50 protein-coding genes (2 of these 50 running past the window's edge) are annotated in these 57,671 nt (G+C 57.9%); 30 read left to right on the forward strand and 20 right to left on the reverse strand.

The features are described 5' to 3' along the window. From potF to rlmC, 6 genes are all read left to right on the forward strand, one after another. Nucleotides 1-746, forward strand: partial view of a spermidine/putrescine ABC transporter substrate-binding protein PotF gene (gene potF / locus CBW22_RS07965; RefSeq protein WP_021508381.1) — the 3' portion only. 364 nt of this gene lie to the left of the window's left edge; the window shows 746 of its 1,110 coding nt (coding positions 365-1,110); its start codon lies off the left edge, out of view; its stop codon occupies nucleotides 744-746. A gap of 119 nt (nucleotides 747-865) precedes the next feature. Further along, the gene (gene potG, locus CBW22_RS07970) at nucleotides 866-1,999 is read left to right on the forward strand and encodes a putrescine ABC transporter ATP-binding subunit PotG (protein ID WP_021508380.1); all 1,134 of its coding nucleotides are present in this window, start codon (nucleotides 866-868) and stop codon (nucleotides 1,997-1,999) included. A 9-nt stretch (nucleotides 2,000-2,008) separates the two neighbouring features. Continuing rightward, on the forward strand, nucleotides 2,009-2,965 hold the full coding sequence (gene potH / locus CBW22_RS07975) for a putrescine ABC transporter permease PotH (RefSeq protein ID WP_021508379.1): 957 nt from the start codon (nucleotides 2,009-2,011) through the stop codon (nucleotides 2,963-2,965). Continuing rightward, on the forward strand, nucleotides 2,962-3,807 hold the full coding sequence (potI, locus tag CBW22_RS07980; protein WP_058757786.1) for a putrescine ABC transporter permease PotI: 846 nt from the start codon (nucleotides 2,962-2,964) through the stop codon (nucleotides 3,805-3,807). Before potH ends, potI begins: the two co-directional genes overlap by 4 nt. A gap of 66 nt (nucleotides 3,808-3,873) precedes the next feature. Further along, the gene (locus CBW22_RS07985; protein WP_088516405.1) at nucleotides 3,874-4,338 is read left to right on the forward strand and encodes a YbjO family protein; all 465 of its coding nucleotides are present in this window, start codon (nucleotides 3,874-3,876) and stop codon (nucleotides 4,336-4,338) included. Nucleotides 4,339-4,386: 48 nt separating this feature from the next. Beyond that, on the forward strand, nucleotides 4,387-5,523 hold the full coding sequence (gene rlmC, locus CBW22_RS07990) for a 23S rRNA (uracil(747)-C(5))-methyltransferase RlmC (RefSeq protein ID WP_088516406.1): 1,137 nt from the start codon (nucleotides 4,387-4,389) through the stop codon (nucleotides 5,521-5,523). Between the two features lie 63 nt (nucleotides 5,524-5,586). On the opposite strand, the gene CBW22_RS07995 is transcribed toward rlmC, so the two are convergent. The 6 genes from CBW22_RS07995 to CBW22_RS08020 all read right to left on the reverse strand — a co-directional run bounded on the left by CBW22_RS07995 (nucleotide 5,587) and on the right by CBW22_RS08020 (nucleotide 10,119). Next, nucleotides 5,587-6,318, reverse strand: coding sequence for an arginine ABC transporter substrate-binding protein (locus CBW22_RS07995; RefSeq protein WP_088516407.1), 732 nt, complete (start codon nucleotides 6,316-6,318; stop codon nucleotides 5,587-5,589). Between the two features lie 154 nt (nucleotides 6,319-6,472). After that, the gene (gene artM / locus CBW22_RS08000) at nucleotides 6,473-7,141 is read right to left on the reverse strand and encodes an arginine ABC transporter permease ArtM (RefSeq protein WP_021508374.1); all 669 of its coding nucleotides are present in this window, start codon (nucleotides 7,139-7,141) and stop codon (nucleotides 6,473-6,475) included. Between the two features lie 3 nt (nucleotides 7,142-7,144). Continuing rightward, nucleotides 7,145-7,858 carry an arginine ABC transporter permease ArtQ gene (gene artQ / locus CBW22_RS08005; RefSeq protein ID WP_021508373.1) on the reverse strand — a complete coding sequence of 238 codons (714 nt, stop codon included), beginning with the start codon at nucleotides 7,856-7,858 and terminating at the stop codon, nucleotides 7,145-7,147. Between the two features lie 6 nt (nucleotides 7,859-7,864). Then, nucleotides 7,865-8,596, reverse strand: a complete 732-nt coding sequence (artJ, locus tag CBW22_RS08010) for an arginine ABC transporter substrate-binding protein (protein ID WP_021508372.1) — start codon at nucleotides 8,594-8,596, stop codon at nucleotides 7,865-7,867. A gap of 15 nt (nucleotides 8,597-8,611) precedes the next feature. Beyond that, nucleotides 8,612-9,340, reverse strand: a complete 729-nt coding sequence (artP, locus tag CBW22_RS08015) for an arginine ABC transporter ATP-binding protein ArtP (RefSeq protein WP_058769534.1) — start codon at nucleotides 9,338-9,340, stop codon at nucleotides 8,612-8,614. Between the two features lie 239 nt (nucleotides 9,341-9,579). Continuing rightward, complete coding sequence (locus CBW22_RS08020; protein ID WP_088516408.1) at nucleotides 9,580-10,119, reverse strand: lipoprotein; 540 nt, start codon at nucleotides 10,117-10,119, stop codon at nucleotides 9,580-9,582. A gap of 108 nt (nucleotides 10,120-10,227) precedes the next feature. Between CBW22_RS08020 and CBW22_RS08025 the strand changes: the two genes are divergently transcribed. Next, nucleotides 10,228-10,548: a heavy metal-binding domain-containing protein gene (locus CBW22_RS08025; RefSeq protein WP_058757780.1), complete on the forward strand. Its 321-nt coding sequence runs from the start codon at nucleotides 10,228-10,230 to the stop codon at nucleotides 10,546-10,548. Then, a complete protein-coding gene (locus CBW22_RS08030; RefSeq protein ID WP_088516409.1) occupies nucleotides 10,548-11,372 on the forward strand; it encodes an N-acetylmuramoyl-L-alanine amidase in 825 nt (274 codons plus the stop codon). The genes CBW22_RS08025 and CBW22_RS08030 overlap by 1 nt, the downstream gene beginning before the upstream one ends. Nucleotides 11,373-11,387: 15 nt before the next feature. Here the strand turns inward: CBW22_RS08030 and ltaE are convergent, their stop codons facing one another. From ltaE to CBW22_RS08045, 3 genes are all read right to left on the reverse strand, one after another. Continuing rightward, nucleotides 11,388-12,389: a low-specificity L-threonine aldolase gene (gene ltaE, locus CBW22_RS08035; RefSeq protein WP_088516410.1), complete on the reverse strand. Its 1,002-nt coding sequence runs from the start codon at nucleotides 12,387-12,389 to the stop codon at nucleotides 11,388-11,390. Between the two features lie 69 nt (nucleotides 12,390-12,458). Further along, complete coding sequence (gene poxB / locus CBW22_RS08040; protein WP_088516411.1) at nucleotides 12,459-14,180, reverse strand: ubiquinone-dependent pyruvate dehydrogenase; 1,722 nt, start codon at nucleotides 14,178-14,180, stop codon at nucleotides 12,459-12,461. Between the two features lie 109 nt (nucleotides 14,181-14,289). Beyond that, on the reverse strand, nucleotides 14,290-15,189 hold the full coding sequence (locus CBW22_RS08045; RefSeq protein ID WP_021508365.1) for a lysine exporter LysO family protein: 900 nt from the start codon (nucleotides 15,187-15,189) through the stop codon (nucleotides 14,290-14,292). Nucleotides 15,190-15,323: 134 nt separating this feature from the next. Here CBW22_RS08045 and CBW22_RS08050 point away from each other — a divergent pair, with 134 nt between their 5' ends. Continuing rightward, nucleotides 15,324-16,964, forward strand: coding sequence for an ATP-dependent nuclease (locus CBW22_RS08050; protein ID WP_088516412.1), 1,641 nt, complete (start codon nucleotides 15,324-15,326; stop codon nucleotides 16,962-16,964). Between the two features lie 90 nt (nucleotides 16,965-17,054). Here the strand turns inward: CBW22_RS08050 and cspD are convergent, their stop codons facing one another. Next, complete coding sequence (gene cspD / locus CBW22_RS08055; RefSeq protein WP_058757774.1) at nucleotides 17,055-17,276, reverse strand: cold shock-like protein CspD; 222 nt, start codon at nucleotides 17,274-17,276, stop codon at nucleotides 17,055-17,057. 323 nt (nucleotides 17,277-17,599) lie between these two features. Between cspD and clpS the strand changes: the two genes are divergently transcribed. Further along, complete coding sequence (gene clpS, locus CBW22_RS08060) at nucleotides 17,600-17,920, forward strand: ATP-dependent Clp protease adapter ClpS (protein WP_021508363.1); 321 nt, start codon at nucleotides 17,600-17,602, stop codon at nucleotides 17,918-17,920. Between the two features lie 55 nt (nucleotides 17,921-17,975). After that, a complete protein-coding gene (gene clpA / locus CBW22_RS08065; RefSeq protein ID WP_021508362.1) occupies nucleotides 17,976-20,255 on the forward strand; it encodes an ATP-dependent Clp protease ATP-binding subunit ClpA in 2,280 nt (759 codons plus the stop codon). A gap of 93 nt (nucleotides 20,256-20,348) precedes the next feature. On the opposite strand, the gene infA is transcribed toward clpA, so the two are convergent. From infA to trxB, 5 genes are all read right to left on the reverse strand, one after another. Then, the gene (gene infA / locus CBW22_RS08070; RefSeq protein WP_002211347.1) at nucleotides 20,349-20,567 is read right to left on the reverse strand and encodes a translation initiation factor IF-1; all 219 of its coding nucleotides are present in this window, start codon (nucleotides 20,565-20,567) and stop codon (nucleotides 20,349-20,351) included. A gap of 346 nt (nucleotides 20,568-20,913) precedes the next feature. Continuing rightward, nucleotides 20,914-21,606, reverse strand: coding sequence for a leucyl/phenylalanyl-tRNA--protein transferase (aat, locus tag CBW22_RS08075; RefSeq protein ID WP_088516413.1), 693 nt, complete (start codon nucleotides 21,604-21,606; stop codon nucleotides 20,914-20,916). Nucleotides 21,607-21,638: 32 nt separating this feature from the next. Then, entirely contained in the window at nucleotides 21,639-23,369 is a 1,731-nt protein-coding gene (gene cydC / locus CBW22_RS08080) for a heme ABC transporter ATP-binding protein/permease CydC (protein ID WP_088516414.1), read from the reverse strand. Continuing rightward, nucleotides 23,369-25,141: a heme ABC transporter permease/ATP-binding protein CydD gene (cydD, locus tag CBW22_RS08085; RefSeq protein WP_088516415.1), complete on the reverse strand. Its 1,773-nt coding sequence runs from the start codon at nucleotides 25,139-25,141 to the stop codon at nucleotides 23,369-23,371. The genes cydC and cydD overlap by 1 nt, the downstream gene beginning before the upstream one ends. Nucleotides 25,142-25,286: 145 nt before the next feature. After that, nucleotides 25,287-26,252 carry a thioredoxin-disulfide reductase gene (gene trxB, locus CBW22_RS08090; protein ID WP_021508358.1) on the reverse strand — a complete coding sequence of 322 codons (966 nt, stop codon included), beginning with the start codon at nucleotides 26,250-26,252 and terminating at the stop codon, nucleotides 25,287-25,289. Nucleotides 26,253-26,773: 521 nt separating this feature from the next. Here trxB and lrp point away from each other — a divergent pair. The 6 genes from lrp (at nucleotide 26,774) to CBW22_RS08120 (ending at nucleotide 35,801) form a co-directional block, all read left to right on the forward strand. Further along, nucleotides 26,774-27,268, forward strand: coding sequence for a leucine-responsive transcriptional regulator Lrp (gene lrp / locus CBW22_RS08095; RefSeq protein WP_006118610.1), 495 nt, complete (start codon nucleotides 26,774-26,776; stop codon nucleotides 27,266-27,268). A gap of 119 nt (nucleotides 27,269-27,387) precedes the next feature. Further along, nucleotides 27,388-30,807, forward strand: a complete 3,420-nt coding sequence (locus tag CBW22_RS08100) for a DNA translocase FtsK 4TM domain-containing protein (protein WP_088516416.1) — start codon at nucleotides 27,388-27,390, stop codon at nucleotides 30,805-30,807. Between the two features lie 173 nt (nucleotides 30,808-30,980). Continuing rightward, nucleotides 30,981-31,592 carry an outer membrane lipoprotein chaperone LolA gene (lolA, locus tag CBW22_RS08105; RefSeq protein WP_010618286.1) on the forward strand — a complete coding sequence of 204 codons (612 nt, stop codon included), beginning with the start codon at nucleotides 30,981-30,983 and terminating at the stop codon, nucleotides 31,590-31,592. Between the two features lie 7 nt (nucleotides 31,593-31,599). Further along, nucleotides 31,600-32,946 (forward strand): replication-associated recombination protein A, encoded by a 1,347-nt coding sequence (locus tag CBW22_RS08110; protein ID WP_088516417.1) that lies wholly within the window; start codon nucleotides 31,600-31,602, stop codon nucleotides 32,944-32,946. Nucleotides 32,947-33,043: 97 nt separating this feature from the next. Continuing rightward, nucleotides 33,044-34,336 carry a serine--tRNA ligase gene (gene serS / locus CBW22_RS08115; protein ID WP_021508354.1) on the forward strand — a complete coding sequence of 431 codons (1,293 nt, stop codon included), beginning with the start codon at nucleotides 33,044-33,046 and terminating at the stop codon, nucleotides 34,334-34,336. A gap of 313 nt (nucleotides 34,337-34,649) precedes the next feature. Then, complete coding sequence (locus CBW22_RS08120) at nucleotides 34,650-35,801, forward strand: MFS transporter (RefSeq protein WP_058769542.1); 1,152 nt, start codon at nucleotides 34,650-34,652, stop codon at nucleotides 35,799-35,801. A gap of 99 nt (nucleotides 35,802-35,900) precedes the next feature. Here the strand turns inward: CBW22_RS08120 and pflA are convergent, their stop codons facing one another. From pflA to ycaO, 4 genes are all read right to left on the reverse strand, one after another. Then, nucleotides 35,901-36,641 (reverse strand): pyruvate formate lyase 1-activating protein, encoded by a 741-nt coding sequence (pflA, locus tag CBW22_RS08125; protein ID WP_088516418.1) that lies wholly within the window; start codon nucleotides 36,639-36,641, stop codon nucleotides 35,901-35,903. A gap of 163 nt (nucleotides 36,642-36,804) precedes the next feature. Next, a complete protein-coding gene (pflB, locus tag CBW22_RS08130; RefSeq protein WP_058769544.1) occupies nucleotides 36,805-39,087 on the reverse strand; it encodes a formate C-acetyltransferase in 2,283 nt (760 codons plus the stop codon). Nucleotides 39,088-39,156: 69 nt separating this feature from the next. Then, complete coding sequence (gene focA / locus CBW22_RS08135; RefSeq protein ID WP_021508350.1) at nucleotides 39,157-40,017, reverse strand: formate transporter FocA; 861 nt, start codon at nucleotides 40,015-40,017, stop codon at nucleotides 39,157-39,159. A 352-nt stretch (nucleotides 40,018-40,369) separates the two neighbouring features. Then, on the reverse strand, nucleotides 40,370-42,133 hold the full coding sequence (gene ycaO / locus CBW22_RS08140; protein ID WP_088516419.1) for a 30S ribosomal protein S12 methylthiotransferase accessory factor YcaO: 1,764 nt from the start codon (nucleotides 42,131-42,133) through the stop codon (nucleotides 40,370-40,372). Nucleotides 42,134-42,444: 311 nt separating this feature from the next. On the opposite strand from ycaO, the gene serC reads away from it, so the two are divergent. The 12 genes from serC (at nucleotide 42,445) to CBW22_RS08200 (ending at nucleotide 56,438) form a co-directional block, all read left to right on the forward strand. Further along, on the forward strand, nucleotides 42,445-43,530 hold the full coding sequence (gene serC / locus CBW22_RS08145) for a 3-phosphoserine/phosphohydroxythreonine transaminase (protein ID WP_021508348.1): 1,086 nt from the start codon (nucleotides 42,445-42,447) through the stop codon (nucleotides 43,528-43,530). Nucleotides 43,531-43,615: 85 nt separating this feature from the next. Continuing rightward, nucleotides 43,616-44,902, forward strand: a complete 1,287-nt coding sequence (gene aroA, locus CBW22_RS08150; protein ID WP_088516420.1) for a 3-phosphoshikimate 1-carboxyvinyltransferase — start codon at nucleotides 43,616-43,618, stop codon at nucleotides 44,900-44,902. 198 nt (nucleotides 44,903-45,100) lie between these two features. Beyond that, nucleotides 45,101-45,781 (forward strand): (d)CMP kinase, encoded by a 681-nt coding sequence (cmk, locus tag CBW22_RS08155; protein WP_088516421.1) that lies wholly within the window; start codon nucleotides 45,101-45,103, stop codon nucleotides 45,779-45,781. Nucleotides 45,782-45,903: 122 nt separating this feature from the next. Further along, nucleotides 45,904-47,577, forward strand: coding sequence for a 30S ribosomal protein S1 (gene rpsA, locus CBW22_RS08160; protein WP_021508345.1), 1,674 nt, complete (start codon nucleotides 45,904-45,906; stop codon nucleotides 47,575-47,577). Nucleotides 47,578-47,663: 86 nt separating this feature from the next. Continuing rightward, nucleotides 47,664-47,948, forward strand: a complete 285-nt coding sequence (gene ihfB, locus CBW22_RS08165) for an integration host factor subunit beta (protein ID WP_010618275.1) — start codon at nucleotides 47,664-47,666, stop codon at nucleotides 47,946-47,948. Nucleotides 47,949-48,180: 232 nt separating this feature from the next. Beyond that, the gene (locus tag CBW22_RS08170; RefSeq protein ID WP_254919482.1) at nucleotides 48,181-50,409 is read left to right on the forward strand and encodes a DNA internalization-related competence protein ComEC/Rec2; all 2,229 of its coding nucleotides are present in this window, start codon (nucleotides 48,181-48,183) and stop codon (nucleotides 50,407-50,409) included. 34 nt (nucleotides 50,410-50,443) lie between these two features. Further along, nucleotides 50,444-52,192: a lipid A ABC transporter ATP-binding protein/permease MsbA gene (msbA, locus tag CBW22_RS08175; protein WP_021508343.1), complete on the forward strand. Its 1,749-nt coding sequence runs from the start codon at nucleotides 50,444-50,446 to the stop codon at nucleotides 52,190-52,192. Next, nucleotides 52,189-53,190 carry a tetraacyldisaccharide 4'-kinase gene (gene lpxK / locus CBW22_RS08180; RefSeq protein WP_088516423.1) on the forward strand — a complete coding sequence of 334 codons (1,002 nt, stop codon included), beginning with the start codon at nucleotides 52,189-52,191 and terminating at the stop codon, nucleotides 53,188-53,190. The genes msbA and lpxK overlap by 4 nt, the downstream gene beginning before the upstream one ends. A 20-nt stretch (nucleotides 53,191-53,210) precedes the next feature. Beyond that, nucleotides 53,211-54,428 (forward strand): winged helix-turn-helix domain-containing protein, encoded by a 1,218-nt coding sequence (locus CBW22_RS08185; RefSeq protein WP_088516424.1) that lies wholly within the window; start codon nucleotides 53,211-53,213, stop codon nucleotides 54,426-54,428. Between the two features lie 78 nt (nucleotides 54,429-54,506). Continuing rightward, complete coding sequence (locus CBW22_RS08190) at nucleotides 54,507-54,689, forward strand: Trm112 family protein (protein ID WP_010618270.1); 183 nt, start codon at nucleotides 54,507-54,509, stop codon at nucleotides 54,687-54,689. Further along, nucleotides 54,686-55,435: a 3-deoxy-manno-octulosonate cytidylyltransferase gene (gene kdsB / locus CBW22_RS08195; protein ID WP_058757760.1), complete on the forward strand. Its 750-nt coding sequence runs from the start codon at nucleotides 54,686-54,688 to the stop codon at nucleotides 55,433-55,435. The genes CBW22_RS08190 and kdsB overlap by 4 nt, the downstream gene beginning before the upstream one ends. Before the next feature lie 109 nt (nucleotides 55,436-55,544). Further along, a complete protein-coding gene (locus CBW22_RS08200) occupies nucleotides 55,545-56,438 on the forward strand; it encodes a YcbJ family phosphotransferase (RefSeq protein ID WP_021508339.1) in 894 nt (297 codons plus the stop codon). Here CBW22_RS08200 and elyC read toward each other — a convergent pair. Beyond that, entirely contained in the window at nucleotides 56,418-57,203 is a 786-nt protein-coding gene (gene elyC, locus CBW22_RS08205) for an envelope biogenesis factor ElyC (RefSeq protein ID WP_088516425.1), read from the reverse strand. The two genes, CBW22_RS08200 and elyC, sit on opposite strands and share 21 nt — an antisense overlap. Nucleotides 57,204-57,327: 124 nt before the next feature. On the opposite strand from elyC, the gene cmoM reads away from it, so the two are divergent. After that, nucleotides 57,328-57,671, forward strand: the 5' portion of a protein-coding gene (gene cmoM / locus CBW22_RS08210) for a tRNA uridine 5-oxyacetic acid(34) methyltransferase CmoM (protein ID WP_058769552.1). The gene runs 427 nt beyond the window's last position; 344 of the gene's 771 nt are visible here — the first part of the coding sequence; it begins with the start codon at nucleotides 57,328-57,330; the stop codon falls past the right edge of the window.

The raw sequence follows: 57,671 nt of genomic DNA on the forward strand, positions 1-57,671 counted from the left end.
ACGATCCGGGTAACAAATACGCCATTCCTTACCTGTGGGGCACCACCGGCATTGGCTATAACATCGATAAAGTCAAAGCGGCACTGGGTGCCGATGCGCCGGTGAACAGCTGGGATCTGGTGCTGAAGCCGGAGAACCTGGAAAAACTGAAGAGCTGCGGCGTTTCGTTCCTCGATGCGCCAGAAGAGATTTTTGCCACCGTGCTGAACTACCTCGGCAAAGATCCGAACAGCTCTGACGCGAAAGATTACACCGGCGCGGCGACCGATCTGCTGCTGAAGCTGCGGCCGAATATCCGCTACTTCCACTCTTCGCAGTACATCAATGACCTCGCCAACGGCAACATCTGCGTCGCCATCGGCTGGTCTGGCGATATTCTGCAGGCGAAAGATCGCGCGGTGAAAGCCAACAACGGTGTCCATCTCGGTTACAGCGTTCCGAAAGAGGGCGCGCTGGCGTTCTTCGACATGATGGCCATTCCAAAAGACGCGAAAAACCTGGATGCGGCTTATCAGTGGCTGAACTACATCATGGATCCGAAAGTGATTGCCGACGTCTCCAACAAGATGAACTACGCCAACGGCAACAAAGCGTCGCTGCCGCTGATCAATGCGGATGTGCGCAACAATCCGGGTATCTTCCCGACGCCGGAAGCGATGGCCAAACTGTTTGTGCTCAAGGTCCAGGATCCGAAACTGGATCGTGCGCGTACCCGTGCATGGACTAAAGTAAAAAGTGGTAAGTAATTCGTTCTGAACGGATTCCCTTATCGGTAAACGACAACAGAGGCGCGGTGCTGGCCTCTGTTGTGTCATTTAGCGGCTGGCTGTGCCGCGCTATCCCGCTTAGCGCCGGAGACATGTGAGTGAACGACGCGATTCCCCGCCCCCAAAATAAAACGGCTAAGGCGTTAACGCCGCTGCTGGAAATCCGCAACCTGACGAAATCGTTTGACGGCCAGCACGCCGTGGATGATGTCAGCCTGACCATTTACAAAGGCGAAATTTTCGCGCTGCTGGGCGCTTCCGGCTGTGGCAAGTCCACGCTGCTGCGGATGCTGGCCGGCTTTGAAATTCCCAGCAGTGGCCAGATTGTGCTGGACGGTCAGGATCTGTCCCACGTGCCGCCGTATCAGCGGCCCATTAATATGATGTTCCAGTCGTACGCGCTGTTTCCGCATATGACGGTGGAACAGAACATCGCTTTTGGCCTGAAGCAGGACAAACTGCCGAAAGGCGAAATCAGCAGCCGCGTGGCAGAGATGCTGGCGCTGGTGCATATGGAAGAGTACGCCAAACGTAAGCCGCACCAGCTTTCTGGCGGCCAGCGTCAGCGCGTGGCGCTGGCGCGGAGCCTGGCGAAACGTCCCAAGCTGCTGCTGCTCGACGAACCGATGGGCGCGCTGGATAAAAAACTGCGTGACCGCATGCAGCATGAAGTGGTGGATATTCTGGAGCGCGTAGGCGCTACCTGCGTGATGGTGACCCACGATCAGGAAGAAGCCATGACCATGGCGGGCCGCATCGCCATCATGAACCGCGGTAAATTTGTGCAGATCGGCGAGCCGGAAGAGATTTACGAGCACCCGACCAGCCGCTACAGCGCCGAGTTTATCGGCTCAGTGAACGTGTTTGATGGCCTGCTGCGCGAACGCCGCGACGAGGGCGTGGTGATCGACAGTCCGGGGCTGATGCATCCGCTCAAGGTGCAGACCGATGTGTCGATTGTGGACAACGTGCCGGTGCACGTGGCGCTGCGGCCGGAAAAAGTCATGCTGTGCGACGAGGTGCCGGCCGACGGCTGCAACTTTGCCGTCGGCGAAGTGGTGCACATCGCCTATCTCGGCGATCTGTCGATTTACCACGTACGGCTGCGCAGCGGCCAGATGATCAGCGCCCAGCTGCAGAATGCGCATCGCTACCGGAAAGGCGCGCCCACCTGGGGCGATGAAGTGCGCCTGTGCTGGGATGCCGATAGCTGTGTGGTCCTGACGGTTTAAGGAGGCGCTATGAGCCAGATTTCTCAACGCAGCGAGCCGGAGGTAGCGGGCACACCGCTGCAGCGCTGGGGCACGCGCATGAAAATGCAGCACGGTCGCAAGCTGGTGATCGCGCTGCCTTATCTGTGGCTAATCCTGCTGTTTATGCTGCCGTTCCTCATCGTGCTGAAGATCAGTTTCGCCGATATTGCGCGCGCCATTCCGCCGTACACCGATTTGGTGACCTGGGCGGACGACCAGCTCAACCTGGTGCTTAATCTGGGCAACTACCTGACGCTGACCGACGATCCGCTGTACGCCGAAGCTTATCTCACCTCGCTGAAGGTGGCGGCGATCTCAACGGTGATCTGTCTGCTGATCGGTTATCCGCTGGCGTGGGCGGTGGCGCACAGCAAGCCCTCCATGCGCACCATCCTGCTGCTGCTGGTGATCCTGCCGTCGTGGACCTCGTTCCTGGTGCGCGTCTATGCGTGGATGGGGCTGCTGAACAACAACGGGATCCTCAACCGCTTCCTGATGTGGCTTGGCGTGATCGATCATCCGCTGATCATCCTGTACACCAACACGGCGGTGTATATCGGTATCGTTTACTGCTACCTGCCATTTATGGTGCTGCCGATCTACACCGCGCTGACGCGTATTGATTATTCGCTGGTGGAAGCGTCGCTCGACCTCGGCGCGCGCCCGCTGAAAACCTTCTTCAGCGTCATCGTGCCGCTGACCAAAGGCGGCATCATTGCTGGCTCAATGCTGGTATTTATCCCGGCGGTGGGCGAGTACGTGATCCCGGAACTGCTCGGCGGACCGGACAGCATCATGATTGGGCGCATTTTGTGGCAGGAGTTCTTCAACAACCGCGACTGGCCGGTGGCCTCGGCGCTGGCGGTGATCATCCTGCTGATCCTGATTCTGCCTATCGTCTGGTTCCACAAACATCAAAACCGTGAAATGGGGGAGAAGGGATGAATCAGCTACCGGTAATCCGCTCTCCGTGGCGCACCGCGATTCTGGCGCTGTGCTTCCTGTTCCTGTACGCGCCAATGCTGCTGCTGGTGGTTTACTCCTTCAACAGCTCGCAGCTGGTGACGGTATGGGAGAGCTTCTCGTTTCACTGGTATCGCGTGCTGTTCCAGGATGATGCGATGCTGGATGCGGTTGGCCTGAGCCTGACCATCGCGGCGCTGTCGGCCACCATGGCAGTGGTGCTCGGCACCATGGCGGCGGTGATTATCGTGCGCTTCGGGCGTTTTCGCGGCCACAGCGGCTTTGCTTTCATGCTCACCGCGCCGCTGGTGATGCCCGACGTGATCACTGGTCTGTCGCTGCTGCTGCTGTTCGTGGCGATGGGCAACACCTTTGGCTGGCCGGGCGATCGCGGCATGCTGACCATCTGGCTGGCGCACGTCACGTTCTGTACCGCCTACGTGGCGGTGGTGATCAACTCGCGGCTGCGCGAGCTGGATCGCTCAATTGAAGAAGCGGCGATGGACCTCGGCGCTACGCCGCTGAAGGTGTTCTTCGTGATTACCGTGCCGATGATTGCCCCGGCGATCATTACCGGCTGGCTGCTGGCGTTTACTCTGTCGCTGGACGACCTGGTGATCGCCAGCTTCGTCACCGGGCCGGGCGCTACCACGCTGCCGATGGCGATCTTTGCCACGGTGCGGCGCGGCGTCAATCCGGAGATCAACGCGCTGGCCTCGCTGATTCTGTTTGTGGTCGGGCTGGTCGGCTTTATTGCCTGGCGCTTTATGGCGCACGAAGAAAAACAGCGATTGCGCGATATTCAGAAAGCAAAACGTGGCTGAGTGACGCAACATTTGCCAATATAAGCAAGGCTGACTCTGTCAGCCTTTTCTTATGGAGCGCGCGCAATGTCGGAAACGTTGAAAAACCTGGTGTTAACCTCCACGCCCGTGCCGGTAACCATTGCCGGCAGCGCCATTATCGCCACGCGCTGTATCAGCGTGCTGATGCTGGCCAATGAGCTGGGCTATGACGAAATCGCCAATTTCGTGCACCGCAGCGCGCAGGCGTGGGATTCCACGCTGATCTTTATCGCCAGCCAGCTGATTTTCCTGTTTGAACTGCGCTGTGCCTTTACCCTGATGCGCGGCAGTAATGCCGGGCGCTGGGGCTACGTGGCCACACAGATCGTGGTGCTGCTGTACATGCTGATGGCGTCGGTGGGCTGGATCTATCCGGAGATTTTCAGCATTCCCGGCGAGAATAACGCGCAAATTATTCACCACACGCTGCTGCAGAAACTGCCGGATGTGCTGGTGCTGCTGCTGCTGTTTATGCCGGCCAGCAGTCGCGCATTTTTCCGTAGCCGGTGATACAATCGGCCCCCGTTTTTGCTCCCAATTCTCAATACAGGCCTTTCCATGCATTGCGCGCTTTATCAGGCCGGTCGCTGTCGCTCATGTCAGTGGCTGGAAAAACCCTATCCGCAACAGCTGAGCGACAAGCAGACGCAGTTGACGCAGCTGCTGGACGGCATGCCGGTCGCCGACTGGCGGCCGCCGGTTACCTCGGCGCAGCAGGGGTTTCGCAATAAAGCCAAGATGGTGGTGAGCGGCAGCGTGGAAAAACCGCTGTTCGGCATGGTGGCGCGTGACGGCGAGCCGGTGGATCTCTGCGCCTGTCCGCTCTATCCCGCCAGCTTCGCGGCGGTATTCGACGTGCTGAAACCCTTTATCGCCCGTGCCGGTCTGACGCCGTACAACGTGGCGCGCAAACGCGGCGAGCTGAAGTTTTTGCTGCTGACGGAGAGTACCCAGGGCGGCATGATGCTGCGTTTTGTCCTGCGCTCGCACAGCAAACTGGCGCAGCTGCGCGCCGCGCTGCCGTGGCTGCAACAGCAGCTGCCGCAGCTGCAGGTGATCTCCGCCAATATTCAGCCGGTGCACATGGCGATACTGGAGGGCGAGGAGGAGATGGCGCTGACGCCTGAGCAGGCACTGCCGGAACGCTTTAACGACGTGCCGCTGTATATCCGTCCGCAAAGTTTCTTCCAGACTAACCCGCAGGTGGCGGCTGCGCTGTACGCAACGGCACGCGACTGGGTGGCGGAGCTGCCGGTGCACAGCATGTGGGATCTGTTCTGTGGCGTTGGCGGCTTTGGCCTGCACTGCGCCACGCCGCAGATGCAGCTGACCGGCATTGAAATCAGTGCGGAAGCCATCGCCTGCGCGCAGCAGTCGGCGCAGCAGCTGGGGTTAGAGCAGGTTAGTTTTGCCGCGCTGGATTCCACGCAGTTTGCCACCGGGCATACGAGCGTGCCGCAGCTGGTGCTGGTCAATCCGCCACGTCGCGGTATTGGTGCAGAACTGTGCGCCTGGCTGAGCCGCATGGCGCCGGACTACATCCTGTATTCCAGCTGCAATCCCGCCAGCATGGCGCAGGACATTGCCCGCCTGGCCGACTATGACATCAGCCGCGTGCAGCTGTTCGATATGTTCCCGCACACCGCACATTTTGAGGTGCTGACGTTACTGCGTCGTAAGGGTGGAATCGCGTAGCGCCCGGCTGCGCTGAGGACGTGCAGAACCTGGCAGGCCCGGCGCCACGCAACTCCATAATGCTTATTCCGGGAACCACTTCTGATTGATCTGCTGCCAGCGACCGTTGGCTTTCAGCGCCGCCAGCGCGCTATTCAGCTGTTGCAGCAGCGCGCTGTTGCCCTTGCGCACCGCAATGCCGAGCCCGGTGCCGAAGTAGTCGCTGTCGGTAATGTGCTCGCCGACCGTGCTCAAATCCGCATTGGCCTTCAGCCACTGATTGACGACTGCGCTGTCACCAAACACGCCGTTGAGCCGGCCATTTTTCAGGTCGAGGATCGCGTTCTGGTAGCTGTCGTAGGCCACCGCAATCACTTCCGGATGCTTCTCCAGCAGGTATTTCTGATGGGTGGTGCCGTTTTCCACGCCGATGCGTTTGCCTTTCAGCTGGCTAAAGTCGCTATATTCACCTTTGTGGGCGATGACGATTGCCGAATTGGCGTAGTAGGGCTGGGTGAAATCGACCTGCTTACTGCGCTCGGCGGTGATATCCATGCCGGAAATGACCGCGTCATAGCGACGGAATTTCAGCGAAGGAATCAGGCTATCAAAGGCATTGTTGGTGAAAGTGCACTCGGCCTGCATCTCCTGACACAGCGCTTTAGCGAGGTCGATATCAAAACCGACAATCTGGTTATTCTGATCGAGTGATTCGAACGGGGGATAGGTGGCTGAGGCAGCAAAGCGAATTTTCTCTGCCGCATAAGCATTCATTGCCAGCGTTGCCATCACTGCTGCAACAATCCATTTTTTCATTATAAGGCTCCTGTAAACCATGCCAGAGGCGAAACGATTTACACGATGCCAGTTAATGCATTTGTATGCAATAAATATGATTAAAAATTTATTTCGCTGCGATCAGATATAGCGAGAAAGGGCGCGGCGCTTTCCTTCGCGCCGCGTCAGACGATCAGTTGCGGCGCTCAAATGCCAGCGCGCGCTTCTCGACCAGGCGCATCAGCAGCGTCAGCAGGCCGTTAACCACCAGATAAATCAGACCGGCGGCAGCATACACGGTGACGTCGTAGGTGCGGCCATACAGCAGTTGGCCGTGGCCCATCACTTCCATCAGCGTAATGGTATAGGCCAGCGAAGTACTCTTGAACACCAGCACTACTTCGTTGGAATAAGAGGAGAGGGCGCGCTTAAACGCGTACGGCAGCAGAATACGCAGCGTATCGCGGCGGCGCATGCCCAGCGCGGCGCAGGACTGCCACTGACCGGCTGGTATGGCGCGCACCGCGCCGTAGAACAGCTGTGTGGTGTAGGCTGCGCTATTAAGCGACAGCGCCAGCATGGCACACAGCCACGGCTGCGACAGTAAATGCCAGAGCCACGGCACGTTCTGAATGCTGGGGAACTGGCCGGGACCGTAATAGATCAGGAAAATCTGCACCAGCAGCGGCGTGCCGGTAAACAGGGTGATATAGCCTTTGACCAGCCAGTTGAGCAGCGGCAGCTTCAGCGCCAGCACAATGGTGCACAGCAGCGCCAGCAGCAGCGCGGCGACCAGCGAGGCGGCCGTCAGCGTCAGGCTGGTATGCAGGCCTTTCAGTAGCTCAGGTAAATACGCCAGCATGCGTCAGGCCCCCCGCTCGAAACGCGTGGTACGTGATTCAATACGGCGCAGCACCGCCTGACTGAATAGCGTAATCACTAAATAGATCGCGGCAGCCACCAGATACCAGGTAAACGGCTCCTGGGTGCGCGTCGCAATGCTTTTGGTCTGCAGCATGAGATCGTTGACGCTAATCAGCGACACCAGCGCCGTATCCTTGAGCAGCACCAGCCACTGATTGCCGAGTCCGGGCAGCGCATGGCGCCACATCTGCGGCATAATCAGGCGGAAGAAAATCGCTGACTTTTTCATGCCCAGCGCCTGGCCTGATTCCCACTGGCCGGACGGCACCGCTTTCAGCGCACCGCGCAGCGTCTGAGAGGCGTAAGCCGAATAGAGCATCGCCAGCGCAATCACGCCACACAGGAACGGGCTGACATCAAAGTTCTCAATCTGCATCTGCACCGGCAGGGTGAACAGGCCCAGATTGAGCTGGAAGCCGTCCGACAGCGTCAGCAGCAGCTGCGAGGCACCGAAATAGATAAACAGCACCACCAGAATTTCCGGCAGGCCGCGAATCAGCGTCACCAGCCCGGTACCGATCCACGCCAGCGGTTTCCAGCGCAGCGATTCCCAGCCAGCAAAAATCATCGCCAGCGCGAGGCCGGCGATCAGGGCACAAACGGCAAGGCCGACGGTCATGCCGGCGGCGCTTGCGAGTGGAATCATTTCATTCATCAGAAATTACTGCTGAAACCATTTGTTGTAGATGGTTTTGTAGGTGCCGTCGGCTTTGATCTTATCCAGCGCGCCGTTGAACTTCTGCTGCAGTTCGCTGTTGCCCTGACGCACGGCGATGCCGAGACCGGTGCCGAAGTAGGCTTTGTCGGTCACTTTCTCACCCAGCGCGGCGAGGTTGGCGTTCTGCTTCAGCCACTCGTTTACCACGGCGGTATCCCCGAACACCGCATCAATACGGCCATTCTTCAGGTCGAGCACCGCATTCTGGTAGCTGTCGTAAGGCACGATGGTGATGTCGCTGTGCTTGTCAGAGAGGTATTTCTGGTGCGTGGTGCCGTTCTGTACGCCCACACGCTTGCCTTTCAGCGCCGCAACGTCCGCCAGCTTGCCTTTCTGCGCGATGAAGGTCGCAGAGTTGTCGTAGTAAGGTTTGGTGAACAGCACCTGCTTTTCACGCTCTGGCGTGATATCCATGCCGGCCATCACCGCGTCAAAACGGCGGAATTTCAGGCTGGGGATCAGGCTGTCGAAGGCCTGGTTGGTAAAGGTGCAGGTCGCATCGATCTCTTTGCACAGCGCATTGGCCAGATCGACGTCAAAGCCCTGGATTTTGTTGTCGGAGTCGACAAATTCAAACGGCGGATAAGACGCCTCGGTCGCGAAACGCAGGGTTTGCGCGGCAGAAGCGCTCAGGCTCAGGCTGGCAAGCAGTGCAGCAAGTACAACTTTTTTCATTAGAAGCATCCTGACTTAGTGCGAAAGATAATGAGCAAACGCGTCGGTTTGCGGCTGTGTAAAGTGGCTGGCATCGCCCTGTTCAATGATGCGACCGTTCTCCATGTACACCACCTGGCTGGCGGTTTTGCGCGCCACCTCAACTTCGTGGGTCACAATCACCTGCGTGATCTGCGTCTGCGCCAGCTCACGAATGATGCTGACGATCTGCGCCGTGATCTCCGGGTCGAGCGCCGCGGTTGGTTCATCAAACAGCAACACCTGCGGCTCCATCATCAGCGCGCGCGCAATTGCCACGCGCTGCTGCTGGCCACCGGAAAGGTGCAGGGGAAAACGATCGGCGTATGGCGTCAGGCGCAGACGTTCCAGCAGTTTATCGGCGCGCGCGCGTGCCGCATCTTTGCTGAGCCCGAGCACGCGACAGGGTGCTTCGATCAGGTTCTGCATCACGCTGAGGTGCGGCCACAGGTTGTACTGCTGGAACACCATGCCGACATTCTGACGCAGTTCGCGAATCGCGTTGTCGGACGGCGTCTGGCTGAAATCGAAGTGGTTGCCGGCAATCTGCAGGCTACCGGAACGCGGCAGCTCCAGCAGGTTGAGCACGCGCAGGAGTGAACTTTTACCCGCGCCACTCGGGCCGAGCAACACCAGCGTTTCGCCCTGCGGGCAGGCCAGGTTGATATCGAACAGCGCCTGATGGGCGCCGTAAAAACAGTTGATGGCGTTTAGTTGAATACTCATGCGCAAAAAATGAATAGCAATTAGTGTCGCAAATCTTAACGTCACCAGAATAGTTATGCAATTGAGGTGGGTTAAAATTTATTAAAGAGCAATTAAACAGCAAAAGCGTAGCACAAAATCGGGCAGGGCAGTGGGGAAAGGGGCTGACGGGTAAGCGTTGGCTGTTGCGCGGAAGCTTAGCGGCGCCGCAATGGTGCGGCGCGCTAATGGTTGCGGCTGAGTGCGGAAAAAATGCGCGACTATTTTTTCTCTTCCAGCAGCTGGCTGAGCGAGCCGCCACCGGCGTGAGGCCAGTCGCCGACGTAGCGCACATCATCCACCACCCAGCAGGTGCCTTCGTGGATCATCAGCACTTCATCGCGCCAGCTTTTATCGCCGCGGCTCAGCGTCACGCGCAGCGGAATATTACGCGCGTCGCGGTTAGGAATGCTGGAGGCGCTGGCCACGTCAGCGGCAGTGGGCCCCTGTGCCAGGCTGGAGAACAGATCGCCCTGGCGCCACGCTGCTGGTGGGTTGCTCTCGCTGCTGGCATGCAGCAGTTTCTGATACAGGTTGTCGCTCAGGTACGGGCGATATTTTGCCAGCGTGGTGCTGTCCGGCAATCCCTGGGTTGGCTGGCTGACACGTAAATCGTAGAACTGCTGCGCCACGCTGTCCGGACCGCCATCAACGCAGGGTGCGGTACGCGGCCCGTTGTCCTTGATCACCGGCTCAACGGTGGTACAGGCACTCAGCAGCAATGCAGCGGGAACAAGCAGCGCAAGGGCTTTGTTTCTCATCTCGATTTCCTTATTGTTCACTGGCAAAGCGCCATTTTTAGCATAGAGTATAGCCGTGCTTTTACGCCGTACGAGCTATCGCCTCATGAATCACCACAGGAGAGAACGATGAAATTTTCGACTACGCCAACCCTGGAAGGGCACAGCATCACTGAATATTGCGGCGTTGTGACCGGCGAAGCGATTCTCGGTGCCAACATTTTCCGCGACTTCTTTGCCGGCATCCGCGATATCGTCGGCGGCCGCTCCGGTGCCTATGAGAAAGAGCTGCGCAAAGCGCGGCAGATCGCCTTCGAAGAGCTGGAAGAACAGGCGAAAGCGCTGGGCGCCAATGCAGTGGTTGGCATTGATATTGATTACGAAACCGTGGGCAAAGACAGCAGCATGCTGATGGTGAGCGTTACCGGTACTGCGGTGATCGTGCGCTAATGCGCGCGGTGTTACTGCTGGCGATGGCGCTGCTGCTCAGCGCCTGCCAGTCGACGCTGGAAGCGCGCAACGGCTATTGGGTCGATAGCGCGCACCCGGCACAGGGGGCCAGACCGCGCATCAAAGTGGTGGTAATCCACTACACGGCGGAGGACTTTCCCTCGTCGCTGGCGACCCTGACGGACCGCAACGTCAGCGCGCACTATCTGATTCCGCAGCAGCCGCCGCAGAAAAACGGCGCCGGGGTGATCTGGCAGCTGGTGCCTGAAAACCAGCTGGCGTGGCATGCCGGACCGAGCTCCTGGCGCGGCGCAACGCGCATTAATGACACCTCAATTGGCATCGAAATCGTCAATGCCGGCTATCGCCGCACGCTGACCGGCCGGCAGTGGCAGCCGTTCACCGCCGCGCAAATCACGGCCCTGACCGCGCTGGTGCGCGATATCAGCCAGCGTTACGGCATCAGTCCGGAAAATATTGTCGGGCACAGTGATATTGCGCCGCAGCGCAAGCAGGATCCCGGTCCGCTGTTTCCGTGGCAACAGCTGGCTCGGCAGGGGCTGGGAGCGTGGCCGGATGCCGCCACGGTGCAGCGCTATCTGGCTAACCAGCCGCCGGATGCCCCGGTCGAGGCTGCAACGCTACTGGCTGCGCTGCAGCGCTATGGTTATGACGTTGCCGCTGCGCAAACGCCGCAGATGCAGCGCAAACTGATTGCGGCGTTTCAGATGCATTTCCGCCCGCGTGATTACCGTGGCGAAGCCGATGCCGAGACGCTGGCCATCGCCCGTGCGCTGCTGGCGAAATACGGCGCGGCACAGTAGCCGCGCGTAGCGGCGTTACGGCTGGAGAAAGGCCTGCCAGCGCGCCACCAGCTGCTGTAATTGCTGGCGGCTGACATCCAGATGGGTGACGATGCGGGTCTGCGGACCTACGCTGAGCAGCACGTCGCCCGCCAGCATCCAGCGCTGTAGCGGTGCGACCTGCTCCGCCGGCACTTTCACGAACAGCATGTTAGTGTGCTGGCTCACCACTTCCACACCAATAGCGCTGAGCTGTGCGCCGAGCCACGCGGCGTTGTCATGATCCTCCTGCAGACGCGCCACGTTATGCTGCAGCGCGTAGAGACCGGCAGCAGCCAGAATGCCGGCCTGGCGCATGCCGCCGCCGGTCATTTTGCGCCAGCGCCGCGCCTGCTCAATATAAGCTTCATCACCACACAGCAGGGAGCCGACCGGCGTGCCCAGTCCTTTCGACAGGCAGATGGTCAGGCTATCGCAGTAGCGGGCGATATCGATCAGCTGCACACCCTGCGCCACCACGGCATTAAAGATGCGCGCGCCGTCAATGTGCAGCGCCAGCTGGCGCTCGCGGGTAAATTGCCACGCCTGTTCAAGGTAGCTCAGCGGCAGCACTTTGCCGTGATGGGTATTTTCCAGGCTAAGCAGGCGGGTGCGGGCAAAATGCATGTCGTCCGGCTTGATGGCTGCCGCCACGTCGTGCAGCGGCAGCGTGCCGTCGGCAGCCGCGAGGATCGGCTGCGGCTGGATGCTGCCGAGCACTGCGGCACCGCCAGCCTCATATTTGTAGTTGTGCGCCTGCTGGCCGACGATGTACTCATCGCCGCGCTGGCAGTGGCACAGCAGCGCCACCAGGTTGGCCTGGGTGCCGGTAGGGAAGAACAGCGCAGCCGCTTTACCGCTCAGGCGCGCCGCTTCAGCCTCCAGCGCATTGACGGTGGGATCATCGCGATAGACATCATCGCCAGTTTCGGCCGCCATCATCGCATCCAGCATCGCGGCACTCGGGCGGGTCACGGTATCACTGCGTAAATCGATCACGTTGTTCTCCTGACATAAAAAAGCGGGCTAAGCGCCCGCATGATGATTAATCCGGCAAGTCTCTTCGTTTTACCGCAGCCAGTTGGTTTTCGCCAGCTCGACGATTTCATCACCGCGGCCATTCAGGATCGCGCGCAGCATATACAGGCTGAAACCTTTCGCCTGCTCGGCTTTGATTTGCGGTGGCATCGACAACTCTTCCTTGGCGGTGATCACGTCCACCAGCACCGGACCGTCGTGGGCGAACGCCTGTTGCAGCGCGCCATCGAGCTCCGAGGCTTTTTCCACGCGGATCCCTTTGATGCCACAGGCGGTGGCGATGGCGGCGAAGTCCGGGTTCTCCAGATCGGTGCCGTCGGTGAGATAGCCGCCGGCTTTCATCTCCATCGCCACAAAGCCCAGCACGCTGTTATTGAAGATCACCAGCTTCACCGGCAGCTTAAGCTGCGCCAGCGAGATGAAATCGCCCATCAGCATGCTGAAGCCGCCATCGCCGCACAGCGCAACCACCTGGCGCTGTTTATCGATGGCCTGTGCGCCCAGCGCCTGCGGCATGGCGTTGGCCATCGAACCGTGGTTAAACGAGCCGAGCAGACGGCGCTTGCCGTTCATTTTCAGATAGCGCGCCGCCCACACCGTTGGCGTGCCTACATCACAGGTAAAGATGGCGTCATCAGCCGCATAGTGGCTGATCTGCTGGGCCAGATATTGCGGGTGAATCGCCTGCTTATCGTTGGCGGTCGCCAGATCGTCCAGCCCTTTGCGCGCATCCGCGTAGTGCTCCAGTGCGCGATCGAGGTGATGACGGTCGCTGTGGCTGGTGAGCTGGGGCTGCAGCGCCAGCAGTGTGGCTTTGATGTCACCCACCAGCGCCATGTCGACGTGACTGTGCGCGCCGAGGCTGGCCGGATTGATATCAATCTGAATAATGCGCGCGTCTGCCGGGTAGAACGGGCGATAAGGGAACTGGGTGCCGAGCAGCACCAGCGTGTCGGCATTCATCATGGCGTGATAGCCGGATGAGAAGCCGATCAGCCCGGTCATGCCGACGTCGTACGGGTTGTCGTACTCGAGGTGCTCTTTGCCGCGCATGGCGTGCACCACCGGTGCTTTCAGCGTTTCGGCCAGCTTTACCACTTCCGCATGGGCACCGGCGCAGCCGCTGCCGCACATCAGGGTGATATTTTTCGCTTCATTGAGCGTCTCTGCGAGGCGCGTCAGTTCACTGACCGACGGCACCACCTGCGGCAGCTGCGGCGGATACCATTCGCTGCGCGCGTTCTCCGGCGCCGCCTGCAGCGCCACGTCACCCGGCAACACAATCACCGACACGCCGCGATTGAGGATGGCTTTACGCATCGCAATGCCGAGCACCTGCGGCAGCTGTTCCGGATTGGAGACCAGTTCGCAGTAATGGCTGCACTCGCGGAATAACTCCTGCGGATGGGTTTCCTGAAAATAGCCGCTGCCGATTTCGCTGGAAGGAATGTGCGCGGCAATTGCCAGCACCGGAACATGGTTGCGATGGCAGTCAAACAGGCCGTTGATCAGATGCAGGTTGCCAGGGCCGCAGGAGCCGGCACACACTGCCAGCTCACCGCTGATTTGTGCTTCCGCCCCGGCGGCAAAAGCGGCCACTTCTTCATGGCGCGTTGGCATCCATTCAATGGTGCCCATGCGGTTTAGGCTGTCGTTCAGTCCGTTGAGGGAGTCACCGGTTACGCCCCAAATGCGTTTTACGCCGGCGCTCTCCAGCGTTTTGGCCAGCAGGGCCGCCACTGTTTGCTTCATCGTTCGCTCCTTTCTGGTGTTGGCCATCCAGTCGGATGGCAAAAAACATGTCAGAGAGAAAGCGTAGACGAAGCCGCAGCGCAGCGGGCGTGAAAAAATGCGCTGCGCGTCAGGCGGAAAACAGGGCGATGAGGATCGGTGCCAGCAGGTTCATGATAAAACCGTGCACGATGGCCGCAGGCACAATCTCCATTCCGCCGGCACGCTGCAGAATCGGCAGGGTAAAATCCATCGACGTGGCACCGCTCAGCCCGAGTGCCATACTGCGGTAGCGGTTGACCAGCACCGGAATCAGCAGCACCGCAGCCAGCTCGCGCAGCAGATCGTTAAAGAAGGCGGCGCTGCCGATCACCGGGCCGTACGCTTCGGTCATCAGAATGCCGGACAGCGAATACCAGCCGAAGCCGCTGGCCAGCGCCAGTCCGGTTGACAGCGAAACGCCGAGCAGCCACGCTGCCAGTACCCCGCCGCCCAGCGAGCCGCACAGGGATACCAGCGCTACCGTCATGCCGCGCCGGTTCAGGGTGATCTGGCGCAGCGTCATGCCGCTGCCGCGCAGCTGCACGCCCACCAGGAACAGCAGCACCACCAGCGCGATCTCGCTCAGGGTGGAGGCATGACGCAGCGGCGCCCATTGGGTTAATCCCAGCAGGAAACCGGCCAGCACCGCCACACACAGCTTGAGTGACTCCAGCACCATGTGCCAGCGCGACGGCAGATTCTGCTGGCGATGCTGCTGCCGCCACGGCCAGCGGCGATCCAGCAGCCATAGCGCCAGCAGCGAGCAGCTCAGAATGGCGCCCGCGGCAATCAGCGCGGTTTTAAACACGATCAGCAAATTGGTGCCGAGATTGTCGAGAAAGGCGAGGCTGGTACCCATAAAAAACAGAATGGCGTAAATCAGCAAACTCAACAGGCGGTTAACGCGCTGCAACAGTGCAGGCTGATGCCACGGCAGCAAATAGCCCACCATCAGCGGCACCAGAATGATAAGCAGTCCGGTATACATGAAAAATGACGTCCTTTTTTGCGAGACGCCACGCTAATGGAAAATGCCTGAAGTGTAAACCTTTTCTCCCGCTGCCGACTTGACCAACGCAGCGCGGCGGACCATGCTCTGGCAAAGCACGGAGGGACTGCGCGATGATTCTGGAACATATCGATATACACGGCTTTCGCGGCATTAACCGGTTGTCGCTGCCGCTGACCGACACCAATCTGCTGATTGGGGAAAACGCGTGGGGTAAATCCAGTTTGCTGGATGCGCTAACGCTGCTGCTGGCACCGGCCGCTGAGCCCTATATGTTCACCGAACAGGACTTCCATTTTCCGCCCGGTGAGGTGGAAGCCCGGCGGCATAAGTTGCAGCTGGTGTTTCGCTTTCGCGCGCAGGGCGATGAGCATGAAGCGCAGTTTGCGCCGTTCTGGCAGCAGGATGACGCGGGGCGCTACCTGCGCTTCAGTACGCTGGCGACGCGCCAGGGCAGCGAAGTCAAAACCCGCTGGCGCTTTATTGATGCGCGTGGCGAGGTGCTGCCGCTGGCGGGCACCGACGCCGCGCTGGCGCAGTTGCGCGCGTACTATCCGGTGCTGCGCCTGCGTGATGCGCGCTTTGGCCGGCGGTCGCGCCATAGCGACAATGACACGCAGCGGCGCGCTGATACGCTAAGCGCGCTGGCGCAGGAGATGCATAGCCTGACGCGCGATCTGGTGGCGCGGCCGCAAACCCTGAGCGACGAGCTGTTGCGCCAGGGATTGCATACCATGCAGCAGCTGATGGCGCACTATTTTCTGGTACAGCAACCGGACACGGGCGCCGCGCGGGTTGCGCCGGAACTGCGTGACGGCAGTCAGGGCTGGCGTTCGCTCGATCAGCTCAATCAGCTGATCGCCGGTACCGAATCGCGCAGTCGCCAGGTGATTCTGCTGCGCATGTTTTCGCTCCTGCTGCAGGCGCACGGCAGCGATGCGCTACCCGCGGGCGCGCGCCCCTTACTGCTGGTGGAGGATCCGGAAACGCGGCTGCATCCCATCATGCTGTCGGTGGCGTGGAATCTGCTGGCGCTGATGCCGCTGCAAAAAATCGCCACCACGAACTCCGGCGAGCTGCTGTCACAGGTGGCGCTGGAGCAAATCTGCCGACTGGTGCGCGAACCCGATCGCGTGGCGGCGTGGCGTATCGGGCCGGAAGGATTAAGTGCCGAAGAGGCGCGCCGTATCGGCTTTCATATCCGCGTCAACCGTCCGTCGGCGCTGTTTGCCCGCTGCTGGCTGCTGGTTGAGGGTGAAACCGAAGTGTGGATCATCAATGAGCTGGCGCGGCAGCGCGGCTACCATTTTGCCGCGGAAGGCGTGAAGGTGATTGAGTTTGCGCAGTCCGGGCTTAAGCCGCTGCTGAAATATGCGCGCCGCATGGGCATTGCCTGGCACGTGCTGACTGACGGCGACGAGGCCGGGAAAAAATATGCCGCCACTGCGCGCAGTCAGCTGCAGCCGCATGAGCAGGAGAGCGACCATCTCACGCAGTTCCCGGCGCCCGACATCGAACACTTCCTTTATAAGCAGGGCTTTAGTGATGTCTATCATCAGATGGCGCACCTGCCGTTAAACGTGCCAATGAACGCGCGGCGTATTATTACCAAAGCCATTCATCACAGCTCGAAGCCGGAACTGGCGATTGCGGTGGCGATGGCAGCGGCCGAACGCGGGCCGCAGGCGATTCCGCCGTTGCTCGATCAGCTGTTTGGCCGCGTGATGTGGCTGGCGCGCGGTCGGGCAGAGTAAAACTGCCGCGGGACGCCAAAGAAAAATGCCAGCGTCTGCGGCTGGCATTTTTTTTCGGGAGTGGTCAGAATGAGAGCAGACGCGCGCCCGTCAGGAGAGTGACGATGCTTCACAGGGCACAATCAGACTGGCATGGTTGCCTTTCGGCCCTTCATGGACATCGAACTGAACGTGCTGGCCCGCTTTCAGCGTTCTGTATCCCTCCATCTGAATCGTGGAGTAGTGTGCGAAGATATCGTCGCCGCCGCCAATCGGACAGATAAAGCCGAAGCCTTTGGCGTTGTTGAACCATTTAACAGTACCCGTCTCCATGCTTTTACTTCCCTCGCAAGACATTTTGATAAGTAGGTGAGGTCATTGAAGCTGTGAGTCGAGTTTGTTTAAAACTCAATCAGCTTGTGTAAGTAGAATGTAGAGAAACGGACCTTATCGTCAAGCAAACGGCCCTGGCGCACGGGGAGAAATTCATCAAAATTTGAGGCAGTTAACGCTATTGCAAATTTTGTGATACAGGTCGCGCATGCGCTTTCAGGACCGATTTTTGCCACAGGAAAAGCGGCTTGACAGGCGTGTTAAACTTGAGGTGAGAGCACAGAAATGTGCGCTACCGTAACGCAGAATTTCAACGGAACATTATGGCAAACACAAACGACTGGCTTAACTTTGAACATCTGGCCGAAGACAAAGTACGCGAAGGGTTAAAGCCGCCTTCAATGTATAAAGTCATTCTGAATAATGACGATTATACACCTATGGAATTTGTTATTGACGTTCTGCAAAAGTTCTTTTCTTATGATGTTGAACGTGCAACGCAACTGATGCTGAAAGTTCACTACCATGGAAAGGCAATCTGTGGTGTATTCACTGCAGAAGTGGCGGAGACCAAAGTCGCCCAGGTGAACAATTACGCGCGGGAAAATCAACATCCGTTGCTGTGTACGCTGGAAAAAGCCTGAAGCTGTCTCCATATAGGATTCAGTCCGTCAGAGCGATAATTGGGGGAGGTGCCAAATGCTCAATCAAGAACTGGAACTCAGTTTAAACATGGCTTTCGCCAGAGCGCGCGAGCACCGTCACGAGTTTATGACCGTCGAACATCTGTTGCTGGCGCTGCTCAGCAACCCGTCGGCCAGAGAGGCACTGGAAGCCTGTACGGTGGATATTGCGGCTCTGCGTCAGGAACTCGAAGCCTTCATCGAACAAACCACGCCGGTGCTGCCTGCCAGCGAAGAGGAGCGCGACACTCAGCCGACGCTCAGCTTCCAGCGTGTGCTGCAGCGTGCGGTCTTCCATGTCCAGTCATCCGGTCGCAGTGAAGTTTCCGGTGCGAACGTGCTGGTCGCCATTTTCAGCGAGCAGGAGTCGCAAGCGGCTTACCTGCTGCGCAAACACGAAGTGAGCCGCCTTGATGTGGTGAACTTCATCTCCCATGGTACGCGTAAAGACGAACCGGGCCAGCCGCAGAACAGCGCGGAAAATCCGGTTAACGAAGAGCAAGCAGGCGGGGAGGAACGTATGGAAAACTTCACCACCAATCTTAATCAGCTTGCTCGCGTCGGCGGAATTGACCCGCTGATCGGCCGCGATAAAGAGCTGGAACGGGCCATTCAGGTGCTGTGCCGTCGTCGTAAGAATAACCCGCTGCTGGTGGGCGAATCGGGCGTCGGTAAAACTGCGATTGCGGAAGGGCTCGCCTGGCGCATTGTGCAGGGCGACGTGCCGGAAGTGATGAAAGAGTGCACCATCTACTCGCTGGATATCGGTTCGCTGCTGGCCGGTACCAAATACCGCGGTGATTTTGAAAAACGTTTTAAAGCGCTGCTGAAACAGCTGGAACAGGATAACAACAGCATTCTGTTCATCGACGAGATCCACACCATTATCGGTGCCGGTGCGGCATCGGGCGGCCAGGTGGATGCGGCGAACCTGATCAAGCCGCTGCTTTCCAGCGGTAAAATCCGCGTGATGGGTTCCACCACCTATCAGGAGTTCAGCAATATCTTTGAGAAGGATCGTGCGCTGGCGCGCCGTTTCCAGAAAATTGATATCACTGAGCCATCGGTTGAAGAGACGGTACAAATTCTTAACGGGCTGAAGCCGAAGTACGAAGCGCATCACGATGTGCGCTACACCGCCAAAGCGGTACGTGCGGCGGTTGAGCTGGCGGTGAAATACATCAATGACCGTCATCTGCCGGACAAGGCGATTGACGTGATCGATGAAGCCGGCGCGCGTGCGCGTCTGGTGCCGGTCAGCAAGCGCAAGAAAACTGTCAACGTGTCGGACATCGAATCCGTGGTGGCGCGCATCGCGCGTATTCCGGAGCAGAGCGTTTCGGCCACCGATCGCGATACGCTGAAAAATCTCGGCGACCGTCTGAAAATGCTGGTGTTTGGTCAGGACAACGCGATTGAAGCGCTGACTGAAGCCATCAAAATGAGCCGCGCGGGTCTGGGGCAGGAGCGTAAGCCAGTCGGATCGTTCCTTTTTGCGGGTCCGACCGGGGTCGGTAAAACCGAGGTCACCGTGCAGCTGGCGAAGGCGCTGGGCATTGAACTGCTGCGCTTTGATATGTCCGAGTATATGGAGCGTCACACCGTCAGTCGTTTGATTGGTGCGCCTCCGGGCTACGTCGGCTTTGATCAGGGCGGTCTGCTGACCGATGCCGTCATCAAGCATCCGCACGCGGTGGTGCTGCTGGATGAGATCGAGAAAGCCCATCCGGATGTCTTCAACCTGCTGCTGCAGGTGATGGACAACGGAATGCTGACCGATAACAACGGCCGCAAAGCGGACTTCCGCAACGTGGTGCTGGTGATGACCACCAACGCCGGGGTGCGCGAGACCGAGCGTAAATCCATCGGCCTGATTCAGCAGGACAACAGCACCGACGCAATGGAAGAGATCAAAAAGATCTTTACGCCGGAGTTCCGTAACCGTCTCGACAACATTATCTGGTTCCGTCACCTCGATACTCAGGTGATCCATCAGGTGGTGGATAAATTTATTGTTGAGCTGCAGGCACAGCTGGATGCGAAAGGTGTGTCGCTGGAAGTCAGCGATGATGCGCGCGACTGGCTGGCCGAAAAAGGTTACGACAAAGCGATGGGCGCGCGTCCGATGGCGCGTACCGTGCAGGAAAACCTGAAGAAACCGCTGGCTAATGAGCTGCTGTTTGGCTCGCTGGTGGATGGCGGATCGGTGTCGGTTGGACTGGATAAAGAGAAAAACCAGCTCACCTACCACTTCATGAGCGCGGAAAAACGCAAAACCGAGGGCACCGTGCATTAAGCGGGTGCGCAGATAAGAAAAAGGCCGGATTAAAATCCGGCCTTTTTTTTCGCGCTTAGTTTACATCAGCAAACGCGAGGCGAGTGCAACAACTTAGCGACTACGGAAGACAATGCGGCCTTTGCTCAGGTCGTACGGGGTCAACTCGACAGTCACTTTGTCGCCCGTCAGGATGCGGATGTAGTTTTTACGCATTTTACCGGAGATATGAGCGGTAACCACGTGCCCGTTTTCAAGCTCTACGCGGAACATGGTGTTAGGTAACGTATCCAGTACGGTACCTTGCATTTCAATATTGTCTTCTTTGGCCATCGAATCCTCTGGGTGAACTACCAAACTGTTGAACCGGCAAGATAATGCCGAATTCCATGATTTATGTAAAGAAACGTTGGCTGTTTTTGCCAACGCTTCGCCGTGCGTCGCGCCGCTGCGCGTGCATTACGGATAAATTCGGGTGTTTTTGACGTCTGCGGGGGATTAGCGGGCTAAGAATCTGCAGCAATCGGCATCGGGTGCACAACTGAAACAGCTTCGGGAACAGGGTGAGATTCCCAGCCTGGCAATTCCGGCTCGCCACAGCGAAGCGCGGACGACATACCAAACTCGCTTATTGTATCACTTTTGTCGGGAATTGTGTGCAAAACATCTGCGGGGTCGGTCAAAAAAGGGTTTGTGTTTGCCAGCAGCCGGTCTGCACCGGTAGCCACGCCAGCGTTTGCACGTATTGCAGATAGTCGACACGCGGAATTTCAACTGCGCCCAGCGAGGCGGTATGCGGATTCAGCACCTGACAATCGATCAGCCGTCCCTGATGCGCAATAAAGTGCTGTGAGAAAACCCACAGCGCGGTTTTGGAGGCGTTTTCCGCCCGGCTGAACATCGACTCGCCGCAAAAAATCTGTCCGAGCGCCAGGCCATACATGCCGCCAACCAGGCGTTGATCCTGCCAGACTTCGATTGAGTGCGCATGGCCCAGCTCATACAGGCGCAGCCAGGCGCGTTTCACTTCAAAGGTGATCCAGGTGCCTTCCTGACGCCCGCTGGCGCAACCCTCCACCACTTGTGCAAAAGCGTGATTCATGGTGACGCGATAGGGCGAACGGCGATGGAAGCGCGCCATGCTGCGGCTGAGATGAAACGACTCCGGCAGCAGGACCGCGCGTGGATCTGGCGACCACCATAAAATTGGATCGCCGGGCGAAAACCACGGAAAAATACCGCGCTGATAGGCATTCATCAGGCGGGCAGGGGAGAGATCGCCGCCCATGGCCAGCAGGCCGTTTGGCTCTCGCAGCGCCATCTCCGGCGGCGGGAAATTGAGCGAATCCCGGGAAAGTTGTACCAGTCTCATGGCGTCGGTCACCCTCAGGCTAAACGCATAGACTATAGCGCAAAGCGCTGCTGGAAACGCCAGTAGCGTCCCGCTTTTGAGATTAATTCGTCATGGCTGCCGGATTCGATAATCTGCCCACCGTCAAGCACACAGATGCGATCCATTTTTTCCAGTCCGCTCAGGCGATGCGTCACCATGATCAGCGTTTTTCCCTGGCTAACCTGCTGTAGCAATGTGAGAATCTGCTGCTCGGTCGCGGCATCCAGACCTTCGGTCGGCTCATCCAGCAGCCACAGATCGCCATCGTGCAGCAGCGCACGGGCAATCGCCAGCCGGCGCAGTTCACCGCCAGACAGCGGCCGGCCGCCTTCTCCCATCCACGCATTCAGCCCTTCGCTGTGCTGCGTCAGATGCGCCAGCCCAACCCGCTGCAGTACGTCAATCAGCTGTGCATCGCTGGCCTGTGGTGCTGCCAGCAGCAGGTTAGCGCGCAGCGTCTGGCTGAACAGATGGACGCGCTGCGTGACAACGCTGATACGCTGACGCAGGCTGGCTTCGTCCCACGCCGCCAGATCAATCCCGTTCAGGCGAATCGTGCCGCGCTGCGCTTCCCAGCCGCGCGTGATCAGCGCCAGCAGGCTGGATTTCCCGCAGCCGGTCGGGCCCAGCAGCGCCAGATGTTCACCGGCTGTTAACGTCAGGGAGAAGTTGTGCAGCACCGCTTCTGGCCGCTGCGGATAGCTGAAATCGATCTGCTCCAGCGTCAGGCTGAGGCCGCGCTGCGTCGCAACCGGTTGTGTCGGGAAGTGAATGGCTGGCGGTTGATCGATGATCTCATGCACGCGCTGCGCCGCGTGCGTCACCTGCGCCAGTGGCAGAAATGCGCCGGCCACCGGTGCTAGCGCTTCAAACGCGGCCAGCGCGCAAAACACAAACAGGGCAATCAGTGCACCCGGTGTGCTATTGGTGCCGACGCCGCTGGCGGCCAGCCACAGCAGCAGCGTAACGGTACTGCCGGCGATCAACGTAAGCAGGCTCTGCGCCAGCGCCTGCAGCCGGTGTTGCTGCTGCTGCGCCTGTTGCCACGCACGTTCTTCCTGATCCAGCCGCTGTCGCCACAGCGCCGCCGCGCCGTAAATCTGCAGCTCGGCCAGTCCGCTGAGCCAGTGCGTCAGTTGCAGGCGCCAGCGAGCCTGGTAACGGGCAATCTGCGCGCCGGTGCGCGCGCCGAGTCGCCAGAAAAGCGGCGGCATCAGCAGCAGCGTCAGCAACATGATCGCCCCAAGCAGCAGCGCCAGTCGCATATCGAGTAGCGCCAGGCCACAGGTCACCACCACAATCACCACCGCCGCACCCAGCAGTGGAGAAATAACGCGTAAATAGAGATGGTCGAGGGTATCAACATCGCTGACAAAGCGGTTCAGCAGTTCGCCGTGACGAAAGCGCGCCAGCTGCGCCGGTGCCAGCGCCATCAGCCGGCTGAAGGTAAAGACGCGCAGATGCTGCAGCACGCGGAAAGTGGCGTCGTGGCTCACCAGCCGTTCAAAATAGCGCGCGGCGGTGCGGGTGATTGCCGCGCCACGCACACCAGCTGCGGGCAGCATGTAATTGAAGCTGTACAGGCCGGCGACGCCAGCCAGCGAAGAGGCAGCAAGAAACCAGCCGGACAGCGTCAGCAAGCCGATGCTGGCGAGCAGCGTGACAATCGCCAGCACCACGCCAAGACCTAAACGCCACGGATGGCGGCGATAAAGGCGCAGGAAAGGCAGTAACGTGCGCATCAGGCAATCTCCTTCTGACGATGCTGCGCCAGCTCGCGCAGCGGGCCGGCTTCAGCGATCAGCTGTTGCCAGTGGCCCTGCTGCACCAGTTGTCCGGCCTGCATCACCCACACCTCATCCCACTGGTCGAGGGCGTGCAGCTGATGGGTAATCATTAACGTAGTTTGCTGCTGTGCGGCCTGCTGTAGCGCGCCCATCACGTGCTGCTCACTCTGGCTGTCGAGCCCGGATCCCGGTTCGTCCAGCAGCAGCAGGCGGGCCGGTTTCAGCAGCGCCCGCGCGACGGCGATGCGCTGTGCCTGCCCAACGGACAGGCCGATGCCGCCATCGCCAACTGGCGTATCCAGTCCCTGCGGCAGACGCGACAAAAATTCGCTAACGCCAGCGCGCTGCAGCACGGCGGTCAGCGTGGCCTCGTCCACCGGCGTGTCAGTGAACTGGAGATTGTCACGCAGCGTCGCCGCCGGCAGCTGCGGATTTTGTCCTACCCAGGCCAGCTGCTGCTGCCAGCTGCTGCGGCTGATGTCGCGCAGTTCCTGGCCGTTAATGCACAGTGAACCCTGGTAGGGCAGAAAACCGAGCATGACATTCATCAGCGCACTTTTTCCGGCCCCGCTTTGTCCGACCAGCGCCACGCGCTGACCGGGAGCAAGGCTGAAATTCAGCGGTTGTGACAGCGCCTCGCCGGTGGCGGTCATGATCACCAGATCCTGCGCCCGGAGGGAGAGTGGCGCGTCAGCATCCAGCGTTTGCGTGGCCGCCTGCGGCGCGCGCTGGGGCGTTTCGCGCAGGAAAGTATCCAGCGCGTCTGCGCCGCCCACCGCCTGCGCTTTGGCATGGTAAAAGGTGCCGAGATCGCGCAGCGGCTGGAAAAATTCGGGGGCAAGGATCAGCGCGAGGAAACCGGCGAACAGCGTCACGCCGGTGCTGTAATGGCCAAAATTGAGTTCACCCAGGTACGAGAAGCCGAAATAGACCGCGACCACGGCAATCGCCAGCGAGGCGAAAAACTCCAGCACCGCAGAGGAGAGAAAGGCGAGGCGCAGCACTTCCATGGTGCGCTGACGAAAATCCTGCGTACTGGCGGCAATCGCCTGCTGCTCAGCGTCCGCGCGGTGAAACAGGCGCAGCGTTTCGCGTCCACGCAGCCGGTCATAGAAATCGCCGCTCAGACGCGCCAGCGCAAAAAAATTACGCCGATTGGCATCGGCCGCTCCCATGCCGACCAGCGCCATAAACAGCGGAATCAACGGCGCGGTCGCCAGCAGAATCAGTCCGGCGGCCCAGTTAATCGGGAAAATGGCGATCAGGATGGCGCAGGGCACAAACACCGCCAGCGACATCTGCGGCAGATAGCGCGCGTAATACTCCTGCATCTCTTCGATCTGTTCCAGCAGCAGCGTTGCCCAGCTCCCGGCCGGTTTGCCCTGAATCCAGGCCGGACCGAGCGCGTTCAGCCGGTCCAGCACCTGTTGCCGCAGTGCACGGCGAATCGCCACGCCGGCCCTGAAACCGGCCATCTCACGACCGTAGTGCAGCGCGGCGCGCAGTGCGAAGCACAGCAGTAGTAACAGGAAATCACTCACCAGTTCAGCGCGGGGTTGCTGTTCCACCAGCAGTTTTTGCAGCAGGGAGGCCAGTAGCCAGGCCTGGGCGATGAGAATTAACGCCGCAGCAAAACCTGCCAGCGAAGCCAGTCGCAGGCTGCGTGCGCCATGATGACGTTGCTGGCGTAACCAGCGCAGCAGTTCGTGTTGCCGTGATTTGTTCATGCGAAGCCGTTTGATCACCGTGACGAGAGGCAAAATCCGACGCTAAATGCCGGACAGACGGGTGGCAGAACTGTAGCACGCAGGCGATAAAAAAGGCGACCAAAAGTGGCCGCCTCAGTGCAATTATGATCAGATAATTAACAACTTACTTATCGTTTTTAACCAGACCATCCAGATAACGTTCCGCATCCAGCGCGGCCATACAGCCGGTACCGGCAGAGGTAATGGCCTGACGATAAATGTGGTCCATCACATCACCGGCAGCGAACACGCCCGGCACGCTGGTCTGCGTCGCATTGCCCTGCAGGCCGGACTGCACTTTGATATAGCCGTTTTCCAGATCCAGCTGGCCATCGAAAATCGCCGTATTCGGGCTATGACCGATGGCGACAAACAGGCCCGCCACTTCCAGCGAGACCGGGGCTTCACCTTTGGTTGACGAGAGTTTCAACCCGGTGACACCCATCTGATCGCCTACCACCTCGTCCAGCGCGCGGTCAGTGTGCAGCACGATGTTGCCGTTACGCACTTTCTCCATCAGGCGGTCAATCAGGATTTTCTCAGCGCGGAAGCTGTCACGACGGTGAATCAGGTGCACTTCGGAAGCGATGTTCGCCAGATAGAGCGCCTCTTCAACGGCCGTGTTACCGCCGCCGATAACCGCGACTTTTTGGTTGCGATAGAAGAAACCATCACAGGTGGCGCACGCCGAAACCCCTTTGCCTTTGAATGCCTCTTCTGACGGCAGGCCAAGGTAGCGCGCTGAGGCACCGGTCGCGATGATCAGCGCATCCGCCGTGTATTCGCCGCTGTCGCCGGTCAGGCGGAACGGACGGTTCTGCAAATCAACCGTGTGAATATGATCAAAGATGATTTCGGTGTTGAACTTCTCAGCATGCTCCTGCATGCGTTCCATCAGCGCAGGGCCGGTCAGATCGTGCGGGTCGCCCGGCCAGTTTTCGACTTCAGTCGTGGTGGTGAGCTGGCCGCCTTTTTCCAGTCCGGTAATCAAAACCGGGTTCAGGTTAGCGCGGGCGGCATAAACCGCTGCGGTGTAACCGGCAGGGCCGGAGCCCAGAATGAGCAGCTTACTGTGTTTGGCCGTACTCATGCGTTCCTCAGTGTGTGTCTGACAACATAGTTTTCGATTGTAGGGAAATTACTGTCGCAAAAAAAGGTTTCAGCAATTTTGTTAACAATCACTGCAAGCGGCGTAGACGATGAATGGCAATTCTGCACGCGCGCTGCGCCAAAAGGGGGCATTGCTCGGCAATTTGTGGTGCAGCTGTATAAAAATTCTCATTTAAAAACAGCAACCCAGTACGCTGTCTGGCATCTTGTACTGAATTTGGATGTTTTACTTTGACAATCGCCTGCGCTTTTGCGAAAACATTGTCAGAAGCAGAGAAAATTTAGCGGTTCGAAACAGAATTTCAGCTCTGTTTTGCGCAATTTCGCCAAATAAACTCAGCCTGACATTGGTAATGACGCATGATGTGGACAGACAGCATGCGTCATACGGATGGTCGCGTTACTGCACAGGCTTAAAGACTTCACTTCAGTAAGGCCCTGAACATTGAACGTTTTCAGGGTTTGGCAGGTAAAGGGAAGGAATTAAGAGAGACAATAATAATGGTAGACAACAAGAAACGCCCCGGAAAAGATCTGGATCGGATCGACAGAAATATTCTGAATGAACTGCAGAAAGACGGTCGTATTTCCAACGTTGAGCTTTCAAAACGTGTCGGCCTCTCGCCAACACCTTGTCTTGAACGCGTACGTCGCCTGGAACGTCAGGGTTTCATTCTGGGCTACACCGCGCAGCTGAACCCGCACTATCTCGATGCTTCACTGCTGGTATTCGTTGAGATTACTCTGAATCGCGGCGCGCCGGATGTGTTTGAACAATTTAACGCCGCCGTACAAAAACTTGAGGAAACTCAAGAATGTCACCTCGTTTCCGGTGACTTTGACTACCTGTTGAAAACCCGCGTGCCGGATATGTCCGCCTACCGTAAACTGCTGGGTGAGACCTTGCTGCGCCTGCCGGGCGTCAACGACACCCGTACCTACGTGGTGATGGAAGAGGTCAAACAGAGCAATCGTCTGGTGATTAAGACCCGGTAACGCAGGGCAGGTGCAAAGCTTGCAGGATTTCGGTACACTCCTGTGAATTCATACAGGACCAGCGTCAGGCAAGCCTGACGCTGTTGCCTTCTTAATTTACAGGCACCTGGAGAGTTCTCTTGAGCCAGGAATATACAGAAGATAAAGACGTTTCATTACAACCACTGAGCAGCGGACGTCGGCTGCTGGAAGCGTTGCTCATCCTGGTGGCCTTGTTTGCCATCTATCTGATGGTGTCGCTGGTTAGCTTTAATCCCTCCGATCCCAGCTGGTCACAAACCGCCTGGCACGAGCCGATCCACAATCTGGGCGGCAGCGTGGGCGCATGGCTGGCCGATACCCTGCTGTTTATTTTTGGTGTGATGGCCTACGCCATTCCGCCAGTGATTATTGGTCTGTGCTGGATTACCTTCCGTCAGCGCGATCGCCAGGATTACATCGACTATTTTGCGGTGGGCCTGCGGCTGATTGGCGTGCTGGCGCTGGTGGTGACCACCTGCGGACTGGCTGCGCTGAACGTGGACGATATCTGGTATTTTGCCTCTGGCGGCGTAATTGGCAGCCTGGTGAGCAATGCGATGGCGCCGTGGTTCAGCGGTGCCGGTGGCACGCTGACGCTGCTGTGCGTCTGGGCGGCGGGTATCACGCTTTATACCGGCTGGTCCTGGCTGGCGATTGCCGAGAAGATCGGCAGCGTGGTGATGGGCGTGCTGACCTTTGCCAGCAACCGCTCGCGCCATGATGAACCCTGGCAGGAAGAAGACGACTACGACGAGGCGCCCCCCGACGACGCGGTTCCGCCACTGCGCGCTGCGCCGGCTCAGGACGACGAAGATGACGTACTGCTGGCTAAGCCCCGACAGGTAGCGGAACCTGTGGCTGAAGTCGCCAGCGACGATCCCCTGCTGGCGAAAGCCAGTGCGGCTACCGCGGCTGCGCTGGCCGCCACCAGTGACGCCGCACGTCAGGCGCCGTCCGTCGCTGCACCTGAGCCATCCGCACCGGCGGTAAACGTGGCTCCACAACCTGCGCCGTCACAGCTGGCTGCGGCTGCTCCGGCATCGGCATCCGTTGCCAGTGCGCCTGCGGCGCCAGCTATTCCGCCAGCAGAACCTGCGCCAGCGGCTCCCCCGTTATACCGCTTCGAAGTGCCTGCTTCACCGGCCGCCGACGCATTCTCGCTCGCTGAAGAAGATGATGGCCCGCGCATGGGTAACTGGCAGAGTGCCGATCAGGCCGCCACACCGCTGAATACGGCAGCCGCTGCTGCACTCGGTTCAGCGACGGCCGCCGCTGCTGCCCGCTCTGCGGCTTACACGCCAGCCTTTGATGTGGTGCCGGAGCGCGATTACAACCCGCAGGTGAAACAGGGCATCGGCCCGGAACTGCCGCGTCCTAACAAGGTTAAGCTGCCAACCCGGCGTGAGCTGGCCTCATACGGTATCAAACTCCCATCGCAACGCATGGCAGAAGAGAAGGCCCGTGAAGAGGCCGACCAGCAGCAGCCGGAAATCAGCGCCAGCTGGCAAGTGCCACAGCCGCACGATGATGATAACGCTGCGCTGCAGGAAGCCCAGCTGCGCGAAGCGTTCCATTCGCAGCAGCAGCAGCGGTACGGCGACAGCTGGCAGCAGCAGCCGGCAGAGGAAGAAGATGAAGAGGCGCTGCAGCAGGCCCAGCTGGCGCAGCAGTTTGCTCAGCAGCAGCAACAGCGTTACAGCCAGCCTGAGCAGGAGCGCGCGCCGGTATTTAATCTGGATACCTCAGCCGCGTTTGATTTCTCTCCGATGAAAGATCTGGTTGATGACACGCCGAGCGAACCGCTGTTTACCATTGCCGCCACGCCAGAGCCGGACGCCCCGGCCCAGTGGCAGCAGCCAGCGGCAGCTGAGCCGGCGGTACCCGCATCGCTGAGCGAGGAAACCAGCCCGTGGTCAACGCCAGACGACGAGGTTTACGCCGCGCCGGCTGAAACGCCGAAGCCTGTCACCCCTGCGCAGGACAGCCTGTTCCACCCCTTCCTGGTACGTCACGAACAGCCGCTGGAGAAACCTTCCACGCCGCTGCCGACGCTGGATCTGCTGACGTCGCCGCCGGCCGAAGAGGAACCGGTGGATATGTTCGCACTGGAACAGACCGCGCGTCTGGTTGAAGCGCGTCTGGCGGATTACCGCGTAAAAGCCGAAGTGGTGGGCATCTCTCCAGGGCCGGTAATCACCCGCTTTGAACTGGATCTGGCGCCGGGCGTCAAGGCCGCACGTATTTCTAATCTGTCGCGCGACCTGGCACGTTCGCTCTCTGCCGTTGCGGTGCGTGTGGTTGAGGTGATTCCGGGCAAGCCTTATGTCGGCCTGGAGCTCCCCAATAAACATCGTCAGACCGTTTACCTGCGTGAGGTGCTGGACTGCGATAAGTTCCGCGACAACCCTTCGCCACTGTCGGTGGTGCTGGGTAAAGATATTTCTGGTCAGCCCGTGGTGGCCGATCTGGCGAAGATGCCGCACCTGCTGGTGGCCGGCACCACCGGTTCCGGTAAGTCGGTTGGCGTCAACACCATGATCATTAGCATGCTGTATAAAGCCACGCCGGAAGAAGTGCGCTTTATCATGATCGACCCGAAAATGCTCGAGCTGTCAGTGTATGAGGGTATTCCCCATCTGCTGACGGAAGTGGTCACCGACATGAAAGACGCGGCCAACGCGCTGCGCTGGAGTGTGGTTGAGATGGAGCGCCGCTATAAGCTGATGTCTGCGCTGGGCGTGCGTAATCTGGCCGGCTATAACGAGAAGATCGAGCAGGCGGCCGCAATGGGCCGGCCAATTCCGGATCCGTTCTGGAAACCGGGCGACAGCATGGACACCACCCCGCCGGTGCTGGAAAAACTGCCGTACATTGTGGTGCTGGTTGATGAGTTCGCCGACCTGATGATGGCGGTGGGCAAGAAGGTCGAAGAGCTGATTGCGCGCCTGGCACAGAAAGCCCGTGCGGCAGGTATTCACCTGGTGCTGGCTACCCAGCGTCCGTCGGTGGATGTAATTACCGGCCTGATTAAAGCCAACATTCCGACGCGCATCGCCTTTACCGTGTCCAGTAAAATTGACTCGCGCACCATTCTCGATCAGGGCGGTGCGGAATCCCTGCTGGGTATGGGTGACATGCTCTACATGCCACCTAACTCCTCCATGCCGGTACGTGTTCACGGCGCCTTTGTGCGTGACCAGGAAGTGCATGCGGTCGTGCAGGACTGGAAAGCGCGTGGGCGGCCGCAGTACATCGACAGCATTACCGCCGGTGAAGAGAGTGAAAGCGGTGGTGGCGGCCTGGACGGCGATGAAGAGCTGGATCCGCTGTTTGATCAGGCGGTGGCGTTCGTGGTGGAGAAACGCCGCGCGTCGATCTCCGGCGTGCAGCGCCAGTTCCGTATCGGCTACAACCGCGCGGCGCGGATTATCGAACAGATGGAGGCGCAGGGCATTGTCTCGGAGCCGGGCCACAACGGTAACCGTGAAGTGCTGTCACCGCCACCTCACGAAATGTAAGACTTTTCTCCGCAGTGTTATACCGGGCCAGTGTAAACTGGCCCGTTGTTTATCTGTGGTCCGATCCCCATATCATTGGGAGCTTTCGGCTTTTTCTCCTGTCGAACTGACGGAGCGGCGACTACGGTTAATGCAGTAAGTGTCAGGAAACCATGAATAAGGAATCGTATCAGATGAAATTTCGCGTTATTGCCTGTGGCCTGCTGGCCGGTTTTGTTGCTTCTTCTGCCCTGGCGGATGCTTCCAGCGATCTGCAGCAGCGCCTTAATAAAGTGAACAGCTTCCATGCCAGTTTCAGCCAGAAGGTGACTGACGGCAGCGGCGCAAATGTGCAGGACGGCGAAGGCGAACTTTGGGTGAAACGTCCGAGCCTGTTTAACTGGCACATGACTGCACCGGACGAAAGCGTGATTATCTCCGACGGTAAAAATCTGTGGTTCTATAATCCTTTTGTGGAACAGGCGAGCGTAAGCCTGCTGCAGAATGCCACCAGCAACACGCCGTTTATGCTGATTGCGCGTAACCAGCCTTCTGACTGGCAGCAGTACAACATTAAGCAGCAGGGGGATAATTTCGAGCTGACGCCTAAAAGCAGTGATGGCAACCTGAAACAGTTCACCATCAATGTCACTTCCGCAGGTACCATCAATCAGTTCAGCGCGATTGAGCAGGATGGACAGCGCAGCAGCTATCAGCTGAAGAGCCAGAAAAACGGCGCTATCAGCCCGGATAAATTCACCTTTACGCCGCCAAAAGGGGTAACGGTGGACGATCAACGTCAGTGAGGTGAGGGTGAGTAACCTGTCGCTGGATTTTGCACCGTCAAATGAGTTCAGACCGCTGGCTGCGCGTATGCGGCCAGCGACGCTGCAGCAATATATTGGTCAGCAGCATCTGCTCGCGCCCGGTAAACCGTTGCCGCGCGCTATTGAGGCGGGTCAGCTGCACTCCATGATCTTATGGGGGCCGCCGGGTACCGGTAAAACCACGCTGGCGGAAATTATTGCGCATTACGGCAAAGCCGACGTCGAACGCATTTCAGCGGTGACTTCCGGCGTTAAAGAGATTCGCGAGGCCATTGAGCGCGCGCGGCAGAATCGCCAGGTGGGGCGTCGCACTATTCTGTTCGTTGATGAGGTGCATCGCTTCAACAAGAGCCAGCAGGATGCGTTTTTGCCACACATTGAAGACGGCACCATCACCTTCATTGGCGCAACCACGGAAAATCCCTCCTTTGAACTGAACTCGGCACTGCTGTCGCGCGCCCGCGTTTATCTGCTTAAATCGCTGACCAGCGCGGATATTGAACAGGTGCTGGATCAGGCGATGCAGGATAAAACGCGCGGTTACGGCGACAGCGATATTCTGTTACCGGACAATACCCGGCGCATGATCGCTGAACTGGTCAACGGTGATGCACGACGCGCACTGAATACGCTGGAAATGATGGCCGATATGGCTGAGCTCAATGCGCAGGGACAGCGGGAGCTAACGCCACAGCTGCTGAATGAAGTATCGGGTGAACGCGCGGCGCGTTTCGATAACAAAGGCGACCGCTTTTACGATCTCATCTCGGCACTGCACAAATCGGTTCGCGGTTCAGCCCCGGATGCGGCGCTTTACTGGTACGCGCGCATCATCACTGCCGGTGGCGATCCGCTGTACGTGGCGCGGCGACTGCTGGCCATTGCTTCGGAAGATGTCGGTAATGCCGATCCGCGCGCGATGCAGGTAGCGATTGCCGCGTGGGATTGTTTTACCCGCGTCGGGCCTGCGGAAGGGGAACGTGCAATTGCCCAGGCAATTGTTTATCTGGCCTGCGCGCCAAAAAGCAATGCTGTTTATACCGCCTTCAAAGCGGCGATGCGTGATGCACGTGAGTTCCCGGATTACGATGTGCCGGAACATCTGCGCAATGCACCGACGAAGCTGATGAAAGAGATGGGCCTCGGCAAAGAGTACCGTTACGCGCATGACGAACCCAATGCCTATGCGGCCGGCGAGGTGTTTTTCCCGCCGGAAATGGCGCAGACGCGCTACTATCAACCCACCAATCGTGGCCTTGAAAGCAAGATCGGTGAAAAACTCGCCTGGCTTGCTGAACAGGATCAAAATAGCCCGATAAAACGCTACCGCTGATAAACGCGTTACGGTAAGGTGAGCAAGGATTTCAATGCATTCCGGTGGAATGCATCCCTCCATTCGTTCAATCAACCTTTTATTACACAGGATAAGCATGCTCGATCCCAATCTGCTGCGTAATGAGCCAGACGCAGTCGCAGAAAAACTGGCACGCCGGGGATTTAAACTGGATGTTGATACGCTGCGCTCCCTCGAAGAGCGTCGTAAGGTTTTGCAGGTAGAAACTGAAAACCTGCAGGCTGAGCGTAACTCCCGCTCCAAATCCATCGGTCAGGCCAAAGCACGTGGGGAAGATATCGAGCCGCTGCGTCAGGAAGTGAACGCGCTGGGCGAACGCCTGGATGCGGCGAAAGCAGAGCTGGATACCCTGCAGAACGAAATTCGTGACTTTGCGCTTGCGCTGCCGAACCTGCCGGCCGACGAAGTGCCGCTGGGTAAAGATGACAGCGAAAACCAGGAAGTGAGCCGCTGGGGCCAGCCGCGCCAGTTCGATTTCCCGGTGAAAGACCATGTTGAACTGGGTGAAGCGGTCAAAGGGCTGGATTTCGCCTCGGCGGTGAAACTGACCGGTTCGCGCTTTATCGTGATGCAGGGCCAGATTGCCCGTCTGCATCGCGCGCTGAGCCAGTTCATGATCGATCTGCACAGCCAGCAGCACGGTTATCTGGAAACTTACGTGCCGTATCTGGTGAACCACGAGACGCTGTACGGTACCGGTCAGTTACCAAAATTTGGTGAGGATCTGTTCCATACCAAACCGCTGGGCGAAGAAGCAGGCAGCAGTAACTATGCGCTGATCCCGACCGCCGAAGTGCCGCTGACAAACCTGGTGCGCGATGAGATCGTTGAAGAGGAATCTCTGCCGATCAAACTCACTGCCCACACGCCTTGCTTCCGTTCCGAAGCCGGTTCTTACGGCCGCGATACGCGCGGTTTGATCCGTATGCACCAGTTCGACAAAGTGGAGATGGTGCAGATCGTCGCACCGGAAACCTCCATGGACGCGCTGGAAGAGCTGGTCGGCCATGCGGAGAAAGTCCTGCAGCTGCTGAACCTGCCGTACCGTAAAGTGCTGCTGTGCACTGGTGACATGGGCTTCGGCTCAGCCAAAACCTATGACCTGGAAGTCTGGCTGCCGGCACAGGACACCTACCGTGAAATCTCCTCCTGCTCGAATATGTGGGATTTCCAGGCGCGCCGCATGCAGGCTCGCTGCCGCAGCAAAACGGACAAAAAACCGCGTCTGGTGCACACGCTGAATGGTTCAGGCCTGGCGGTGGGGCGTACGCTGGTGGCCGTGCTTGAAAACTATCAGCAGGCAGATGGTCGCATTGCGGTGCCGGACGTGCTGCGCCCGTATATGGGCGGGCTGGAATATATCGGCTAACAGGCATTCATGCACTAACCCGGCTCAGGCCGGGTTTTTTATTTCTTAAGCGCGTCAGTCATTATTTTTTAGCCGGAATTAATCAGAAATAAACGTTATCGTCATCGCTGCGCGTTAAACCATCAAAAATGTATAAATTCATGTAGATAGATTCAGACATAAGACCTTTCTCAAGTCCTGTAACCCGCTGAAGATAAAAATAATAAATTGTTCAGCAGCAAAATGTGCGGCGCTGTTTTTTTGCACATTGACTTTGCCATCGCCAATGGCAAACTGCGCGCAAATCTGTTCATTTCTTTTGGTTTTATTCCTTATGTCAACCTGGTCGCGCCCCGTCCTGCTGCTGCTTTGCGGCTTAATGCTGATGACGGTGTCTATTGCTGTGCTTAATACGCTGGTGCCGCTTTGGCTCACCCACGATCAACTGCCGACCTGGCAGGTGGGCATGGCGAGCTCTGCTTATTACACCGGTAACTTACTGGGCACCTTGCTGGCGGGCTGGTTGATTAATCGCTATGGCTTTAACCGCTGCTTTTACCTTGCCAGCGTGTTGTTTGCGCTGGCAACCATGGGCATGGTGCTGCTGGACGGCTTCTACAGCTGGACGCTGCTGCGCTTCACCGCGGGCGTAGGCTGTGCACTGATTTGGGTGGTGGTTGAGAGCGCACTATTGTGCAGCGGTACCGTGCGCAATCGCGGTCAGCTGCTGGCCGCTTATATGATCATCTATTATCTTGGCACCGTTGCCGGTCAGCTGCTGGTGAGCCGTGTCTCGACAGAGCTGCTGCACGTCATTCCCTGGGTGAGCGCGCTGATCGTCTGTGCCGTGCTGCCCGTGGTGTTTGTGCAGGTCAACGCCGGTGCGGCTACTGAAGAAGCCTCAACCGGGCGTATCTGGAGCATGCTGCGCCGCCGCAGTTCGCGGTTAGGTATCAACGGCTGCATTATCTCCGGTATCGTGCTCGGTTCGCTTTACGGCCTGATGCCGCTTTATCTTTCGCATCAGGGCATGAGCGATGCCACCGTGGGTTACTGGATGGCGCTGCTGGTCAGTGCCGGGATTGTCGGTCAGTGGCCGGTAGGACGTCTTGCCGACCGCTTTGGTCGCCTGATGGTGCTGCGCGTGCAGGTATTCGTGGTGATTCTGGGCGCGATTGCTATGCTGAGCGGAACGGCAATGGCGCCGGCACTGTTTGTGCTGGGGCTGGCTGGCTTTACGCTTTATCCGGTGGCGATGTCCTGGGCGTGTGAAACGGTGGCGCATCATGAACTGGTGGCGATGAATCAGGCGCTGCTGTTCAGTTATACCGTTGGCAGTCTGGTCGGGCCGGGGATGACCGCGATGCTGATGCAAAACTATTCCGATCGCCTGCTGTTTGTGATGATTGCGGTGGTGGCGCTGGTCTATCTGGTGATGCTGCTGCGTAAAGCCGATCAGCACGCAACACCGGTGGCGCATGCCTGACGGCGGTGCTTAAACGGGACATTCGCAACCTGTCGCAAATGTCCCGGCGGTAACCCCTCTGTTTCTTGCCGGCGAGGCTTTAGCTACAGGCCAACCGTCTTAATACATGACGTTATGGCCGTAACCGGCAAGAATATTTTTCACCCGCTCCATGGTCTCTTTCGTTGGCGGCTTCACGCCTTCCAGCTTGTACTCTTCACCCATCGCAATCCATTTATGCTTGCCGAGTTCGTGATAAGGCAGCAGCTCGATCTTCTCAATGTTAGTCATGTCTTTAGTAAATTCACCGAGGCGATGTACCGAATCGTCATCGTCCGAATAACCCGGCACCACCACATAGCGAATCCAGGTCCTTTTACCGCGCTTTCGCAGATAGCGGGCGAAATCCAGCGTGCGGTGGTTTGACACGCCGACCAGAATCTCATGAATATCATCGTTGATCTGCTTGAGATCGAGCATCACCAGGTCAGTTGCATCAAGCAGTTCATCGATTACCGGATCGTAACGGCGCACAAAGCCGTTGGTGTCGAGGCAGGTATGGATGCCCTCGGCCTGGCAGGCGCGAAACCAGTCGCGCACAAATTCAGCCTGCAGAATGGCTTCACCGCCGGATGCTGTCACGCCGCCACCAGACGCATTCATAAAGTGGCGATACGACAGCACATCCCTCATCAGCTCATCGACGGTAATTTCCTTACCGCCGTGAGTGTCCCAGGTATCGCGGTTGTGGCAGTACAGGCAGCGCATCAGGCAGCCCTGGAAGAAGGTGATAAAACGGATGCCGGGACCGTCAACGGTGCCGCAGGATTCAAACGAGTGGATACGACCGATGGTTGACATTGCGATGTATTCTCCGGTTCAGCCTGGCGAGCAGGCGGCACAATCTGTGTTGTGCTCTGGGGATGTAAGTCGGTTTTGCCAGACTGCCTGCAAAAGCAGACTGGCAAAACAGGCTTGTGGAGAAAAGGCTCCCGCAGGAGCCTTTCGATTACAGTGAGAAGGATTACAGCGACTGAGTAAAGGTACGGGTAATCACATCCTGTTGCTGCTCTTTCGTCAGCGAGTTGAAACGTACGGCATAACCGGAAACGCGGATGGTCAGCTGTGGATATTTCTCCGGGTGCTCCATGGCATCCAGCAGCATTTCACGGTTCATGACGTTAACGTTCAGGTGCTGGCCGCCCTCGATACTGGCTTCGTGATGGAAGTAACCATCCATCAGGCCAGCGAGGTTGGTTTTACGCACGTTATCATCTTTGCCCAGCGCATTCGGTACGATAGAGAAGGTATAAGAGATACCGTCTTTGGCGTAGGCAAATGGCAGTTTGGCCACGGAAGTCAGTGAAGCGACAGCACCTTTCTGGTCACGGCCATGCATTGGGTTGGCACCTGGTCCAAATGGCGCACCGGAGCGACGACCATCCGGTGTGTTACCGGTTTTCTTACCGTATACCACGTTGGAGGTGATGGTCAGTACCGACTGCGTTGGCACCGCATTACGGTAGGTCTGCAGTTTCTGAATTTTCTTCATGAAACGTTCAACCAGGTCACAGGCCAGATCATCCACGCGCGGGTCGTTGTTACCGAACTGCGGATATTCACCTTCAATTTCGAAGTCCACTGCCAGACCATCGGCGTCACGGACCGGTTTCACTTTGGCATATTTAATCGCTGAAAGTGAGTCCGCGGCGACAGACAGGCCTGCGATACCACACGCCATGGTACGATAAACGTCACGGTCGTGCAGTGCCATCAGCGCGGCTTCATAACTGTACTTATCATGCATGTAGTGGATGATGTTGAGTGACGTGACGTACTGTTTTGCCAGCCAGTCCATGAAGTGGTCCAGACGCGCCATCACGGTGTCATAATCCAGCACATCGTCAGTGATTGGCGCTTCTTTCGGGCCGACCTGCATTTTCAGCTTCTCGTCCACACCGCCGTTGATTGCGTACAGCAGTGTTTTAGCCAGGTTGGCACGTGCGCCGAAGAACTGCATTTGTTTACCGACAATCATCGGGCTCACGCAGCAGGCGATGGCGTAGTCATCATTGTCAAAGTCCGGACGCATCAGGTCATCGTTCTCATACTGCAGCGATGAGGTGTCGATGGAGACTTTTGCCGCATACTTTTTGAAGTTAACCGGCAGCTTCTCAGACCACAGGATGGTCATGTTTGGTTCCGGTGATGGACCCATGGTGTACAGCGTGTTCAGGAAGCGGAAGGTGCTTTTCGTCACCAGCGTACGACCGTCAACGCCCATACCAGCCAGTGATTCAGTGGCCCAGATTGGGTCGCCAGAGAACAGCTCATCGTATTCCGGCGTACGCAGGAAGCGCACCATACGCAGTTTCATCACCAGATGGTCAATCAGTTCCTGCGCCTGCTCTTCGCTCAGTTTACCGGCTTTGATATCGCGCTCGATGTAAACGTCGAGGAAGGTGGACACGCGACCAAATGACATCGCGGCACCGTTCTGTGATTTCACTGCTGCGAGGTAACCGAAGTAGGTCCACTGTACTGCTTCCTGCGCGGTGGTGGCTGGCAGGGAGATATCAAAGCCATATTTGGCGGCCATCTCTTTGATCTGGCCCAGTGCGCGGTGCTGTTCAGAAATCTCTTCACGCAGGCGAATGGTGGCTTCGAGATCAACGCCATTTTCCATGTCACTCTGCAGTGAGTTGAACTGAGCCACTTTGTCTTTCATCAGGAAGTCGATGCCGTACAGCGCGACGCGACGGTAGTCACCGATAATACGACCGCGGCCGTACGCATCTGGCAGACCGGTCAGCACGCCGGATTTACGGCAGCGCAGGATATCCGGGGTGTAAACGTCAAACACGCCCTGGTTGTGGGTTTTGCGGTAATCGGTGAAAACTTTCTTCAGCGCCGGATCCAGCTCGCGGCCGTAAACTTTACAGGAGCCTTCCACCATTTTGATGCCGCCAAATGGGATAATGGCGCGTTTCAGCGGAGCTTCAGTCTGCAGACCAACGATGGTTTCCAGCGATTTGTTAATATAGCCCGCATCGTGTGAGGTGATGGTTGACGCTAAATCAGTGTCGAAATCAACCGGTGCATGAGTACGGTTTTCAATTTTGATGCCTTCCAGCACGCTGTCCCACAGTTTGGTGGTGGCTGGCGTCGCGCCGGCGAGGAATGCTTCGTCACCTTCATACGGCGTGTAGTTTTTTTGGATGAAGTCACGGACGTTGACGCTGTTCTGCCATTCACCGGCGCTAAATCCTTCCCAGGCTGACGCCATTTTTTCATTCAGTTCGGACATGATATACCTGCCTTATTTAGGGAGACTGTAACGTATGGCGCGCTGCTCAGCACGCCCGTACTTAATGACTCAGTGCGCGGACTCACCGTCGCGCAGATAGATAACCCAATAGGTCAACCCGACTAACAGACCGCCGCCAATGATGTTGCCGATGGTCACGGGAATCAGGTTATTAACAATAAAATCGCCAATGCCCAGTGCAGGAAATTGCGCCGCGCTGGCACCGGTCATCTGCCAGAATTCCGGGCTGGCAAAATCGCGAATCATAATGGCCATCGGGATCAGGAACATATTGGCGATGCTGTGCTCAAAGCCGCTGGCTACGAACATCGCAACCGGTAAAATCATTGCCACCATTTTGTCGAGCAGGCTACGGCCGGAGTAGCTCATCCACACCGCCAGACACACCATCAGGTTAGCCAGTGTACCGAGGCTTACCGCTTCGATAAACGTATGATGCATTTTGTGGTCGGCGGTCTGTAAGACATTTAATCCCCAGGCACCATTTGCGACCATATGCTCACCGGCCAGCCAAATCAGCGCCACAAAAAACAGCGCGCCGCACAGGTTGCCAACGTAGACATTGAGCCAGTGACGACCCAGTTGCAGCCAGGTAATGCGTCCGCTGGCTTTAGCCACCACAATCAGCACCGTTGAAGTAAACAAATCAGCGCCGCAGACCACAACCAGCATTAAACCCAGTGAGAAGCAGATGCCACCGATCAATTTGGCCATGCCGTACGGCATAGTGCCGCTGCCGGTGGTGGCGGTGATATAAAACACAAAGGCAATGGAAATAAAGACGCCAGCAGTGATAGCCAGAAAGAAGGTGGTTAAGGGATGTTTCGTCGCTTTATAGACTCCGGCATCTTCTGCGACTTTTGCCATCGCCGCCGGTAATAATGAATTAAAAGGGTTGTCAGCTTTCACACTAACGCTCTCCAGAAATTGTCTGTAAAGATACTAACAAAGGAGTATAGGTCAGGAGTTGATGTGGATCATATTTGCCGAAACGGCAGGGTTAAGCAAAGCCGCAAAACGAGCAAAAAATCAATTAAAGCCTTGAAAATTCTTAAATAAATAATTTTTAATTTATGCAAAACAAGTTGAAGGCGCGGCTGGCTTAAGGGCTATTTTGTTAAATGCTGTTTATCAATGATAGTGAATTGTTATTTATTATTTTCTGCGCCCGATGAATTTTCAGCGGCATAAAAAAGGGCACTGGATACTGCCAGTGCCCGTTAATTTTCAGGCTAATTCGTCACAGACAAAATGCGCCGATTTATTTCGCAGACCAGTAACGACGTTTTGCCGCCTGTAATTTTTCATACGCGGCCAGCAGTGCCTGATGCGCCGGGAACGCGTGCAGATCGCGGTCAACCGCCTGCAGACCGTAGAACGGTGCCTCACCACTGATGGCAGCCGAAGCGGCGTCGACGGCGGCTTCGCCATACATGCGCACAAACGCGCGATGATACTGCAGCGGATCGCGATCTTCTTCCATCGCCAGTAGCAGCAGAGTCTGCAGGCAGCGGTAGTAATTGGCACGCTCAGGGCTGAAGATCGACTGGTTGAACTCCATGGTCCATTCCGTCCAGATCAGCGCCTGATCCAGATCGCCACCGGCCAGCGCCAGCATCGCTTTCAGCTCGCCAATACGCAGCGTGAACCAGCCGTTGTCTTTGCCGGTCGCCAGCCCCAGCAGTTCACGCACGCGGGTGAAGTCATCATGACCTTCTTCATCCAGCTGTTCGATCAGAGCCAGATACTCCTCAGGTTGCCACTGGGTTGCCGGCAGGGACAACAGCGTTTCACGCAGTGAGGCACCCATGTTGTTATTCGCCAGCAGCAGGTCTTCGGCAGGGTAAATATCAGACATGCCCGGTACGATAATGCGGCAGGCGTAAACGCCCAGATGTTCGTAGTCGGCGATATATACTTCTTTATCTTCCGCACGGAAGATCGCCATCAGCGTATCGAACTCTTCATGGGTGGTGCCGGCAAAGCTCCAGTCGACAAAGGGATAGTCGGCATCGTCTTTGAACATATCCCAGGAGATCAGACCGCTGGAGTCAATGAAGTGGGTTTCAAGGTTAGCGTGTTCAGCCACTTCTTCATCATCGAAGGTGGGCGGGGTAAACACGTCGAGATCTTTCAGGCCGCGGCCCTGCAGCAGCTCGGTGACGGTACGTTCCAGCGCGACACCAAAGTCCGGATGGGCACCAAACGAGGCAAAGCAGGTGCCGTTAGCCGGGTTGAACAGCACCACACAGATCACCGGATAGTTGCCGCCCAGCGAAGCGTCATAGGAGAAAATCGGGAAACCTTCCGCTTCAAGACGATTGATGGCCTCCACCACGTCAGGATAGCGCTGCATCACCGCTTCAGGAATTTCCGGCAGGCTGATGGATTCTGCGATAATGCGGTTTTTAATATGGCGCTCAAACACTTCGGATAAGCCCTGTACGCGCGCTTCATTGGCGGTGTTGCCAGCGGACATGCCATTAGACACATACAGGTTGCCGATGATGTTCATCGGAATGTAAACAGTTTGCTGATCGGACTGGCGGGTAAATGGCAGGCCGCAAATACCGCGATCGGCATTACCAGACTGCAAATCCACCAGGTAGGACGCGCTCAGGCTCTGTTCCGGATCGTAAAACTTACGCAGGCGTGCATCCAGAATGCCTTCCGGCAGGCTGTCGTCGTCGGTCAGCGGGAACCATTTCTCGTTCGGGTAGTGCACGAAGTCACCGTTAGCGATGGTTTCGCCCAGCCAGAAATCGGCAAAGAAGTAGTTGGTTGAGAGGCGCTCAAAATATTCGCCCAGCGCTGAGGCCAGCGCCGCTTTTTTACTGGCGCCTTTACCGTTAGTAAAACAGAGCGGGCAGTCGCGGTCGCGAATGTGCACTGACCAGACGTGCGGCACCGGGTTCAGCCAGGAAGCTTCTTCAATGTTGAAACCCAGATCCTGCAGTTTCTGCTGGAAGCGTGCGATGGAGTCTTCCAGTGCGGCGTCTTTACCTGGAATAAACGTTTGCGTCATGGTGGCGCTCTCTCAAGTCGATGGTTGGGCGTAAAGCGCGCAATAATACGGGTTTTGCGCCTGCTTCGCTATTGCTCCGCCAAATTTCTCAACGCATTGTTACGGCTTTTTCGCGCTCTGGCAGCTGTCTGATTTTACTTCACCGGGCTGCCTCACAAAATTCCGTGGCTTATTACATTTGTGACATAAGCTGCGGTGGAGCGGGCTCTGGAAATGTGATCGCTGCCGGATAAATGATTGCAGCCATCCGGAGGCAATGATAAAACCGATGGGGTATTCATAACCGTTCGATATGACAATGGTGAGGGGAAATGGCGCAGGTTTATAATTTTAGCTCCGGACCGGCAATGCTGCCGGTGGAAGTGCTTCGTCGTGCAGAACAAGAACTGACAAACTGGCATGGCTTAGGCACCTCGGTGATGGAAATCAGTCACCGCAGCAAAGAGTTTATTGAAGTCGCGGAAGCGGCGGAGCAGGATTTTCGCGATCTGCTGAAAATCCCGGCCAACTACAAAGTATTATTCTGCCATGGTGGCGCGCGTGCGCAGTTCGCGGCAATCCCGGGCAATCTGCTGGGCGATGCCAGCCGCGCGGATTACATCGACGGCGGCTACTGGGCGCACAGTGCTATTAAAGAAGCAGAAAAATTCTGCTCGCCGAACGCCATTGATATCAAAACCACCCGTGAGGGTAAACGCGCACTGTTACCGATGCGTGAATGGCAGCTCAGCGATGATGCTGCTTATGTGCATTTCTGCCCGAATGAAACCATCGACGGTATTGCCATCGATGAAGAGCCAGACTTCGGCGATAAAGTGGTGGTGGCCGATCTCTCTTCGACCATCCTGTCCCGCCCACTCGACATCAGCCGCTACGGCGTGATTTATGCCGGCGCGCAGAAGAACATCGGTCCCGCTGGCCTGACGCTGGTGGTAGTGCGTGATGACCTGCTGGGCAAAGCGCAGCGCTGGGTGCCCTCCATTCTCGACTACAAAGTGCTGGCCGAAAACGATTCAATGTTTAACACGCCGCCGACGTTTGCCTGGTATCTCTCCGGCCTGGTGTTCAAATGGCTGAAAGAGAAGGGCGGTGTAGCGGAGATGGACAAGGTTAATCAGGCGAAAGCCGATCTGCTGTACGGCGTGATTGATAGCAGCAGCTTCTACCGTAACGACGTCGCCAGTGAAAACCGTTCCCGGATGAACGTGCCTTTCCAGCTGGCCGATGCTGCGCTGGATAAGGTGTTTCTTGAAGAATCACTGAAGGCGGGCCTGCATGCGCTGAAGGGGCACCGTGTGGTTGGCGGTATGCGTGCCTCGATCTACAATGCGATGCCGCTGGAAGGCGTTAAAGCGCTGACCGAATTCATGGTCGACTTCGAACGTCGTCACGGTTAATTATCTACTTTAGTGCCAGCCTGACCGGCTGGCATCAGACCCTGTCACTGGACAGGGTCTCGTATTTCTGGAGATTTGGTTTCACATGCAGGACTCCCTGACTTTACAGCCGATTGCCCGCGTTGACGGCACGGTAAACTTACCGGGCTCAAAAAGCGTATCAAACCGCGCCCTGTTACTGGCCGCGCTGGCGAACGGCACCACGCGCCTGACCAACCTGCTCGACAGCGATGATGTTAAACACATGCTTAATGCGCTGCAGGCGCTGGGCGTCAGCTATACCCTGTCAGCCGATCGCACCGTGTGTGAAGTGGTCGGCAATGGTGGACCGCTGCGTGCCGAACAGCCGCTGGAATTGTTCCTGGGCAATGCCGGAACCGCGATGCGTCCGCTGGCGGCAGCACTGTGCCTCGGCGAGCAGTCGGTGGTGCTGACCGGCGAACCGCGCATGAAAGAGCGTCCGATCGGCCATCTGGTCGATGCGTTACGGCAGGGCGGCGCGCGCATTGATTACCTCGAACAAACCGACTATCCGCCGCTGCGTCTGAACGGCGGATTTACCGGTGGCGAAGTCAGTGTCGATGGCAGCGTTTCCAGCCAGTTCCTGACGGCGCTGCTGATGACCGCGCCGCTGGCACAGCAGGACACCACGATCACCATTAAAGGCGAGCTGGTTTCCAAACCCTACATTGATATCACCCTGCACCTGATGCGTTGCTTTGGCGTGGACGTGGATAATCAGCACTACCAGCGCTTTGTGGTGAAAGGTCAGCAGCAGTATCAGTCGCCAGGTGATTATCTGGTGGAAGGCGATGCGTCGTCAGCGTCCTATTTCCTTGCCGCTGCGGCAATCAGAGGCGGCACGGTGCGGGTTACCGGCATTGGCCGCAACAGTGTGCAGGGCGACATCCGTTTTGCCGATGTGCTGGAGAAGATGGGAGCGGTGATCGAGTGGGGCGACGATTATATTGCCTGCACGCGCGGTGCGCTGAACGCCATTGATATGGACATGAACCATATCCCGGATGCGGCGATGACGATCGCTACCACCGCGCTGTTTGCTGAGGGCACCACGCTGATGCGCAACATCTATAACTGGCGCGTAAAGGAGACCGATCGCCTGGCGGCCATGGCGACCGAGTTGCGTAAAGTTGGTGCGGAAGTGGAAGAGGGGCACGATTTTATTCGCGTCACACCGCCTGCGCAGTTACAGCACGCCGATATCGGCACGTACAACGATCACCGCATGGCGATGTGTTTCTCGCTGGTTGCGCTGTCCGACACGCCGGTAACCATTCTCGATCCCGGCTGTACGGCAAAAACCTTCCCGGACTACTTCCAGCAGCTGGCAAAAATCAGCCACGCATCCTAATCCGCCCGCCCGGTACCGCTGTGCCGGGCTTCTGAACCCTCTGCTGGCCTCACTGGCGGGAAATTGTTCTGAAACTGTCGAAATTTCTGGCGCTGTCTACGCTAAAGGGTAACCAAGCGGACGCGGGCAGCGTATAATGCCGCGCAATCCAGACAGCCAAGAAGGCTGATCATCAGCACGCAGCAACAGGAGAGAACAATGACGGCAATCGCCCCGGTAATTACCATTGATGGCCCAAGCGGCGCGGGTAAAGGGACTTTATGTAAAGCGATGGCGGAGTCGTTGCAGTGGCACCTGCTGGATTCAGGGGCTATTTATCGCGTACTGGCTCTGGCCGCGCTGCATCATCAGGTGGATATCGAGTCGGAAGAAGCGCTGGTGCCCATGGCGGCGCACCTTGACGTGCGTTTTCTGTCGGTAGACGGTGAAATGCAGGTAGTGCTTGAAGGTGAGGATGTCACCGGCGAAATCCGCACCCAGGAAGTGAGCAATACGGCGTCGCGCGTGGCGGCATTTCCACGCGTGCGTGAAGCCTTGCTGCGCCGACAGCGTGCTTTCCGCGAGGAGCCGGGTTTAATCGCCGATGGACGTGATATGGGCACCGTGGTTTTCCCGGACGCGCCCGTTAAAATTTTCCTCGATGCCAGCTCCGAAGAGCGTGCGCGTCGCCGTATGCTACAGTTGCAGGAAAAGGGCTTTAGTGTTAACTTTGATCGCCTTTTATCCGAGATAAAGGAACGCGACGACCGCGATCGTAACCGCGCCATCGCGCCTTTAGTGCCAGCCGCTGATGCTCTGGTGCTGGATTCAACCAGCATGACCATTGAGCAAGTGATTGAAAAGGCACTAGATTATGCCCGCCAGAAGCTGGGCATTTAATCTTTTCGGCGACCGAATTGTAGTAACCCTGTGCCAGGGAAGCGGTGCAGGGCATGTGAAACAACCCCATCCGACAATGACGTCAGGTGGACGTTAAATTGAAGAATCCTAAGATTATCAATATGACTGAATCTTTTGCTCAACTCTTTGAAGAGTCCCTGAAAGAAATCGAAACCCGTCCGGGTTCCATCGTTCGTGGCGTCGTTGTTGCTATCGACAAAGACGTCGTGCTGGTTGATGCGGGTCTGAAATCTGAATCTGCTATCCCTGCAGAACAGTTCAAGAACGCAGCCGGCGAACTGGAAATCCAGGTGGGCGACGAAGTTGACGTTGCTCTGGATGCAGTAGAAGACGGCTTCGGTGAAACCCTGCTGTCCCGTGAGAAAGCTAAACGTCACGAAGCTTGGATCACGCTGGAAAAAGCTTACGAAGACGCTGAAACTGTTACCGGTGTTATCAACGGCAAAGTTAAAGGTGGCTTCACAGTTGAGCTGAACGGTATTCGTGCGTTCCTGCCAGGTTCACTGGTTGACGTTCGTCCGGTCCGCGACACCCTGCACCTGGAAGGCAAAGAGCTTGAATTCAAAGTAATCAAGCTTGATCAGAAGCGTAACAACGTCGTGGTTTCTCGCCGCGCGGTTATCGAATCTGAAAACAGCGCTGAGCGCGATCAGCTGCTGGAAAACCTGCAGGAAGGCATGGAAGTCAAAGGTATCGTTAAGAACCTCACTGACTACGGCGCATTCGTTGACCTGGGTGGCGTTGACGGCCTGCTGCACATCACCGATATGGCGTGGAAGCGCGTTAAGCATCCAAGCGAAATCGTCAACGTGGGCGACGAAATCACTGTTAAAGTGCTGAAGTTCGACCGCGAGCGTACTCGTGTATCTCTGGGCCTGAAACAGCTGGGCGAAGATCCATGGGTTGCTATCGCTAAGCGTTATCCGGAAGGTACCAAACTGACCGGTCGCGTGACCAACCTGACTGACTACGGCTGCTTCGTTGAAATCGAAGAAGGCGTTGAAGGCCTGGTACACGTGTCTGAAATGGACTGGACCAACAAAAACATCCACCCATCTAAAGTTGTCAACGTAGGTGATGTGGTTGAAGTTATGGTTCTGGACATCGACGAAGAGCGTCGTCGTATCTCCCTGGGTCTGAAGCAGTGCAAATCTAACCCATGGCAGCAGTTCGCAGAGACCCACAACAAAGGCGATCGCGTTGAAGGTAAAATCAAGTCAATCACTGACTTCGGTATCTTCATCGGCCTGGACGGTGGCATCGACGGTCTGGTTCACCTGTCTGACATCTCCTGGAATGCGACTGGCGAAGAAGCCGTTCGTGAGTACAAGAAAGGCGACGAAATCGCTGCCGTTGTACTGCAGGTTGACGCAGAGCGTGAGCGTATTTCTCTGGGCGTGAAGCAGCTGGCTGAAGATCCATTCAACAACTACATCACCCTGAACAAGAAAGGCGCAATCGTGACGGGTAAAGTCACTGCAGTTGACGCTAAAGGTGCTACAGTAGAATTAGCTGACGGCGTAGAAGGTTACCTGCGCGCTTCTGAAGCTTCTCTGGACCGCATCGAAGACGCCACTCAGGTTCTGAGCGTAGGTGACGACGTTGAAGCGAAATTCACCGGCGTTGACCGTAAGAACCGCGTTGTGAGCCTGTCTGTTCGTGCTAAAGACCAGGCTGACGAGAAAGAAGCTATCAACACTGTTAACACCAAACAGGAAGATGGCAACTTCTCTAACGCAATGGCTGAAGCGTTCAAAGCGGCTAAAGGCGAGTAATCGACCCGAAGCACCGGACGGTGAAAATCGTCCGGTTTCGGTAAAAGCTGTCATACCTTTCCAAACAGGGATTAACCGGAGGTTACATGACCAAGTCAGAACTGATTGAAAGACTTGCTGGCCAGCATACTCATATCCCGGCGAAAGTCGTTGAGGATGCGGTCAAAGAGATGCTCGAGCACATGGCCACTACGCTGGCCCAGGGCGAGCGCATTGAAATCCGGGGATTCGGCAGCTTTTCTTTGCACTACCGCGCACCGCGCACTGGTCGTAACCCGAAAACGGGTGACAAAGTGGAACTGGAAGGTAAATACGTTCCCCACTTCAAGCCAGGTAAAGAATTGCGTGACCGTGCAAATATCTACGGCTAAGCCGTTACCGAACGATAAAAACGACACCTGCAGGTGTCGTTTTTTTTTGCCTCGCGTTCAGGCTTGCGATCCTGCTTCCATATTGCTGTTCATTTCCTGCAACCACCATAAACTGCGCGTAATGCCTCTCTGAAATCGACATTTAGCCGCATGCTTTTGCCTCTGCCAGCGCGCACAATGCGCGGCAATGACAGAAGAGGGCGTGCGCGTGACAATAACAGTGGTAGCCAGAATGATGCTCCTCGCGGCGCTGCCGCTGGGTATGCTGCCGCACATCCCCGCTTACAGCACTATTGTGCTGCTGTTAATAAGCGCACTGTTGCTGGCGTGTACGTCAGTAATGCTTTTGCGCTACGCCGGACTGGGCTTGCTGCTGTTGAGCTGGGCACTGATCGAGGCGCGTCAGACGGTCGATACCCTCGAGCAACTGACCATGGCACCGGTGGCGGCCACGCTTCAGATAACTGCAGTGAATCCCGCGAAGAACCAGCTCACGGCGCAGGTAATCCGGGCAGGTGACCGCTACGTCCTTCCACCGTTGTTTGTCACGCTGCGTAATGTCAGCGATGAGGTCGCCTGGTGTGCGGGACAGCGCTGGCAGATGCAGCTGCGGCTACGCGCGGTGCACGCCCGGCTCAACGAGGGCGAATTTGATCTGCAGCGTTTTGCCATTGCTAACCACAGCGCGCTGCAGGGGCGTATTGTCAGCCAGCAGGCTGAGTCTCTGCGCTGCAGCTGGCGGACGCGTTTTATCGATCATCACCTGGCTCGTTTCACCGGGTTAACGCAGCCCGCAATAATACAGGCACTGGCCTTTGGCGTGCGTGACGCGATGACCCCGGCCCAGCGAGCCTTACTGCGCGAAACCGGTACCGCGCACCTGATGGCCATCTCCGGCATGCATATCGCGCTGGCGGCCAGCGTAGGCTGGCTACTGGCGCGCGTCATCCAGTTAGTGTTACCTGCCAGGCAAATCGGCTATCTGATGCCGCTGCTGATCAGCGGGTTAACAGCGGCAGCCTATTGCTGGATCTCCGGCAGTCATCCTCCGGCACAGCGCGCGATGCTGGCGTTAACGCTGTGGCTGGCGACGCGTATAGCTGGCTGGCAGCTGAGCAACTGGCAGGTGTGGACGCTCTGCGTGGGGAGTTTGTTATGGCTTGATCCGCTGACGGTGCTGTCAGAGAGCTTCTGGCTGTCGGCGCTGGCCGTGGCGATGCTGATACTGTGGTTTCAGTGGTTTCCTCTGCCGCCACGTTTTCGCCAGCCGCGTCGCTGGCTCATGCTGCGACTGCTGCATCTGCAATTGGGCATGATGATTCTGATGGCGCCGCTGCAGATCTTTCTGTTCCACGGGCTCAGCCTGAGCGCGCTAGTAGCCAACCTGCTGGCGGTGCCGGTGGTGTCGCTGATTACCGTGCCGTTGATTCTGCTGGCGATGCTGTTGCCGCTGCCTGCAATCGCCGTTCCGCTATGGCAGCTGGCCGATCTGTCGGTCAGCCTGGTGATGCAGGGGCTGACGTGGCTGCCCGCCGGCTGGTGGCGCTGGAGCGATCCGCTGCCGGCGGTGCTGCTGCTCTGGGCCGGGCTGGCGCTGTGGCGCAGCGGCTTGCTCGCGAAGGCGCTGATGCCCTGCTGCGCGCTGTTGCTCTCGCTGTGGTTCTGGCGCAGCAATGCCCAGCAGGACGACTGGCAGATTGACATGATCGATGTCGGACATGGTCTGGCGGTGGCGATCAGCCAGGGAAATGAGGTGATGCTGTATGACAGCGGACCCGGTTGGGCAGAGGACAATGCAGGCGTGCGGGTTTTGTTACCCTGGCTGCACTACACCGGGCGCCAACTGCAAGGGGTGATCCTGAGCCACAAGCATCTCGATCACCGTGGTGGATTAGCCGCGCTACAACAGGCGCAGCCTGGTCTGCGGGTTCGCAGCGCGCTCGGCGAGCCCGGGCATCTGCCGTGCTATCGCGGCCAGCAGTGGCAGTGGGGGCGTTTGCACTTTCACGCGCTATGGCCGCCGCGCGCGCAGACCGCCGGGCAAAATAACGACTCCTGCGTGGTGCGCGTGGACGATGGTCAGTTCAGCCTGTTACTGACCGGGGACATCGAACTGGAGGCGGAGCGCAAGCTGGTCGCCCTGGAAAAGGGCGGCTTACAATCTACGGTTATCCAGGTGCCCCATCATGGCAGCCGGAGCTCCTCCGGCCCTTTACTGTTACGGAGTGTTGCCGGACAGGCGGCGCTGGCCTCGCTGGCGCGCTATAACGCCTGGCGTATGCCCGCCGTCGCCGTGGTCCAGCGTTACCGCGAGCAGGGCTATCGCTGGTATGACACTGCGCAATCAGGCCAGATTCACATCGCGATACGGCAGGGTCGCTGGCAGATTAAGGGGTTAAGAGAGCAAATAATCCCCCGCTGGTATCATCAGTGGTTTGGCGTCAAACGCGATTCCAGGTAGAATGAGCGGCTATTTCAAACAGCGTGAATAAATAATGCATCAAGACAAAGACCTCTCAACGTGGCAGACATTTCGCCGACTCTGGCCGATGATTGCACCGCACAAGGCTGGCCTGATTGTGTCCGCCGTGGCGCTGATACTCAATGCGGCAGGCGACACTCTAATGCTCTCCCTGTTGAAACCTTTACTGGATGATGGTTTCGGCAAAGCCGACAAATCCGTTCTGCTGTGGATGCCGCTGGCGGTCATCGGCCTGATGCTGATCCGCGGCGTAACCAGTTATATCTCCAGTTACTGCATCTCATGGGTCTCCGGCAATGTGGTGATGAACATGCGCCGTCGCCTGTTCGGCCACATGATGGGCATGCCGGTTGCATTCTTTGACCAGCAGTCTACCGGTACGCTGCTGTCGCGGATTACCTACGATTCTGAACAGGTGGCCTCTTCCTCCTCCAGCGCGCTGGTGACGGTGGTACGCGAAGGCGCATCGATCATTGGCCTGTTCATCATGATGTTCTACTACAGCTGGCAGCTGTCACTGATTCTGATCCTGCTGGCGCCGCTGGTCTCTTTTGCCATCCGCACCGTATCCAAGCGTTTCCGCAGCATCAGTAAAAATATGCAGAACACCATGGGGCAGGTAACCACCAGTGCTGAGCAGATGCTGAAAGGGCATAAAGAAGTACTGATTTTTGGCGGACAGGAAGTTGAAGCTGAGCGTTTCTCGCAGGTCAGCAATAAAATGCGCCAGCAGGGCATGAAACTGGTTTCGGCCTCTTCGATTTCCGATCCGGTGATCCAGTTGATCGCATCGCTGGCGCTGGCTTTTGTACTGTATGCGGCCAGCTTCCCGAGCGTGATGGATACCCTGACTGCCGGTACCATTACCGTGGTGTTCTCGTCGATGATCGCCCTGATGCGCCCGCTGAAATCGCTGACCAACGTCAACGCCCAGTTCCAGCGTGGCATGGCGGCCTGTCAAACGCTGTTCACTATTCTGGATAGCGAGCAGGAGATCGACAACGGCAAGCGCGAAATCACGCGTGCAAAAGGGGATGTTGAATTCCGCAACGTGACCTTTACCTATCCGGGCCGCGACATTCCGGCGCTGCGTGATATTAATCTCACGCTGCCCGCGGGTAAAACCGTGGCGCTGGTGGGCCGTTCCGGCTCGGGTAAATCCACCATGGCCAGCCTGCTGACGCGTTTTTACGATATCAACGAGGGCGAGATTCTGCTGGATGGCCACGACCTGCGGGAATACACCCTGCGATCGCTGCGTAATCAGGTGGCGCTGGTCTCGCAGAATGTCCATCTGTTCAATGACACCATCGCCAATAACATCGCTTATGCGCGCAACGGTGAATACACCCGCGAGCAAATCGAGCAGGCGGCGACCATGGCGCACGCCATGGACTTCATCAACAAGATGGATAACGGTCTTGATACGGTCATTGGTGAAAACGGCGTGCTGCTGTCTGGCGGCCAGCGTCAGCGTATCGCCATTGCCCGTGCGCTGCTGCGTGACTGCCCGATTTTGATTCTCGACGAAGCCACTTCGGCGCTGGATACCGAATCCGAGCGTGCCATCCAGTCGGCGCTGGACGAGCTGCAGAAGAACCGCACGTCGCTGGTGATTGCGCACCGTCTCTCCACCATTGAAAAGGCCGACGAAATCGTGGTGGTCGAGGATGGGCGAATCGTGGAACGCGGCACCCATGAGGTGCTGCTGGCGCAGAAAGGCGCTTACGCGCAGCTGCACAAACTGCAGTTCGGTCAATGATCGAACGTATCTGGAGCGGACGCTCGCCGCTGTGGCTGCTGTTGTGGCCGCTGAGTCTGCTGTATGGCGCTATCACCTGGCTGATTCGCCTGAGCTATCAGCGCGGCTGGCGTACCCGCTGGCGCGCGCCCTGTCCGGTCATTGTCGTTGGCAACCTGACCGCAGGCGGCAACGGTAAAACACCGCTGGTGATTTGGCTGGTGCAGGCGCTGCAACAGCAGGGGCTGCGTCCGGGTGTGGTGTCTCGCGGTTACGGTGGTAAAGCGGAACGCTATCCGCTGCTGGTCAATCAGGATAGCGCGACGGAACAGGCTGGTGATGAACCGGTGCTGATCGCCCAGCGCACTCAGGTGCCGGTCGCAGTGGCACCGCAACGCCGGCTGGCAATCGAGGCCCTGCTGGCGGCGCATCCGCTGGATGTGATTGTGACGGATGATGGCCTGCAGCACTACGCGCTAGAGCGCGATCGCGAAATCGTGGTGGTGGATGGCGTGCGTCGCTTTGGCAACGGCTGGTGGTTACCGGCCGGACCGATGCGTGAACGCGTATCGCGGCTGGAGCAGGTTGATGCCGTGGTAGTCAACGGGGGCAGCGCGCAGGCTGGCGAGATCGCCATGACGCTGCAGCCGGGCCTGGCGGTCAATCTGCTGACCGGCGAACAGGCTGCGCTGACGCAGCTGCCGCCAATTGTCGCGATGGCCGGCATCGGTCATCCGCCGCGTTTCTTCACTACGCTGCAGCAGCAGGGCGTGCAGCCGGTGGCAGAGATTGCCTTTGCCGATCACCACGCTTATAGCGAAGGAGAGTTACGCAGCCTGACCCAGGATGCACAGTGCCTGCTGATGACGGAAAAAGATGCGGTCAAATGCCGCCATTTCGCCCGCGCTAACTGGTGGTATCTGCCGGTGGATGCTCATCTGGCGGGCGCGCCGCTGGCCGCATTGCTGGCCGATCTGACTGAACTCTGTACGGCTGCGCGCGACGGCCGGTCGCGCTAACCATCTAAAGGGACGACGTAATGAGCAGCACGCATTCCCTCTCTCTGCAAACCGCCCGCAACCTGCACCTCTCTGCCCAGGGCCTGCTACGTCCGCCGCGCCGTCAGGCGCGTTTTGCCGATATTCACGCCTGTGTGCAGCAGATGTCGCTGCTGCAAATCGATACTATTAATGTGGTCGCGCGCAGTCCGTATCTGGTGCTGTTCAGCCGCCTGGGCGCTTTTCCTGCTGAGTGGCTGGAGCAAACGCTGGCGGCGGGCGCACTGTTTGAATACTGGGCGCATGAAGCCTGTTTTATCCCTTTTGAAGATTATCCGCTGCTGCGTCACCGCATGCTGGCTCCGCAGCGCCTGGGCTGGAAATACAATCAGCAATGGGTGGATCAGCATCAGCAGGAGATCGCCGATCTGCTGCAACATATCGCCGCCACCGGTCCGGTACGCGCCGCTGATTTTGCCAGCGACAAGCACACCAAACCCGGCTGGTGGGCGTGGAAGCCGCACAAGCGACATCTGGAGAACCTGTTTAGCGCCGGTGAACTGATGGTTGTCGAGCGCCGTAACTTCCAGCGCGTCTACGATCTGCGTAGCCGGGTGATGCCGCACTGGCGCGACGAGCAGCATGCGCTGAGCGAGAACGAGGCGGTGATGCAGATGCTGGATCACAGCGCGCGCAGCCTCGGCATTTTCCGCGCCAGCTGGCTGGCCGATTACTACCGGCTGAAACGCGCGCCCATTGCACTCTGGCTGGCGCAGGCCGCTGAGCAGGGAGTGATTCAGCGCGTTGAGGTTGAGCAACTGGGCGAGATGTGGCTGCACCATACGCTGCTGCCGCAGTTGGCGCAGCCGCAGGGCGCCACACACAGCGCGCTGCTGTCACCGTTTGATCCAGTGGTATGGGATCGCCGCCGCGCGCTTGAGTTGTTTAATTTTGACTACCGCATCGAGTGCTACACGCCAGAGCACAAACGCAAATACGGCTATTTTGTCCTGCCGCTGCTGCACCGCGGCGCACTGAAAGGGCGCGTCGATGCCAAAATGGATCGCCAGGCGCAGCGCCTGATTCTGCGGGCCTTCTGGCTGGAGCCCGGCGTGCGCGTGAGCCAGCAGTTTCTCGCCGATGTGCATAAAGCCATTAACCGCTTCGCCGCCTGGCAGGGCGCCAGCGAAGTGGTGCTGGAAAACGCGCCTGATGCGCTGCGGGCCGCCTGGTCCACGCACTGGCACGTCAGCATATAAGCCGATGGCGGCGCGCCGTCCCTGATTGCGCTATGGTATGCTAATCCTCTGACGTATCGGTCCTGAAAGGAGAAAAGTATGGATCACCGTTTACTTGAGATTGTGGCCTGTCCGGTCTGCAACGGAAAACTGTATTACAATAAAGAGCAGCAGGAGTTGATCTGCAAACCCGACGGCCTGGCGTTCCCGGTGCGTGACGGTATTCCGGTATTGCTGGAAGTAGAAGCGCGCACCCTGTCCGTTGAAGAGATTCATCCATGAGTTTCGTGGCGATTATTCCGGCACGCTACGCCTCCACGCGCCTGCCGGGCAAACCGCTGCTGGATATTCACGGTAAACCGATGGTGGTGCACGTGATGGAGCGTGCACGCGAGTCCGGCGCCGAGCGGGTGATTGTGGCCACCGATCATCCTGACGTGGCGGCGGCGGTGACCGCTGCCGGCGGGGAAGTCTGCATGACGCGCGCCGACCATCAATCTGGTACCGAGCGCCTGGCCGAGGTGATTGAAAAGTATCAGTTTGCTGACGATACCATCATCGTGAACGTACAGGGCGACGAGCCGATGATTCCGGCGGAGATTGTGCGTCAGGTCGCGGACAATCTGGCCCAGGCGGATGCCGGCATGGCCACGCTGGCGGTACCGATTCACGAGGCAGAAGAGGCGTTCAATCCCAACGCGGTAAAAGTAGTCACCGATGCCAGCGGCTATGCGCTCTATTTTTCACGTGCGACCATTCCGTGGGATCGCGAACGTTACGCGCAGTCGCGTGAGCAGATTGGCGACACGCTGTTGCGCCACATCGGTATTTATGCCTATCGCGCCGGTTTCATCCGTCGCTATGTGGCATGGCAACCCTGTGCGCTGGAGCAGATCGAGTTGCTGGAGCAGCTGCGCGTGCTGTGGTACGGCGAAAAGATCCACGTGGCGGTAGCGGCCACCGTGCCGAGCGTCGGTGTGGATACGCCGGACGATCTGCTGCGCGTGCGAGAAGCGATGCAGGCATAATCGTCATTGGCCAGCGACCCGGCTGGCCGCAAAGTTTGATCTGGCGCTAAGTTTCGCGCCGTCATGACCTCCAGGATGGTGCAATGAGTTAACTCCGGAGGACTCTTCCATGGAACAACTCCGTGCAGAACTGGCGCTGGTGCTGGGCGAAGGCGTTAGCCGGCTGGAAACCATCAGCGAACAGGCACAATCGCGGCTTTACGCCCTCTATGATGACCACGGCAAGCCGATGCCGCTGGTGGCCAAATATTTTCGTCATCAGGGACGCGCCGCGCTCGAAGCGAAAAAACTCACCATGCTGGCGCATGAAGGACTGATTACGCTGCCCACGGTGTACGGCCTGGTTTTGAGTCAGCAACCACCGGCGCATGAAATGCTGCTGCTGGCGCGCTTAAATGGCGTATCGGCCGAAGCGCCGGCGCGCACGGCAGCGCGCTGGGAGCAGCTGTGTGAACAGATTGTCGAAGGGCTGCTGGCGTGGCACCGCATTGACAGCCATGGCCTGGTCGGCAGTGTTGACAGCGTGCAGGAAAATCGCTGGCCGGCATGGTATCGCCAGCGGGTTGAAGTGCTGTGGTCCACGCTGGGCTATCTGTCGCCCCCCGGATTTACCCACGCCGATCGTCAGATTCTGTTCCGCAGTCGCGAACAGCTGGCGCAGCTGTTTGCTGGCTTTGACGACCCGTGCGTGCTAATGCATGGCAATCTGCGTCTCGCCAGTATGCTGAAAGACCCGCACAGCGATCAGCTGGTGGCGATGACCCAGCCGGGCACCATTTTGTGGGCCCCGCGTGAGTATGAGCTGATGCGCCTGGCGGAAAACGGTGCTGAAGCATCGCTGCTGCAGCACTATTTACAGCGTGCGCCGGTGGATGACGGTTTCGTCTGGCGCCGCTGGCTCTATCAGCTGTGGGATTGCGTTGACACGCTGGTCAGCAGCGGCCAGTTTGACCGGCCGCGCTTTGACCATGCCCGCGCGCAGCTACTCCCCTGGCTCGGCTGAAGGTTCGCCACTGCCGCGCAGCCGCTGCCAGATCAGCCCCAGCGTTTCGTACACCGCGCGCTGGCTATGGCTGAGCCACAGCGGCGAGGGCAGCGTGCGATCCCAGACGCTGATCGGTGAGGTGATCGCCAGCTGGTTAGCCGGTGCCGGTAGCGGATTCAGGCCGGCGCTCTGGAAAAAGTGCATGGCGCGTGGCAGATGGTTGGCAGACGTTACCAGCAGAAACGGATGCTGCCCGATGGTCTGCTTCACCGCCAGCGCTTCTTCGCCGGTGTCATGCGGCTGATCCAGCACAATAATGGCATCGTCGGGCACGCCAAGGCTGCGCGCCACGTCAGCGGCAATGCTGGCGTTGCTGCGCGGATTGTAGCCCGCAGCGGCACCGGTGAAGATCATTTTGGCCTGAGGATAGCGTCGCCACTGGCGAACGCCTTCGGTCACGCGCGGCAGGCTGTTGTTCAGCAGGTTGGAGCTTGGTGCCCACTGCCGGTTATAGGTGTAACCCCCGCCCAGCACCACGATATAGTCCACCGGCTCGCTGCCATTCCACGTGGCATACTGGTTTTCCAGCGGGGCCAGCAGCCGATCGGCCACCGGTTGCAGACTCAGCAGTAACAGCATCAGCCAGCTCAATGAGATAAGGATTTTGCCGCTTTTTTGCCAGCGGCTGAACCAGAGCAGTAAAAGTCCTGCCGCCATAAGCGTTAACAGCAATGGCAAAGGCAGTAGCATCGCGCCAATCCATTTTTTTAAGGCAAAAAACATCGAAAACGTCTCCTTTTGTCCGAAAAAACAGCAGCCAGACAGTTACTGCGGCATGAAAGGTTCATTCTTGTCGAGCCTGTGACAAAATAGCACAAGTTGAATGCAGCAAAGCGGAGCCATCACCATGCAGGATCGTAACTTTGACGATCTGGCGGATAAATTCTCGCAAAATATTTATGGCACCCGTAAAGGCCAGGTGCGTCAGGCGATCATCTGGGATGAGCTGAACGCCATTCTGCCGACGCTGCCCGCCGGCCCGCTGACGGTGCTGGATGCCGGTGGTGGCGTCGGTCAGATCTCCAGCGGCCTCGCCGCGCAGGGGCACCAGGTACTGCTGTGCGACCTGTCGGGCGAGATGCTTAAGCTGGCCGCCGCCCATGCGCACAGCGCAGGTGTGAGCCACAACATGCAATTCAAACAAATTAGCGCGCAGCAGGTTGGCGAACATTTGGATAAGCCGGTGGATCT

It is taken from the genome of Pantoea sp. VS1, from assembly GCF_002207995.1.
Classification (GTDB): Bacteria; Pseudomonadota; Gammaproteobacteria; order Enterobacterales; family Enterobacteriaceae; genus Pantoea; species Pantoea dispersa.

What these genes read in the sequence shown, in the direction of transcription:
- ihfB (WP_010618275.1), top strand. Translation starts at nt 47,664, where the DNA reads ATGACCAAGTCAGAACTGATTGAAAGACTTGCTGGCCAGCATACTCAT.
- lpxK (WP_088516423.1), top strand. Translation starts at nt 52,189, where the DNA reads ATGATCGAACGTATCTGGAGCGGACGCTCGCCGCTGTGGCTGCTGTTG.
- artJ (WP_021508372.1), bottom strand. Translation starts at nt 8,596, where the DNA reads ATGAAAAAAGTTGTACTTGCTGCACTGCTTGCCAGCCTGAGCCTGAGC.
- pflB (WP_058769544.1), bottom strand. Translation starts at nt 39,087, where the DNA reads ATGTCCGAACTGAATGAAAAAATGGCGTCAGCCTGGGAAGGATTTAGC.
- clpS (WP_021508363.1), top strand. Translation starts at nt 17,600, where the DNA reads ATGGCAAACACAAACGACTGGCTTAACTTTGAACATCTGGCCGAAGAC.
- CBW22_RS08120 (WP_058769542.1), top strand. Translation starts at nt 34,650, where the DNA reads ATGTCAACCTGGTCGCGCCCCGTCCTGCTGCTGCTTTGCGGCTTAATG.
- CBW22_RS08045 (WP_021508365.1), bottom strand. Translation starts at nt 15,189, where the DNA reads ATGTATACCGGACTGCTTATCATTCTGGTGCCGCTGATGGTGGGCTAT.
- infA (WP_002211347.1), bottom strand. Translation starts at nt 20,567, where the DNA reads ATGGCCAAAGAAGACAATATTGAAATGCAAGGTACCGTACTGGATACG.
- msbA (WP_021508343.1), top strand. Translation starts at nt 50,444, where the DNA reads ATGCATCAAGACAAAGACCTCTCAACGTGGCAGACATTTCGCCGACTC.
- CBW22_RS08030 (WP_088516409.1), top strand. Translation starts at nt 10,548, where the DNA reads ATGCGCGCGGTGTTACTGCTGGCGATGGCGCTGCTGCTCAGCGCCTGC.
- CBW22_RS08190 (WP_010618270.1), top strand. Translation starts at nt 54,507, where the DNA reads ATGGATCACCGTTTACTTGAGATTGTGGCCTGTCCGGTCTGCAACGGA.
- CBW22_RS07995 (WP_088516407.1), bottom strand. Translation starts at nt 6,318, where the DNA reads ATGAAAAAATGGATTGTTGCAGCAGTGATGGCAACGCTGGCAATGAAT.
- kdsB (WP_058757760.1), top strand. Translation starts at nt 54,686, where the DNA reads ATGAGTTTCGTGGCGATTATTCCGGCACGCTACGCCTCCACGCGCCTG.
- clpA (WP_021508362.1), top strand. Translation starts at nt 17,976, where the DNA reads ATGCTCAATCAAGAACTGGAACTCAGTTTAAACATGGCTTTCGCCAGA.
- CBW22_RS08050 (WP_088516412.1), top strand. Translation starts at nt 15,324, where the DNA reads ATGATTCTGGAACATATCGATATACACGGCTTTCGCGGCATTAACCGG.
- artQ (WP_021508373.1), bottom strand. Translation starts at nt 7,858, where the DNA reads ATGAATGAAATGATTCCACTCGCAAGCGCCGCCGGCATGACCGTCGGC.
- CBW22_RS08185 (WP_088516424.1), top strand. Translation starts at nt 53,211, where the DNA reads ATGAGCAGCACGCATTCCCTCTCTCTGCAAACCGCCCGCAACCTGCAC.
- artP (WP_058769534.1), bottom strand. Translation starts at nt 9,340, where the DNA reads ATGAGTATTCAACTAAACGCCATCAACTGTTTTTACGGCGCCCATCAG.
- cydD (WP_088516415.1), bottom strand. Translation starts at nt 25,141, where the DNA reads ATGAACAAATCACGGCAACACGAACTGCTGCGCTGGTTACGCCAGCAA.
- ycaO (WP_088516419.1), bottom strand. Translation starts at nt 42,133, where the DNA reads ATGACGCAAACGTTTATTCCAGGTAAAGACGCCGCACTGGAAGACTCC.
- serC (WP_021508348.1), top strand. Translation starts at nt 42,445, where the DNA reads ATGGCGCAGGTTTATAATTTTAGCTCCGGACCGGCAATGCTGCCGGTG.
- pflA (WP_088516418.1), bottom strand. Translation starts at nt 36,641, where the DNA reads ATGTCAACCATCGGTCGTATCCACTCGTTTGAATCCTGCGGCACCGTT.
- poxB (WP_088516411.1), bottom strand. Translation starts at nt 14,180, where the DNA reads ATGAAGCAAACAGTGGCGGCCCTGCTGGCCAAAACGCTGGAGAGCGCC.
- artM (WP_021508374.1), bottom strand. Translation starts at nt 7,141, where the DNA reads ATGCTGGCGTATTTACCTGAGCTACTGAAAGGCCTGCATACCAGCCTG.
- elyC (WP_088516425.1), bottom strand. Translation starts at nt 57,203, where the DNA reads ATGTTTTTTGCCTTAAAAAAATGGATTGGCGCGATGCTACTGCCTTTG.
- lolA (WP_010618286.1), top strand. Translation starts at nt 30,981, where the DNA reads ATGAAATTTCGCGTTATTGCCTGTGGCCTGCTGGCCGGTTTTGTTGCT.
- aroA (WP_088516420.1), top strand. Translation starts at nt 43,616, where the DNA reads ATGCAGGACTCCCTGACTTTACAGCCGATTGCCCGCGTTGACGGCACG.
- serS (WP_021508354.1), top strand. Translation starts at nt 33,044, where the DNA reads ATGCTCGATCCCAATCTGCTGCGTAATGAGCCAGACGCAGTCGCAGAA.
- CBW22_RS08025 (WP_058757780.1), top strand. Translation starts at nt 10,228, where the DNA reads ATGAAATTTTCGACTACGCCAACCCTGGAAGGGCACAGCATCACTGAA.
- CBW22_RS08170 (WP_254919482.1), top strand. Translation starts at nt 48,181, where the DNA reads ATGATGCTCCTCGCGGCGCTGCCGCTGGGTATGCTGCCGCACATCCCC.
- potI (WP_058757786.1), top strand. Translation starts at nt 2,962, where the DNA reads ATGAATCAGCTACCGGTAATCCGCTCTCCGTGGCGCACCGCGATTCTG.
- lrp (WP_006118610.1), top strand. Translation starts at nt 26,774, where the DNA reads ATGGTAGACAACAAGAAACGCCCCGGAAAAGATCTGGATCGGATCGAC.
- CBW22_RS07985 (WP_088516405.1), top strand. Translation starts at nt 3,874, where the DNA reads ATGTCGGAAACGTTGAAAAACCTGGTGTTAACCTCCACGCCCGTGCCG.
- CBW22_RS08020 (WP_088516408.1), bottom strand. Translation starts at nt 10,119, where the DNA reads ATGAGAAACAAAGCCCTTGCGCTGCTTGTTCCCGCTGCATTGCTGCTG.
- CBW22_RS08200 (WP_021508339.1), top strand. Translation starts at nt 55,545, where the DNA reads ATGGAACAACTCCGTGCAGAACTGGCGCTGGTGCTGGGCGAAGGCGTT.
- potH (WP_021508379.1), top strand. Translation starts at nt 2,009, where the DNA reads ATGAGCCAGATTTCTCAACGCAGCGAGCCGGAGGTAGCGGGCACACCG.
- rpsA (WP_021508345.1), top strand. Translation starts at nt 45,904, where the DNA reads ATGACTGAATCTTTTGCTCAACTCTTTGAAGAGTCCCTGAAAGAAATC.
- aat (WP_088516413.1), bottom strand. Translation starts at nt 21,606, where the DNA reads ATGAGACTGGTACAACTTTCCCGGGATTCGCTCAATTTCCCGCCGCCG.
- cmk (WP_088516421.1), top strand. Translation starts at nt 45,101, where the DNA reads ATGACGGCAATCGCCCCGGTAATTACCATTGATGGCCCAAGCGGCGCG.
- rlmC (WP_088516406.1), top strand. Translation starts at nt 4,387, where the DNA reads ATGCATTGCGCGCTTTATCAGGCCGGTCGCTGTCGCTCATGTCAGTGG.
- cydC (WP_088516414.1), bottom strand. Translation starts at nt 23,369, where the DNA reads ATGCGCACGTTACTGCCTTTCCTGCGCCTTTATCGCCGCCATCCGTGG.
- cspD (WP_058757774.1), bottom strand. Translation starts at nt 17,276, where the DNA reads ATGGAGACGGGTACTGTTAAATGGTTCAACAACGCCAAAGGCTTCGGC.
- trxB (WP_021508358.1), bottom strand. Translation starts at nt 26,252, where the DNA reads ATGAGTACGGCCAAACACAGTAAGCTGCTCATTCTGGGCTCCGGCCCT.